A 57,334-nucleotide genomic window follows, 5' to 3' on the forward strand; every position below is an offset into this window, starting at 1 on the left:
GGGCACCCTCGCATGAATGGGGAGTGCCCATCATGGCCGAGGACGCCGCCCCATGGACGTTCAAGTGGGCTGTTTGGTCACTGCGAGAAGTACGGACTGGCTGGAGTCGATGGCGCAGGCGAGAGCGCCCTCGGGGGTATTTGAAAGAGGGCGGGCAATCGGCGAACCGCCGGTGCCCTTGAAGGTGCGGGCGTTGCCGATGCCGCCTATTGCAGCAGCGCCAGGCGTTGCAGCAGGTCCAGCAGGTTTTTCACCAGGGTGCCGGCCTTTTGGTCCAGGTTGCGCTGGCCCTTCAGCGAGCGGCCGTCGTTGTCGGGCACGATGCCCTGGCTGAGCGCGTCGCGCAGGATCGTCGCCAATTGCTTGCGGCTGTGGCGTCCGTCGATGTGCGGTAATAGCCAGGCCTCGGCGTCTTTCAACTGCAGGTTGACCGTCTCGTGCCACAGCGTGAAGATGCCGACGCCGAACGCGGGATCGCGTTGCGCCTCGAAGATCACCTGAAACCCTGGGATCAATCGGGGAGGCTCCGCCTCGTCGGCGGCTTTCGTCGCGTCATAAGGCGAGGGCGTGAGCAAATAGCACAGCATGTTCAGCCGGAACAGGGTCCGCAGGGCGGTTTGCAAGGCCTCGCGCGCCGCTTCGGGGCTCTCTGGCAGGTCGGCGCGCATATTGTCCAGTAACTCGTCGGTCGTCAGGCTGGATGGCCAGTGGCGGCTGAGAGTCTGGATCACACTCAATATCGTGGCGTCGTTGCTGTGGAGGGGGTGCTGGCGGTGGTTGCGGAAAAAACGCACGCCCGCCGGCGCCTGGGCTGGGGGTTCGGTTTCAATGAAAGAGCCCGCCCAACGCAGATCCCCCAGCCGCTCCATGAGGGGGGCGGCTGAGAGGTCGCCGGCGCGCGCTTGATGCACGAGCAGGCTCTTGCGGAAATTCCGTCCGACCGCGAAATCGAGATACTGCTGGCGCATCTCGCGCGGCTGGCCCAGGGCGACCAGATTGTGGTTCAGGCGGGTCTGCGCGCCGTAGGTTTCCCCCAGCTCGGACTGCGCCTCGGCATCGCCCACGTGGGTCAAGCCGAATTGGTCGGCCAGACTGACGAACTCGAGCAGGTAGCAGGGGTTGTTATAGGTTTCCAGGTGTTCGTGCGCGATGTAATAGTCTGATTGTTGGCGCAACTGCTGGACGGCCGCCCGCAGGGACGAGGCCAGGGGGTTGCTGGGGGCGATCCCTTCGGACAATAGGTTCAGCATGGCCTTGGCCGCGGGCAGTCTATCCTCGTCGCGCGCCACGCTGTGGCTATGCAGCAGCATCGCGTCGCGCACGATATCGCCGGCCTTCCAGCCCGGATAGGTGTTGTAGCTGATATAGCCGACCCCGTCCGGCGCGAGATTGTCACGCAGGATACGCATCATGGCCTCGCGGACCTCATGCGGTACCCAACTGAATACCCCGTGCGCGATGATGTAGTCGAACTGCCCGAAGTCCGGCGTGATATCGGTCAGGCTCATCGCGCGCAGTTGCAGGTTTTTCAGGCCCAGCGTGTCGATCAAGCCTTGTCCGTGGGCGATCTGCACTGGCGACAAGTCCACGCCCACGACCTGGGCCCCGGGATGGGTCAGCGCAAAGGGCAGCACGTTGCCGCCGCCCGCGCAGCCCAGCTCGAGCACCCGCGCGTGCTCCAGCGTCGGGGCCTCCAGGCCATACAGGTGGGCGGCGGCGCGCAGGTGGCCGGGCGCGGCATACCAGAAGGCGTTCGAGGTATAGACCTGGCGATCATAGTCCTCGGCCAGGCCTTGATTGGCGTCGGACAAGCCGGTCGATGCCGAGTCAGGATCGTCGAACGGGCGATCGGCGCGGGTGTCCTGTGTGGAATTCATGTGAGATCCTGGGATGGCCGTGGCGCCGGGTCTCGGGGTGCGGCGCCAGAGGGCGATCATCGAGGTTGGGGGAAACGGGCCAGTCCCTAGCATACGGGCTCGGCGTCCATCGGAAAGCGGGGAAAAAGCCTGGAAAAGGGGGCGATGGCGGGCATATGCCCGCCGAGTGCGGCTGCGGCGGCAGGTTCGCACACGTCGCCCCGAAAAACCCGTGGCCCCTCATCCCAGGGACATGTGGGCGGGTCGCCGTGGATGTCGCCGGTGCGTGCGCGCCCTAAAGTTCCCTCCCTCATATCCGTAAATGCGGCAGAACAGGAGGTCACTCGGTTTGTCATCCTGGGCAATCAGCGCGAATCCTGCGCCACACACATTTAGGAGTCTTTCATGGCTGTTATCAACACGAACTACTTGGCTCTGGTTTCCCAGAACAATCTGGTCAGGTCGCAGAATGCCCTGGGTTCTGCCATCGAGCGCTTGTCGTCCGGCCTGCGCATCAACAGCGCCAAGGATGATGCCGCCGGTCAAGCCATCGCCAATCGCTTTTCCGCCAATATCCGGGGCCTGACGCAGGCCAGCCGCAACGCCAACGACGGCATCTCGATCGCTCAAACGACCGAAGGCGCCCTGAACGAAATCAACAACAACCTGCAGCGCGTCCGCGAGCTGTCGGTGCAGGCCGCCAACGGCTCGAACTCGGCCTCCGACCTGAACTCCATTCAGGCGGAAATCGATCAGCGCCTGGAGGAGATCGATCGCGTATCGAGGGAAACCCAGTTCAACGGCCAGTATGTGCTCAGCGACACGGCGGGCAAGCTGAAAATCCAGGTGGGCGCAAATGACGGCCAGACGATTGAGGTCAACTTCCGCACCATCAACAGCGCAGAGCTGGGCCTGGACGGCTTCAACATCAACAACAAGGATGTTGCAAACACCGCCGCCGCCAAGCAAGACCTGATCGATGGGGGCTTCACCTCGACGGCCGGGGCGAATGGCACGACTGTTTGGAGCAAGGATACGACGGTTGGCAATGCTGTAGCGACGGCTGCCAACGTCATGGATAGCCTGGTGGATACGAGCTCGGTGACTTATACCGGCAGCACGGCGAACGGTCTGGGTGTCGCGGCCAAGGGCGACAGTTATATCTACAATGCGGCGACCGAGACCTTTACCTTCAGCGCGGACGGTGCCGCCGATACGGATGTGGCGACATACATCACGACAGCCGCGACCGCCGCTGGCGGTTCCATCAGCATCACAGCCAATATCGGCGGCAAGGATGCGGTGGCCATCGTCGAGGCAGGTGGCAACCTGACGGCCGAGAACGGCCAAGTGTTGTACCTGGATGCAACGGGCAACCTCACCACCAACAATGCGGATGGCGACCCTCAAGCGACAATTGGCGATCTGACCACCGCGATTCAGGCCTCGGGTACGAGTACCATCACCCTGGGTGGCACCAAGTTCGCCGGCAACACCGCTACGATCGATGTGACGGGCGCCACGATGAGCAAGGCGGCGATGGCGGCCGAAGACTTCTCGACGAGCAACGGCTACACGGTTACCGCCGGTACCGTGACGCAGACGTCCACCGGAGCAGCAATGCGCTATAACGCGGCCTCCGGTTTGCTGACGACAGAGGCGAGCACCGTCACGACGACAACCTATTACGAGCAGGGCAACGGCATGATCACCGATGGCCAAGGTGCTCAATTGTATAAGGATGCCAGTGATGTCCTGACCTTTGACGCGGCATCCGCGGGTACGGCGAATGCCAACCCCCTCCAGGCGCTGGATGACGCCTTGGCGGACGTCGATTCTCTGCGCAGCGAATTGGGTGCCGTGCAGAACCGCTTCGAGTCCACGATCGCCAATCTGACCAACACCATTACCAACCTGTCGGCCGCCCGGTCGCGCATCGAGGATGCCGACTATGCGGTGGAAGTCTCCAACATGACCCGCGCGCAGATCCTGCAGCAGGCCGGCACCTCGGTCCTGGCGCAAGCCAACCAGGTTCCGCAGACCGTGCTGTCGCTGCTGCGGTAATTCTTAGGGTGCGGGATGTTCCAGGCGGTTCGCTTATCGGGTAACGGGTATCTGATTCGCTTGGAACAGCCTCTGCGGTGAGCCCTACGGTAGTCAAGAATACGCTCTGATCAGTCTCAAACTGATCAGAGCGTTTTGATATGATTTCCCTTTGCCTCTAAAGGTGGATACGCTCGGGGCCACCGATTTTGGACGCCCGCGTCGGATGACCTTGTTGCCATCGCGAAGCTCGGCCTTCTGAACCCCTTATGGACTCGTAGCAATTCGCCCCCTCGCCATTCAGGTGTTCGTGTCCATCCCCGTGATAGAGTGGTCGCCATGCCTCACGCGCAAGGATGACTCCCATGGATTCGACCCATCGAAACAGGGGCGTGGCCCAAACCCTGGGCTGGATCGTTCTGCTTCTGATCGCGCTTTTTTCCCTCCTGGGCGGCGCCTGGCTGGCAGTGCTGGGCGGCTCCTGGTATTACGCGGCACTGGGTGTGGCGCTGTTGCTGAGCGTATGGTTTCTGAGGCGCGGCCAGGCGACGGGCTTATGGCTGTACGCGCTGATCCTGGCGGCCACGCTGGTCTGGGGGCTGTGGGAGGTCGGCGCCGATTTCTGGGCACTGGCGCCGCGCTATGATTTGCTGTTCCTGCTAGGGCTGTGGCTGCTGCTGCCGGCGGCCACGCGCGGGTTCGTGTCTCCGCGCCCCGCCAAGACCGCCATGGGCGTGGCGATGGTGGCCATGCTGGTGGTGCTGGGCTATGGCGTATACGACGATCCGCAGGAAATCGACGGCGTGTTCGCCCGCGCCCAGCCGGCCCAGGCACAGGCGGTGCGCGGCGTGGCGGACGAGGACTGGCCGTCCTATGGGCGCACTGAGGGCGGGGTGCGTTATTCGCCGCTCACCCAGATCAATGCCGGGAACGTCAAGGACCTGCAAGTGGCCTGGGTCTATCACACGGGCGACTTCCGGGGCGAGAATGATTCGGGTGAAACCACCAATGAGGTCACGCCGATCAAAGTCGGCGACACGCTGTACCTCTGCACGCCGCACCAGTTCCTGGACGCGCTGGATGCCGCCACCGGCCGGCGCTTGTGGCGCTTTGATCCGCAACTGAAGGCCGACAAGTCCTTCCAGCACTTGACCTGCCGCGGCGTCGCCTATCACGACGCGGGCAATACCGAGCGTTTTCCGGCCAGTCTGGACAAGGCCGGGGGGCCTGCCTCGACCGTCTGCCCGCGCAAGGTGCTCTTGCCCACCAATGACGGGCGCCTGATTGCGGTGAATGCCGATGACGGCCGCAAATGCAGTGATTTCGGCAAGGACGGCGAGATCGATCTGCAGAAAAGCATGCCCCATGCCTACCCGGGGGGGTATAACCCGACCTCGCCGCCGGTGGTCACCGCGACGACCATCGTCATTGGCGGATCGGTGACGGACAATTTCTCCAATCAAGAACCGTCCGGCGTGATTCGTGGCTACGATGTGCGCACCGGCGCGCTGAAATGGGTGTTCGACACCGGCGCGGAGAATCCCAACGCCATGCCGGGCGAGCACACCGAGTTCGTGCATAATTCGCCCAACGCCTGGGCGCCCTTGGCCTACGACGCGCAGACCGATAGGGTCTACGTCCCCACCGGCGTGGGCACGCCCGACATCTGGGGCGGCGACCGCGGCCCCCTGAAGGAACGCTACGCAAACGCCGTCCTGGCGCTCGATGCCGCCACCGGCCGCCTGATCTGGCATTTCCAGACCACGCACCACGATCTGTGGGACATGGATGTTCCGGCGCAACCCTCGCTGATGGACGTGCGGACGAATGATGGCCGGACAGTGCCGGCCATTTATGTGCTCACCAAGACCGGCAATGTGTTCGTGCTGGACCGCCGCAGTGGCGAGCCCGTCGTGCCGGTGGCGGAAAAAGCCGTGCCGCAACGCGTGGCGCGGGGTCCGCAGACCCGGGGCGAGCATTACGCGCCGACACAGCCGTTCTCGGCGCTGGATCTGGCCCCGCCTGGCACGCTCACCGACAAGGATATGTGGGGGGCCACGCTGCTGGATCAGTTGGTGTGCCGCGTGATGTTCAAGCGTCTCAACTACGACGGCATCTACACGCCGCCGTCCGAAAACGGCACGCTGGTGTTTCCCGGCAATCTGGGCGTGTTCGAGTGGGGCGGCATGTCGGTGAACCAAGACCGCCAGGTGGCGTTGATGAACCCGATCGGCCTGCCGTTCGTCTCCAGACTCGTGCCCGAGGATCCGAACCGTGCCAGGGGCGAGGGGACCGGCACGGAAAGCGGCGTGCAGCCGATGTACGGCACTCCGTACGGCGTGACGATCAATCCATTCCTGTCGCCGCTGGGCCTGCCTTGCAAGGCGCCCGCCTGGGGCTATGTGGCCGGCGTGGATTTGCTGAGCAATCAGGTGGTCTGGAAGAAACGCATCGGCACCATTCGCGACAGCCTGCCGCGGCTATTCCAGTTGCCGCCGCTGAAGATCGGTGTGCCGGGTTTGGGTGGACCCATCTCGACCGCAGGCAATGTGATGTTCGTGGCCGCCACCCAGGACAACTACTTGCGCGCCTTCGACGTGAGCAGCGGCAGCCTGTTGTGGGAGGCGCGCCTGCCCGCCGGTGGCCAGGCCACGCCGATGACTTATGCGGCGGGCGGCCGGCAGTATGTGGTGATCATGGCCGGCGGCCACGGGTCGTTTGGCACCAGGATGGGGGATGACCTGGTGGCTTTCGCCTTGCCGGATTGAGTATCCGGTGCGGCGCGTGACGGGTCATGACGGGGGCGGGAGGCGGTGCGCCGCCCACCCGGCGAGGCAGGCCGCGTATCCATCCGGCGCGTTCGGCCACGCGGGCGTCCAGCCGCTGGCCCGCAGCCGCGCATTGGACAAACGCTTGCCGCTTGCCGGCCGGGCTTGTCGGGTGGGCGGCGGGCCGCCGGCCAGGCGCGCGATGGCGTCGTACAGCTCCGCGGTCGGCAGGGGGCGATCGTCCGTGCCGATATACAGCGGCCCGGGGTCGGCCATGCTCAGCAGGTGTGCGCAGGCCCGTGCGGCATCGTCGATGTGTATCCGATTCGCCCAGTGGCCCGGGCCGCCGGGCGCGGCGATCGTGCCGGCGCGCAAGCCCTCGGCCAGGCGCAGCCGGCCTGGTCCGTACAGGCCCGACAGGCGCAGGACGACCCCGACGCCCGGCCGCAGGGCGGCGTGCAGCGCGGCCTCGGCACCCAGCAGCGCCCGCGCGCGGAAATCGGTATTGTCCGGCGGCGTATCCTCGTCCACCCAATGGTCGGAAGGCCCCCAGACCGCGGAAGACCCCACCAGCACACAGCGCCGCAGCCGCTCGAGGCCGCCGGGCGCCAGGCTGTCCAGCAGCCTGGGCAGTCCTGAGGGGTAGACCTCGGCATAGTCCGTCATGGTCCGGGTGTCGGGCGACGGGGCGTACAGGATGTGGGTGATCCCGGAAAATTCCGGCGCACCCAGAAAGGACAGGCTCTCGCGGTGGCGCAGGTCGGCCGCATGCCAGGCAATGCCCCCGTCGCCCGCTGGCGGTGCCCGGCGGCGCAGCCCGATGCACCGCCAGCGGGCCGGATCCAGCATTCCCGCCACGCGCGCGCAGAGGTCGCCGCCCACCAATAAAAGGGTATTCCTGTCGGTCATTGGCATTCTTGCGTGGATAAATGTGCATTATGGACGAGGCCGTGGCCTGGCGTGCATGGGCGGGTGAAACGGCTGTTTCGCGGGATCGGCGGGCACGGGATTGCGGGCGCGCGCCGACTTGCATTACCGTGCGGGTGTGCGCCGCTTTGCGTGGCGCCGTTCCTTTTGAACCCGACAGGTGATCTAAGCATGAGTATGGCTTTCCGTTCCTCCGAGCCTTTGCGTCTCGGCATTCTGGGCTGCGCCAATATCGCGCGTCAGTTCACGCGCGATGTGGCGCCCAGCGCGGCGGTGCGCGTCGTCGCCGTGGCGAGCCGCAACGCGGACACGGCCGCACGCTTTGCGGCGGACACCGGCATCGGCCGCCATGTCGGCAGTTATGAGGCGCTGCTGGCCGATCAAGAGATCGATGCGGTGTATATCCCCCTGCCCAACAGTCTGCATGCGGCCTGGACGATCCGGGCCGCCGAGAGCGGCAAGCACGTCCTGTGCGAAAAACCGCTGGCGCTCGGCCGAGCCGAGGCGCAGGCCATGTTCGAGGCGGCGCGCCGCCATGAGGTCATGTTGCTCGAGGCCTACCCCTATCAGTTCCAGCCTCAGACCGCCGACATGCTGGCCTTGCTGCGCGACGGGGCGATCGGGTCGGTGCGTTCGGTGCAGGCGGTTTTTGGTTTTCCCCTGCTGGGCGGGAATACGAATATCCGCATGCAAGCGGAATTGGGCGGCGGCTCGCTGCTCGACGCCGGCAGCTATCCGCTGAGCCTGATCCGGTGGGTGATGGGCTGCGCGCCCAGCCGCGTGCGCGCCGACGCGAGCTGGGCCGCGACGGGGGTGGACATCAGCATGAGCGGCACCTTGTTTTACGCGGACGGCCGCCGCGCCCAATTCGCCTGCGCCATGGACGTCGCCAATCAGCGCCGGGCGACGATTGCCGGCACCGAGGGGACGATCGATACGGAATTCCTCAATCACACCAGCGATGGGGCCGGCGACCATCCCCACGGCTATCAGCCCAGCCAGTTGCGCGTGCGCCGGGGCGGCGCCGGGACGATTCCGTTCGAGGAGGTCCGGTCGCCGTCGGGCAGCGGGTTCCGTTTCGCAGCCGAGGCGTTCGCCCAGGCCGTGGCCAGCGGGGATGTGGCCTTGATCCGCCGCCACGCCGAGGCCAGCCTGGATACCGCCGCCACCCTGGAGGCTCTGGCGGCCAGCGCCCGTGAGGGCCGGGACGTGGCGCTCTGAGTCCGCCCGGAGGGCGGGACTGCGCCAAGGCCCGGACCGGGTGGCCTTACACTATGGCGCGCGCAGGCGCATTTTCCTGCGGAAAAATTCCGGGCTGGTGGCTCCCCGCGGGCCGCGAGCAATAGGATCATCCGATATGGCCAGTTTCAATGTGACGGGTGTTGTGCATGCCCTCGACGGTATCCGCAGCGCATGGCGTGATTCACAGCGGCGCGCGCGCGAACCGGATGCGCGTGAGTTTCCTTCGCGCAATGCGGTGGCGGAGGCGGTCGAGGCCCTCAAGGGCGTGCTGTTCCCGATGCGCCTGGGGCCGGTCGACCTGCACCACACCAGCGAGAATTTCTATGTCGGGTATACGCTGGACGCCGCCCTGAACAGCTTGCTGACGCAGGCGCACCTCGAGCTGCGCTACGCCTCCCGCCTCGAGCCGGCGGACGATGCCTTGCTGCAGGCCAGGGCCTTCGGGGCCATCGATCGGTTTGCGCAAATGTTGCCCGAAATCCGGCGCCAGCTCGACCATGATGTGCTGGCGGCCTACGGCGGCGATCCCGCCGCGACCAGCGTGGACGAGGTTCTGCTGTGCTATCCCGGGGTGCTGGCCCTGATCCATCACCGGCTGGCCCATCCGCTCTACACGCTGGGCCTGCCTTTGCTCGCGCGCATCATCGCCGAGCTGGCGCACAGCCAGACGGGGATCGACATCCACCCTGGTGCGCGGATCGGCGATAGCTTCTTTATCGATCACGGGACCGGGGTGGTGATCGGTGAAACGGCGGTGATCGGCAACCGGGTGCGCATCTATCAGGCCGTGACCCTGGGCGCCAAGCGGTTCGCCACCGACGCGGAGGGTCACCTGGAAAAGGGCGGTCTGCGCCACCCGGTGGTCGAGGACGACGTGGTGATCTATGCCGGCGCCACCATTCTCGGGAGGGTGACGCTGGGCAAGGGCGCCGTGATCGGCGGCAACGTCTGGGTCACCAGCAGCGTGCCGCCCGGCGCGAGCATTACGCAGGCGAATCTGCGCCACGCCTTGTGCACCGATCCGTCGGGCGAGTAAGCCCTGCAACCGCGAGTCCGCCCATGACACCCCATCCGTCCGCTGCCGAGCTTTTTTCGCAATCCGTGGTGGCGTCCGCCTGGTACGTCAAGGGTCAGGCGCCCCGCGAGGTCGGCTTGGCCGAAATCGATGCGATCGCCGCGGCGGGCGAGGGCCTGTTGTGGATCGGGCTGAAGGATCCGGCCGACGACGTCTTGAAGGAGGTGGGCGCGCGGCTTGGCCTGCCTGGCCGGGCCATCGATGAGATCCTCTCGCCGCACCGCAGGCCCAAGAGTATCGAATACGAACGGCTGACGCTGATCGTGGCGATCACGGTCGAGGTGCTCCGTGACAAGCCCAGTTTTGGCGATACCCAGATCCTGATCGGTCCCGGCTATCTGCTGACGATCCGGCGTCATTTCAGCGCGTCGTATCGGGAATTGCGGGCCTTGCTGACCGAGTCCCCCGAGCTTTTCGAGCGTGGCAGCGATTATGTGGCCTCGGCGCTCCTGGATCTCATGGCCGATCATTATGTCGCGGCGCTTGCGCGGCTGGAGACGCGGGTCGAAGGGATCGAGCACCAGTTCCTGCTCGAAGGGTTTCGCCAGAAGGATATCCATAGCCTGTATCGTTGCCGCCGGGACCTGCTGCGCATGCATACGGTGATCGTGCCGATGGTGGAAATCTGCCGTCGGCTGGCGCGGGTGGATACCCGCAATATCAGCGCCGACAGTCGCGGCTATTTCGGTGAGGTGGCCGACCGTGTCCAGCGCGTGGTCGAGTCCGTCGACAGCCTGCGCGAGGCCCTGGCCTTCGCCTTCGAGGCCAGCATGATGCTCAGCCAGATGCAGCAGACCGATATCACCCGCAAGCTGGCCGCCTGGGCGGCCATACTGGCCGTGCCGACCGCGGTGGCGGGGATCTACGGCATGAATTTCCATGATATGCCCGAGCTGAGCTGGACCTACGGCTATCCGGCGGTGCTCGGGGCGACTTTTACGGTATGCGGCTTGCTGTATTGGAAATTTCGCAGAATCCGGTGGCTCTGAGCGCGGCCGTTCGCGCGCGGCGCGCCCGTTCACCGGGGCGCGGGTATGCGTTAGCATATTCCGGGTGTATGGGCACAGACTGAAACAACGAGGAGGGCGCTTTGAAAGCGATTGCTTATGTGGACTGCCTGCCGATCGAGGACGATCGGTCCTTGTTCGATATCGAATGCGCCGTCCCCGAGCCGGGCGAGCGCGATCTGCTCGTCCGGATCGAAGCCGTGGCCGTCAACCCGCGTGACGTCAAGAGCCGCAGGACGCTGCGGGGCACGCCGCAACAGCCGATGATCATTGGCTATGACGCGTCCGGGGTGGTCGAAAAAGTGGGGCGCGGCGTGACCTTGTTCGAGCCCGGCGACGAGGTATTCTACGCCGGGGTGACCGATCGCCCGGGATCGAACGCGCAGTTCCAACTGGTCGACGAGCGCATCGTCGGGCACAAGCCGGTGTCGCTGGATCACGCGACCGCGGCCTCGCTGCCGTTGACCTCGCTGACCGCGTATGAAATGCTCTTTGATCGCCTGGAGGTGCCGCGCATGGCCTCGCCGCGGCGTTCGGTATTGATTCTCGGCGGTGCGGGCGGCGTGCCGTCCATGGCCATCCAGTTGGCCCGCGGCGCGGGGCTGACCGTCATCGCGACCGCCTCGCGGCCCGAAAGCGCGGCCTGGGTGCGCGAGCTGGGCGCCGATCATGTCATCGATCATCGCCAGCCCTTGGATGCACAGATCCAGGCGCTTGGGCAGGGGACCGTTGATTACGTTTTTTCCAGCTACACCAGCGCCCGCGCCTGGGCGGAAATCGCCCGGGTGATCACGCCCCAGGGTCGGTTCGGCCTGATCGATGATCCCGAACCGCTGGATTTGCGCCTCTACAAACCCAAGAGCGTTTCCATCCACTGGGAGGCGATGTTCACGCGGCCCATGCAAAATACGCCCGATATGGCGCGCCAGCACGACATCCTGGACGAGGTCGCGCGCCAAGTGGACGCGGGCGAGCTCCGGGCCACGGCCACGCGGAATCTGGGCGCGATCAACGCGGCGAACTTGCGCGCGGCCCATGCCTTGATCGAAAGCGGGCGCACGATAGGGAAAATCGTGCTGGCTGGATTCTGAGCCCGCTGGCGGGGTGGGCAAGATCCGGATACAAATGAGCCGATTGCTTGCTGCTTTCGTGCTCTCAAAGCCGTTATCGTGACATGCATCGACATGTCTGGAACGGAGATCAGGATGCGGGCTTGGGGATGGCTGTGGTTGGTTTGCGGATGCTTGGCCTCGAGCGGCGCACTGGCGGCGGCGCAGGCGACGGTGCGGGCCGGCGACCGGACGCTGACGGTGGCCTTTGACGGCCCGGATGCGCGGGTCGATGTGTCCGGTGTCTCGCAGGGCTATCTCCTGCTGCGCGACGAGCGTCTCTATTCAGTGATGCGGATGAACGGCAGCCCCATGGTGATGGATGCGCAGGCGGCGGCCGGGCTGCTGGGCGGTTTGGCCTGGAAGCCATCGGCGGAGATGGTCGGCGCGCTGACCGCGCTCGAGCCCACGGGCGAACGCCAGACCGTCGCCGGGCGCGCGGGCGAGGTCTATAGGGTGTCGTACCGCGATCTCGAGGGGCGGGAGCGCAGAGGACAGGGCGTGCTGGGCCGGCAGCCCGAGGTGCGCGAGTTGACGCGAGTCCTCGGGCGGATCGCCGAGCGCCTGCAATCCGCCACCCAAGCCCCGGGACAGGGCCTGGAGGAGGTCACGCGCGCGCTGGGGGATCGCGGGCTGGGGGTCCTGTCCTATGGCTCCGAGTTTCGCATCGAGACACTGACCGTGGCGCCGCTCGCGTCCGGTTACCTGGACCTGCCGGCGGCGCCGGCGCGCTTGCCCGATGACGTGGGGCAGTGGTTGCGAGGTCTGGGCGCCCGTTGAGCCGCTGGTTTGCCCTTCGGGCCGCGCCAGCGGTATAACAGGCTCGAGCGACAAACACCGGATCCGGCGCGTTCACCGCGTGCGCGACAAACGCGCGCCTTTTCCAGGAGACACTATGAGCGAGGCCCCCGCCTTGGCCGAATGGATCATCGAACAGACATCCGACGCCCTGATCTATGCGGACCGCGCAGGCAATATACGGCGCTGGAACCGGGCGGCCGGCCGGCTGTTCGGCTTTGATGCGGACGAGGCCATGGGCGGCAGCCTGGACCTGATCATTCCCGAGCACCTGCGCGCCGCCCACTGGGCCGGCTACCGCGCCGCCATCGACAGCGGCAGCCTGAGACTCCAGGGGCTGCCGACATTGACGCGGGCGGTGGGCAAGGGTGGCCACAAGCTCTATGTCGAGATGACCTTTGCCCTCGTCAAGGATTCCGGCGGCGCGGTCGTCGGTTCGGTCGCCATGGCGCGTGACGTCACCGAGCGGATCGAAAAGGAGCGTACCGCCCGCAAGGCGGCGGGCGCCGCCTAGTGTCCGGTACGGTTAATCCGAACAGGGCTCTAGGTCAGAAGCCTGCCCTGTGCCGGAGACGGCCTTCCGTATCGATTTCTGATCTGGCGCAATAAGCTGTTCGCGGCAAACCGATACCATGGAGCCATCGTTCGCGGGTGGATGCATTCACGAGCCCGCCCCATGGAAGGAGAGCCCCAATGACCGCCACAATGAAAGCCGCCGTATTCGTCGAGCCCGGCCGCATCGAGCTGACCGAAAAGCCCATCCCCGGGGTCGGCCCCAACGACGCGCTGATCCGCATCACCACCACCACTATCTGCGGCACCGACGTTCACATCCTCAAGGGCGAGTATCCGGTCGCCCCGGGCCTCACGGTCGGCCACGAGCCAGTGGGGGTCATTGAAAAACTCGGCAGCGCGGTCAGCGGCTACCAAGAGGGCCAGCGCGTCATCGCCGGCGCCATCTGCCCGAATTTCGGCTCTTACGCCGCGCAGGACGGTGTCCCGTCGCAGGACGGCAGCTACCTGGTCGCCTCCGGGCGCTGCGGCTGCCATGGCTACAAGGCCACCGCCGGCTGGCGTTTCGGCAACCTGATTGATGGCACCCAGGCCGAATACGTGCTGGTGCCGGATGCGCAGGCCAACCTCGCGCCGATACCCGACGGTCTCACCGACGAGCAGGTGCTGATGTGCCCGGACATCATGTCCACTGGTTTCAAAGGGGCGGAAAACGCCAATATCCGTATTGGCGACACGGTAGTCATCTTTGCCCAGGGGCCGATCGGCCTGTGCGCGACCGCCGGTGCGCGCCTGCTGGGCGCGACCACCATTATCGCGGTGGATGGCAACGAACACCGCCTGGGCATCTCGCGGCGGCTGGGCGCCGACGTCACCCTCGACTTTCGCACCTGCGACGTGGTCTCCGAGGTGATGAAGCTTACCGGCGGCCGTGGCGCCGACTCGGCCATCGAGGCGCTCGGCACGCAAATCACCTTCGAGCAGGCCCTGCGCTGCCTCAAGCCCGGCGGCACGCTCTCGAGCCTGGGCGTGTATTCGCAAGATCTGACAATTCCGCTCGATGCCTTCGCCGCCGGCCTGGGCGACCATCGCATCAACACCGCCCTGTGCCCCGGCGGCAAAGAGCGCATGCGCCGGCTGATGAATGTCATTGCCGCCGAACGCCTCGATCTCGGAGCCTTGGTCACTCATCACTACGCCCTGGACGACATCGTTGCCGCCTATGACCTGTTCGCCAACCAGCGCGACGGCGTGCTAAAGATCGCCATCAAGCCGTCCTGACCGCCAGGCGCCGCCGCCGGCTGGTCGGGGTCATGCCCCTAGTATCCAGGGGCCGATCCTCGCCGGCCGGGCCGCGTCGGACACGGACCGGCGGCGGTGACCGAGTCCAGGTCCACCTGCAGTATTGAGCAAAAATCCGGGTAAACACTAGGGTTAATATTCATTGATGCGATAATTTATATTCCTTAGCATGGCCTTCATTCAATGGAATTGAAATTCTGCGATAGAAGACCATGTAGCAAACCAGTGCCTGAATGTCGGTGCCCTGCAAGTTGCATAAATGAGAGCCAAACTATCCGCGACGACAGCCTAATGGCGTTGCATGGGGTCCTGATTGGCCAAATTTAAACTTTTAACCCTATTGGAGGATTCGCAATGGCGACAGGTTCACTGGTTGTTTTCGATAATCTGCTTGGTGCCATCGAGCCGCTTACGCAATTTCCCGGCGGATGGAGCGTGATTGATGGCCGCCCCGAGGCTCAAAACAGGAAGGTATATACTCCCGGCGATCCGAACATGGTCTCTGGAAAGTGGTCGTGTTCCCCCGGGAAATTCAGCTTGAATACAGTGGTCTGGGAATTCTGCCACGTCATCAGCGGCAAATGCATCATTACCCCGGAGGGCGGCGAGCCTCAGACGCTTGAGGCGGGTGGTACATTTATAGTCGAGAAAGGGTTCCGCGGCACTTGGGAGGTTGTCCAGACCATGACCAAGTTCTACGTCGTGGCGCCATGATGCCATGACGGCTCGAGGGTGGCGGCGAATCGTTCACCCTCGCAGGCAGCGCCGCGCTTTCTCACTGGCAAACAAGCTTTTTTCAGCGGAATGACTTCATCATGGCGCTGGCCGAGAAAAAGTTGGGCTTGGATACCTCACCGCTGGACTCTCTTGGTTTTTACATTCGAAGCACGAGAGTCGAAATGGGGATGACGCTCAATGACCTTTCAAAGCGGGCGGGTGTCTCGGTTGCCATGCTGAGCCATATAGAGCGATCCCAGGTGTCACCCTCGCTCAAGACTCTCGACCGCATCCGTGTGGCGCTCGGTGTGCCGCTGTCCAGGTTTTTCAGGAGCGAGGACGCGCCTCGTGACACGGGCAAGACGATCGTCATGAAGGCGGATGAGCGGCCAAAACTGTCGTTTGACGGCATCGGCCTTGTCAAAGAGCTCCTTTCACCCAACCAGGGTGGCAGCCTTGAGGTTTTCATGCTGGTCATCCAACCCGGCGGCAGCTCTGGGAACGAGCCTTGGACTCGCACCGGGGAAAAAGCGGGCTTGGTTCTTTCGGGGCATTTTGATCTTGTCGTTGGGCCCGAGAGCTGGTCGCTGGACATGGGGGACAGCTTCCAATTCGACAGTAGCGTGCCCCATCGTTTTCAAAATAACGGCACCACAGAAGCACGTGTCCTGTGGGTCATCAAATCCGACGCGCCGGTGTAGTGACGATGGCCGTCCCGGAACGAGGCGCCACTGCACCAAAAAAACGCCTGACTGAAAGCAGTCAGGCGTGTATTCTGGTGGAGACGAGGAGGATCGAACTCCCGACCTTCGCATTGCGAACGCGACGCTCTCCCAGCTGAGCTACGTCCCCGAAAGACAGCAATTCTAGCAGATTCCAGATGTGGTGTGGGACAGGCTATGGGCCAGTGAACCGTGGATGCCTGATCGGGCGGTTCGCTGATCGGGGGCGTGTTCATGGGCGGGATTCTTGTGGGAATTCGCCAGAACAGCGTCGAATTAAAGTAGCATATGGTCACAGTCGCAGACGGGCGCCAGTGGTGTGGAGGCGAGTCGCGGCCGAGCGTGGGAACCGATGACCGACAGGCCGGCGCACGGCCTGGGGAGGGGGAATGGCTGAGGCTCTGGAGCGCGGGCATACACGGGTGCAGGGGTTTCGCGACCCTGAGATGGATCACCAGCTCATGCGGCAATTGGGTTCGGTGCGATACGGTGGCGCTTCGATCGGCGAGTGCCTGGCGGCGGCGTCGCGGATTCGCGATGCTGATCCGGCCTCGTGGATCGAGGTTTTTTCCGAGGCGGGCTGGCGCCAATCAGAGGATGCGGCGATGCGGGCGCGCAATGGACACGCGATCAGCGCCCGGGACCAATATCTGGTGGCCTGCAACAGCTATCGGGCGGCGGAATATTATTGTCCGGTGGACGATCCCCGCCATCGGGAATACGGCATGGCCAGCCGCCAGTCCTTCCTGTGGGCCATGCAATGGGACGAGGCCTCGTGCGTGGAGCTCTGGTTCTCGCACGGGGGGCTGCGCCTGCCTGCCTACCATATCCGCGGCGCGCGCGGTGCCGGCGACCGCTTGCTCATGATCGTCAGCGGATTCGATGGCACGCTCGAGGAAACGTATCTCGCGTATGGCCGGCCGGCGCTCGAGCGCGGCTACGATCTGCTGCTGTTCACCGGGCCGGGCCAGATGGACGCCTGGCGTTTCAACGAGGCCAGCCATTTTGCGCCGGACTTCGAGGGCGTGGGACACCAGGCGGTGGACTACGCCCTGGCCCAGCCGGGCATGGATCCGCGCCGCCTGGCCCTGATGGGCATCAGCTTCGGGGGATATTTCGCGTCCCGCATCGCGGCGCACGAGCCGCGGATCCGGGCGCTGATCCCCAACTCGCCGATCACCGATCTACATGCCTACATGACTTCCTTCATCGGACTCGATCCGGCGACGCTGCCCGAGTCGGACGATTTCAGGGTGGCCGACCTGGACCACATTCCCGATGCGGTGATGAATGCCCAGACGCGCGCCATGTCGCGCAACCTCATGCTGCGCTTTGGTCAGCCGACGTTCAGCCAGACTTACCGCCGCATGCTGGATTTCAGGCTGAGCGCGGACGAATTGGCCGCGATCCGCTGTCCTTCGCTGGCGCTGGTGGGCGACGGCGAGGGGGCCGAGCCCTTGCGGCAGTGGCAGGTGTTCCAGGACATGGTCGGCGGGCCCTGCACGCCCCGCCTGTTCACCGCGCTCGAGGGGGCCGATGCCCATTGCCAGGTGAGCAACCTGTCCTTGTCGGCGGCGGTTTCGATGGATTGGCTCGACGAGATTCTGGGATGATGCGGGGCCGGCGATATAATGCCCGATTGACTTGAACGCATGGACTTGCCGGATTTCACATGAGCACAACCATACTCGAAGACCTGCCGATCGGGCAGAAGGTCGGCATCGCCTTTTCCGGCGGGCTGGATACCAGCGCCGCGCTGCTGTGGATGCGCAACAAGGGCGCGTTGCCCTATGCGTACACAGCCAATCTGGGCCAGCCTGACGAGCCGGATTACGACGAGATTCCGCGCAAGGCCCTGAGCTATGGCGCGCAGGGCGCGCGCCTGATCGATTGTCGCGCGCAGCTCGTGGCCGAGGGGCTTGCGGCCTTGCAGTGCCATGCCTTTCATATTTCCACGGGGGGCGTGACGTATTTCAATACCACGCCGATCGGGCGCGCCGTGACCGGCACCATGCTGGTCGCCGCCATGAAAGAGGACGACGTCAACATCTGGGGCGACGGCAGCACCTTCAAGGGCAACGACATCGAGCGCTTTTACCGCTACGGCCTGCTAACCAATCCCGAGCTGCGCATCTACAAGCCCTGGCTGGACCAGCGTTTCATCGACGAGCTTGGCGGTCGCGCCGAGATGTCCGAGTACATGCGAGAGAACGGCTTCGACTACAAGATGTCGGCGGAAAAGGCCTATTCGACCGATTCCAATATGCTGGGCGCGACCCATGAGGCCAAGGATCTCGAGCATCTGGATTCCGGTATCCGCATCGTGCAGCCCATTATGGGCGCGGCGTTCTGGCGCCCCGAGGTCGAGGTGGCTGCCGAGGAGGTCGCGGTGCGCTTTGACGAGGGCCGCCCGGTCGCCCTGAATGGCGTCGAGTACGACGACTTGGTCGAGCTGATGCTCGAGGCCAACCGGATCGGCGGGCGCCATGGCCTGGGCATGAGCGACCAGATCGAGAATCGCATCATCGAGGCCAAGAGTCGCGGCATTTACGAGGCCCCGGGCATGGCGCTGCTGCATGCGGCCTACGAGCGCCTAGTCACCGGCATCCACAACGAGGACACCATCGAGCAATACCGCATCAATGGCTTGCGCCTGGGGCGCCTGCTGTACCAGGGCCGTTGGTTCGATCCTCAGGCGATCATGCTGCGTGAAACGGCCCAACGCTGGGTGGCCCGCGCGATCACGGGCGAGGTCGTGATCGAATTGCGCCGCGGCAACGATTACTCGATTCTGGACACGCGCTCGCCCAACCTGACCTATCAGCCCGAACGCCTGACGATGGAAAAGGGCGCGTCGACGTTCTCGCCGCGCGACCGCATCGGCCAGTTGACGATGCGCAACCTCGATATCGTCGATACCCGGGCCAAGCTCTTTACCTACGCCCAGGCCGGGCTGTTGTCGGCATCCGAGCAGTCCGCGATCCCGCAGATCCGGCAGGACGCGAATTCGAAGTAAATAGGGGCGGCGCGCGGCGGGCCTGTTATGGCTCGCCCTCGTCCGATTCTGCGGTGTCGGTGGTCTTGAGCTGGTTGCTGTGCGCGAAATCGCAGACGAACTTCCAGGCCAGGGGTTCGATCTGACGCAGGCGGTGGTCGACCACCACGCAACGCACGCCGTCGAGCAGGCGCGGCATGACGTAAGGCGAATAGCTGAGGGGGCTGGGCACCGAGCCCTCGGGCCGGAATTGCGACATGACGCCCGCCAGCCGTTCGGCCCAATCGCTGGGCCGGAACCGCTGGCCCTCCAGGGTGATGCCGTGGATGATGAGGTGCGGGACAGGGTGAGTCATGTGGTTTCCAGGGACAAAGCCCGCCCTTGCGTGTCGTTGGGCCATACCAAGGCTGACAGCCTCTTTTGGAGGCGGCAAGCCGGGGCTCGGCAGGAGGGCGTTTTCTTGGGCGTGCGAGGCGACCTTCGCCGCGCATTGTATCTGATTGGCGTTTTGCGCGTGTCGGTCGCCCACGGTAAGATGCTCGTTTTAACCAGGGTTTCGTATGTCGGCCATCACCACTCCCGGGCCCTTGCGCCACTTTCTGCAGTTGCGGGATTTCTCCGAATCCGAAATCCTCTATGTGCTTGATCGCGCCCGGATCATCAAGGACAAGTTCAAGCGCTATCTGCCGCACCACACCTTGCATGACCGCAACCTCGCGATGGTGTTCGAGAAGGCCAGCACGCGCACGCGCGTGTCCTTCGAGGCGGGTATGTACCAACTGGGCGGCTCGGTCATCTACCTGACCACCGAGGGCTCGCAACTGGGCCGCTCAGAGCCCATCGAGGATACGGCGCGGGTGATTTCGCGCATGGTCGACCTGGTGATGATCCGGACCTATGAGCAGACCAGGATCGAGCGTTTTGCGGCGCATTCGCGCGTGCCGGTCATCAACGGCCTGACCAATGAATTCCATCCCTGCCAGATTCTGGCCGACATCCTGACTTTCATCGAGCACCGCGGCCCGATCCGGGGCCGGACCATCGCCTGGATCGGGGACGCCAACAACATGGCCTACACCTGGCTGCAGGCGGCCGAACTGCTGGGCTTCACCCTGCACGTCTCGGCGCCCGAGGGCTATCGCCTGGATCGGCGGCGCGTGGGCGCACAGCACGCCTCGACCCTGCGCGAGTTCGACGATCCGCTCGAGGCCTGCCGGGGGGCGCACCTGGTGACCACCGACGTGTGGACCAGCATGGGCTACGAGTCCGAGAACGAGGCCCGGCGCCTGGCCTTTGCCGACTGGTGCGTGGACGAGCGCATGATGGCCGCGGCGCACCCCGAGGCGGTGTTCATGCATTGCCTGCCCGCGCATCGGGGCGAGGAGGTCGCGGGCGAGGTGATCGATGGTCCGCAGAGCGTGGTCTGGGACGAGGCGGAAAACCGCCTGCACGTCCAGAAAGCCTTGATGGAGTTCCTGCTGCTGGGGCGCCGCGAGGATTGAAGCCGTTGCCGGCGGGGCGGGCCGTTGCGCGGGTCTCGCAGGCACGACAAAAAGGGCGCCTGGGCGCCCTTTTCAATGCGGCTGCTAGCGATGAGCCCGGTAGTGCCTCAGGCCAGGGCCTTGATGGCGGCCGAGAGGCGGCTCTTGTGGCGGGCAGCCTTGTTCTTGTGGATGATCTGCTTGTCGGCCACACGGTCGATGACGCTGCTGGCCTTTTGGAAGACCTCGTTCGCGGCGGTCTGGTCGCCGGCCTCGATGGCCTGGCGCACGCGTTTGATCGCGGTGCGCAGCATCGAGCGCATGCTGGAATTGTGTTTGTTGCGGGCAACGGCCTGGCGGGCGCGCTTGCGGGCTTGTGCGGAATTGGCCATGGAAATCTGTCGTTTAAAGTTGTGAACCGGGTAAGGCTTGCTGATGCTAAACCAAGCAAAGACGACAAGTGTATATTAAGCGCGTTTTCGTGTAAAGTCCGCGAGCCGAAATCCGAATAAAAACAAGGCGCTGAAATAGAGGGCGACGGCCGCGCACAGCACGCCGGCAAGCCAGGCCGCGCGCAGGCCGGGCGTGGCCGCCAGCGCGATCCAGTCCAGGTGCCGGTCGGCTGCGAGCAGCACCGCCGCGAGGACCGCCAGGGCCGGCAGCAGGCGCAGGGTGAATCGCCCCCAGCCCGGCAGCGGCGTGTACAGGCCACGCCGGCGCATCAGCAGGGCGAGGCTCAGGGCGTTGAGGGTGGCGCCTAGGCCGATCGACAGGGCCAGGCCGGCGTGCGCCAGCCAGGGCACCAGGACGAGATTCAGGGCCTGTGTGGCCACGAGCACCAGGATCGCGACCCGCACCGGTGTACGGATGTCCTGTTTCGCGTAGAAGCCCGGTGCAAGAATCTTGATGGCCAGCAGGCCCAGCAGGCCCACGGCATACGCCATCACGGCCAGGCGGGTCTGCGCCACGTCGGCCGCGCTGAAGGCGCCATAGTTGAACAGGACCGCCACCAGTCCGTCGGACAAGAGTGCCAATCCCAGCGCCGCCGGCAGGCCCAGCAGGAACACCAGGCGCAAGCCCCAGTCCAGCAAGGCGTTGTAGCGGTGCTGGTCGCCGCCGGCGTGGGCCGCCGACAGGCTGGGCAGCAGCACCGTTCCCAGCGCCACGCCCAGCAGCGCGGTGGGGAATTCCATCAGGCGGTCGGCAAAGGATAGCCAGGTGACGCTGCCGGGCGCGAGCCAAGTGGCGATATTGGTGTTGATCAACAGTGAAATCTGGGCGACCGACACGCCCAGGATGGCGGGCAGCATCTGGCGCATGACGCGCCGTACGATGGCGTCGCGCCAAGCGGCCCGCAGTCCCGCCCCGTAGCGCGGCAGCAGGCCCAGGCGCCCCAGGGCGGCCCACTGCACCGCGAGCTGCAGGATCCCGCCGATCATCACGCCAATGGCCAGGGCATCGATGGGCCGGGCGGTGTGCGGCGCCAGCAGCAGGCTTGCGCCGATCATCGACAGGTTGAGCAGCACCGGGGTGATGGCCGGCACGGCAAAGCGGCTATAGGTGTTGAGCACTCCCGAGGCGAAGGCCACCAGCGACATGCAGATGATGTAGGGGAACATCAGCCGGGTCATCCAGGTGGCGGCCTCGAATTCGGTGGCGCGCGCCGCGGTGCGCATGCCGCTGGCCATGGCGGTCACCACCCAGGGCGCGCCGACGATGCCCACCAGGGTGACCAGGGTGAGGACGGCCAGCAGGACCAGCGCGACGTGGTCGAGGAGGCGTCGAACGCTGTCTTGGTCGCCATGCTTGCGGACCTCACCCAGGATGGGCACGAACGCCTGCGAGAATGCCCCCTCGGCGAACAGGCGCCGCAGCAGGTTGGGGATGCGAAAGGCGACCCAGAAGGCGTCGGTCAGCGGCCCCGCGCCGTAGACGCTGGCGATCAGGATGTCGCGCAGCAGCCCGGTGATGCGAGAGAAGAGGGTCAGGCCGCTAATCGTGGCGGCTGATCGCAGCAGGCCCATCCGGCCGTGTCCGTCCGGCCCTATTTCGGAGCCATGCGGATGGCGCCGTCCAGGCGGATGGTCTCGCCGTTGAGCATGTCGTTGGCGAGAATGGCGCGCACGAGCTTGGCGTAGTCCTCGGGGCGGCCCAGACGCGACGGGAAGGGGACGCTGGCGGCGAGTGAGTCCTGGACCTCTTGCGGCATGCCGAACAGCATGGGAGTGCCGAAGATCCCCGGAGCGATGGTCATGCAGCGGATGCCCAGGCGCGACAGGTCACGGGCGATGGCCAGCGTCATGCCGACGATGCCGGCCTTGGAGGCGGCGTACGCCGCCTGGCCGATCTGGCCATCATAGGCGGCCACAGAGGCGGTGTTGATGATCACGCCGCGCTCGCCGGTGGCCTCGGGGGCGTTGCCGGCCATGGCCTGCGCCGCCAGGCGCGCCATATTGAACGTGCCCACCAAGTTGATGTCGATCACCTTGCGGAACAGGTCCAGTGAATGGGGGCCGGTCTTGCCGATGGTGCGGGCGGCCGGCGCGATCCCGGCGCAGTTGACCAGGCCGGACAGGGGGCCGCGCGCGAGCGCCGCGTCGATGGCGGCCTGGGCGTCGGCCTCGGCGGTGACGTCGCAATGCACGTAGGTCTGGCCGAGTTCGCGCGCCAGGGCCTCGCCGGCGTCGTCCTGGACGTCCGCGAGCACCACGCGGGCGCCGTCGGCGGCCAGGCTGCGCGCGGTGCCCGCGCCCAGCCCCGAGGCGCCGCCGGTGATGATGAATACCTTGTCCTGGATGTCCATGGAGTCTCCGCTTCGCTGGGAGTGTGCCGCGGGCTCAGCCGCGCAGGATGGCGAGGATGCGCTGGCGGATCTCGTCGACCGGACCCAGGCCCGAGACTTGGGCATAGCGCGGCGCGGTCGGGTCCCCGGAGTGCGCCCAGTTGGAATAATAGTCGACCAGGGGGCGGGTCTGCTCGCGATAGACCGCCAGACGGTGCCTGACGGTTTCCTCGCGGTCGTCGTCGCGCTGGATCAGGGGCTCGCCGGTGTCGTCGTCCAGGCCGTCGCGCTTGGGCGGGTTGAACTTGATGTGGTAGGTGCGGCCGCTGGCGACGTGCACACGCCGCCCGCTCACGCGCTCGATGATGTTTTCCTCGGGCACGGCGATCTCGACGACATGGTCCAGGCGCACCGAGGCGTCCTTGAGGGCGTCGGCCTGCGGGAGGGTGCGCGGGAAGCCGTCGAACAGATAGCCGGTCGCACAGTCGCCCTGGCGCAGACGGTCGCGCACCAGGCCGATGATGATGTCGTCGGACACCAGCCCGCCGCTGTCCATGATCTTCTTGGCCTCCAGGCCCAAGGGTGTTTGCGCCTTGACGGCGGCGCGCAGCATGTCGCCCGTCGAGATCTGGGGGATGCCGAAGGCCTCGGTGATGAAGGCGGCCTGGGTCCCCTTACCGGCGCCTGGCGGTCCGAGCAGAATCAAACGCATGGTTTCCTCCCGAAGGTTTTTCTTCTGAAAAAATGTTCCTGATTATGCCGCAATGCACCAATTTTTGCAGTTCCGGGCGGCTTGGGCACGGTCACGTGTAGCCGGCGGCAAACAGGGCGCGCACGCGTTCGAGGTCGGCGGCAGTGTCCACGCCGGCTGCCGGGTCCTCGACGCCCAGGTGGACGGCGATGCGATAGCCGTGTTCGAGGGCACGCAATTGTTCGAGGGATTCAAAACGCTCGAGCGGGCCCGCCGGCAGGCCCGGAAAGGCCCGCAGAAACCCTGCCCGGTAGGCGTACAGCCCGATGTGGCGCCAGGCCGGCAGTCCCGGCGCGACGCGCTGTCCGCCGTCGGCCAGCGCGTCGCGCGCCCAGGGGATCGGCGCGCGCGAGAAGTACAGGGCGTGGCCCTGCGCGTCGCAGACGACCTTGACCGCGTTCGGATCGAACAGAGCCCGCGCGTCGCGGATGGGGCTCGCGCAGGTGGCGATGGCCGCCTCGGGGCGGCCGGCCAGCAGGGCGGCGACGGCGTCGATCGCGGCGGGATCGATCAGGGGCTCGTCGCCCTGAACGTTGACCACCACGGCGGCATCATCGAGCGCCAGCGCCTGGACGATCTCGGACAGACGGTCGGTGCCCGTGGGATGGTCGGCGCGGGTCATCATGGCCTCGAAGCCCTCGCGACGGACTGCGGCGGCGATATCCTCGTGGTCGGTGGCCACGAGGATGCGCGTCGCGCCCGACAGCGCGGCGCGCTGCGCGGTGCGCACCACCATGGGTTTGCCGCCGAGATCGAGCAGGGCCTTGCCGGGCAGGCGGGTGGAGGCCGCCCGCGCGGGGATGGCGGCAATGAAACTCATGCCGGGCGCTCTGGAGGCGGTCGTCGGGCCACTGGCGCGGGGCCTAGCGGGCGGCGTCGGGCTCGAGCAGGCGCGCCTCGCCCTCGAGCATCACGGGTACCCCGTCGCGGATGGGGAACGCCAGCTTGTCGGCCATGCAGATCAGCTCCTGGTGCTCGCGATCGTGCCGCAGGGGGCCCTTGCACACCGGGCAGACCAGGATTTGTAGCAGGCGATTCTCCATGGGGGGCTCCGGGGACGGGGGATGGGAAAACAGCTAGTTTAATGCGAGTGTTCGCGCGTTGCACCCCATGCCCGCGAGGCGTCGTTCACCGCTTGGCGTGGCCGGCGGCGTCCAGGGTGTTTTGCGCCTCGCGCAGCCGCGCATCCAGCGCGTCGATCCAGCCCGGATCCGAAAAGACGGCTTCGACGTGGATCGCCCACAAGCGGGGGTCGCCGAGCGCGGCGCACTTGACGGCGTCCTTGGCGGTGACCAGGACCGGCCCCGATGGCAGTGCCCGCAGGGGATCGTCGCGGTAGTCATGGTGATCGGGCAGGGGCAGGGTGCGGATCAGGCGCAGCCCGGCCTGTTCCAGCATGTCGAAGAATCGCCGGGGCTGGCCGATGGCCGCCGCCGCGCTGCAGTCCAGGCCCGCGTGTTCGCGCCGCCAGTCCGACCAGGCGAGGCTGCGCCCGCTCGCCAGGTGCTCGGCGCGCACCGGGCGCAGCACCATGCCGATCGCGCCGGGGCGTGGCGGCGCGGCCGCGTCGTTGTCGATGATCCAATCCGCGCGCGCGAGGCGGGCGACGGGTTCGCGCAGAGGGCCTGCGGGCAGCAGCCGTCCGTTGCCCGTGCCGCGCCGGTCCTGGACGATGATCTCGACGTCGCGCGCCATCGCCAGGTGCTGCAGGCCGTCGTCCGAGAGGATCACGTCCACCTCGGGGTGGGCGTCCAGCAGGGCGGCGACGGCCAGCGGCCGCCGGGGGTGGACGGCGACCGGGGCCCCGGTCGCGCGCGCGATCAGCGCGGGCTCGTCACCCAGCCGCTCGGCCTGGGCGCCGTCGCGCGCGAGCCGTGGCCGGGGGCCGCTGCGCACGCCGTAGCCGCGGCTGACCACGCCGGGATGCCAGCCGCGCGCGGCCAGGGCCTGGCAGAGGGCGATGACGACGGGGGTCTTGCCGGTGCCGCCCACCAGGATGTTGCCGATCACCACGAGCGGCACAGGCGGGCGCGCCGGATGCGCGCGTCGCGCCCGCCAGGCGCGCCATGCGCCGGCGCCGGCGACCAGCCAGGACAGGGGCAGCAGCAGGTCGCTCGCCAGTGTGCGCTCGCTCCAGATCGTGTGCAGCCAGTTTTCGACGCGGCGTCTCAAGGCCGGGCCAAGGTGGTGAAATGTACCCGCGAAATGCCCGCCAGGCGCGCGGCCTCGAGCGCCCGCACGACGGCGGCGTGGGTTGCCTGCGCGTCGGCGTTGATGCGCAGGGCGATCGACTCGCGCCCGTGTGCCGCCTTGCGCAGGGCCTGCGCCAGGGTATCGTCCCTTTCGCCGCCCACGTACTCGCCGTCCAGGGCGTACAGGCCCTCTTGGCTGATTGCGAGCGAGATCGGCGTATCGTCCTCCAGGGCCTGGGCGCTGGCTTCCGGCAGTGCGATCTGGAGCTGGCGCATCTGGGTGAACGAGGTCGAGGCCGCCAGGAAAATCAGGATCACCAGCAGCACGTCGATGAGCGGGATGAGGTTCATCTCGGGGTCGTCGCGGGCGGGCGCCGGGCGGAAATTCATGAGACCGTCCTGTGGCTGATCAGGCGGTTGAGCACGCCGGCCTCGCGCTCCATCGAGTGCAGGAAGTAATCCACGCGCGAGCGGAAATAGCGGTGAAAAATCAGCGCCGGAATGGCGATCAGGATGCCGAAGCCGGTGTTGTACAGGGCGACCGAAATGCCGTGCGCGAGCAGAGCCGGGTCGCTGCCGGAAGGGTTGTAGGCGCCAAAAATTTCGATCATGCCGACCACGGTGCCGAACAGGCCGAGCAGCGGCGCCACCACGGCGATGGTGGCCAGGGCGGGCAGGTAGCGGTTCAGCCGCCAGGCGACGTCCTTGCCGACGTCCTCGATAGCGTCGAGCCGCCAGTCGTCGGGCTCATCGCGGTGCGCGGCGACCTCGGCGAGGATCCTGCCCATGGGGCATTGGCGCGCCAGGCGCAGGATGGCGTCGGCCTGGTCCTGCTGGCGGCGCATGAGCTCGAGCACCTGCTCGGGCAGGCCGGGGGGCATGATCCGCCCTGCGCGCAGGGCGACGAATCGTTCTATGATGATCGCCAGGGTGACGACCGAGGTCGCGATCAGCAGCCAGATCGGCCAGCCGGCCGCCTCGATGATGTCCAGCAAGATAGGCCTCTTCGGGTGCGGTGCAAAGCGCCTATTTTAAGGCCAGCTTTGCGCGTGGGCCGGGTTTTACGAGCGGTGGGTCCCGCGCGGCCCGGGATGTGGCTCCGAGGCGTGTGGCAAAGCGCGTGAAATGGGTGTTTGGTAGGCGAGAACGGCATGCCCGTTGGCTTTGCGGGCAGTATCCACAGATTCTGTGGATAATTCTGTGTACAAGCCCTCCGATCCGCATGTTTCATGCTTCTCGTCAGTTCATTGGTTGATTTTCGCGCACAGGCTTAAATTCTATTTTATATAATTAAATCAATGGTTTATTTCATTACATTAAAGTCATATTTAATGTGACGCCTCAAAAAGCTTGAAAATAGGCGCAGTTGACAAAAGGCATCTTGCTGTGGATAGGTTTTCATGAGTATTTCGGGCGAGGACGGCGCGCGTGGCGGTTTTCCGGGTGCGGACGACGTGTTGACGGTGGCCCAGCTCAATCATCGGGTGGCGCGGTTGCTTGAGGCTGGCATTCCCCGGGTATGGGTGTGTGGCGAGATCTCCAATTTCACGCGTGCGGCCTCCGGGCACTGGTATTTTTCGATCAAGGACGAATCTGCCGCCGTGCGCGCGGTGATGTTCCGCGGACGGGCGCAGGCCGTCGGCTTTGTCCCCCGGGTGGGCGAGCGCCTCGAACTGCGCGTGCAGGTGTCCCTGTACGAGCCCCGGGGCGATTATCAGCTCCAGGTCGAGGCCATGCGCCGGGCCGGGCGCGGCGATCTGCACGAGGCTTTCCTGCGCCTGCGCGACCGCCTGAGCACCGAGGGCTTGATCGACCCCGCCCGCCGGCGGCCCATCGCCGCCATGCCGCGTGCGGTCGGGGTGGTGACCTCGCTGGCCGCCGCCGCCTTGCGCGACGTGCTCTCGGTGATGGCGCGCCGGGCGCCGCACGTCCGGGTGGTGGTCTATCCGGCGCCGGTGCAGGGACGCGAGGCGGCGGCGCAGCTGTGCGAGGCGTTGGCGCTGGCGGTCGCGCGCGCCGAGGTCGATACCCTGTTGCTGGTGCGTGGCGGCGGCAGCCTTGAGGATCTCTGGAGCTTCAACGACGAGGCGCTGGCGCGCGCCATCGCGGCCAGCCCGATTCCGATCGTGAGCGGCGTGGGTCACGAGACCGATTTCACGATCGCCGATTTTGTGGCTGACTTGCGGGCCCCCACGCCCACGGCCGCGGCCGAGCTGTGCTGCGACAGCCAGGCCGCCTGCGAAGAACGCCTGCGCAATGCGCTGGGCGCTTTGGCCGTCGCCCAGCGGCGGCGCCTGGATCGCGCTGCCATGCGCCTGGACAAAGCGGCTGCGCAGCTCGTTTCACCCGCGCAGCGTTTGCGCCTGCGGGGCCAGCGCCTGACGGCGGCGGCCCAGCGCCTGCAAGCCGCCGTGTCGCATCGCACGCAAGTACAGGCGGCCCGGCTCGCGGCGGTGCGCGGCAGGCTCGAGGCGCTGGATCCGCGCGGTGTGCTCGGCCGAGGCTATGCCATCGTGCGCGGCCCCTCCGGGAACATCGTCAAAAATGCGTTAGACTTAAACATAGGAGAGCGCATCGACGTTGAATTCGGCTCGGGCCGCGCCCAGGCTGATATCGTGCATACCGAATCTCCGTTTTGAAAGGCTCCCGCCGATGCCGCGCCGCACGTACGGTTTGCGCGGCGGCGGGTCCCGGCCCGGTTTTGTGTCCGTTCACTGTCTGTTTGAAGGAAATATTATGGCTTTTACCCTTCCGCCCCTGCCGTATGCCATGGATGCGCTGGCGCCGCACATTTCCAAGGAAACCCTCGAGTTCCATTATGGCAAGCATCACCAGGCATACGTCACGAACCTGAACAAGGCGATCGAGGGCACCGACCTCGCATCCGCCAGCCTGGAGGACATCATCCGCAAGTCCTCGGGCGGTGTGTTCAACAACGCGGCTCAGGTCTGGAACCACACCTTTTACTGGAACAGCCTCTCGCCCAAGGGCGGCGGCGAGCCCTCCGGCGCGCTGCGCGCGGCGATCGAGGCCAAGTGGGGCGGTGTGGACGCTTTCAAAGCGGCCTTCACGCAATCGGCCGCCGGTAATTTTGGCTCGGGCTGGACCTGGCTGGTGAAAAAGGCCGATGGCACGCTGGACATCGTCAACACCAGCAATGCCGGCACCCCGCTCACCTCCGGCGACAAGGCGCTGCTGACCTGTGACGTCTGGGAGCACGCCTACTACATCGACTACCGCAACGCCCGTCCCAAGTACCTCGAGAATTTCTGGGCGCTGGTCAACTGGGAATTCGCGGCCGCCAATCTGGCCTGAACCCACGCCGGGAACACCCCGGCATCCCGGCCGCCTCGTGTTTTCGGGACGGCTGGCCGGGGCGCCGGCTTATGGCGGCGGCAGAGGCGAGACCGTGTCCCGCACCGATACGCCCGCTCGCTTGAACCACCCCTCGCTCATTTCAAGGGCGTAGCGCACCGGCCCTGGCGGGCAGTGCGTGTCCAGAGCATAGGGCTGCATGTCCTGGATCGACGTGATCCGGCCCTTGGCGTCGATAAAGGCGATCGACAGCGGCAAGGGCGTGTTCTTCATCCAAAAGCAATGCTGGTCGTCCTCGTCGAACACGAACAGCATCCCATGGTCGGCGGCGAGACTGCGCCTGTGCATCAAGCCCTGGCTGCGCGCCTCGGGCGTGCGGGCAACCTCGGCCTGGACCTCGCGGGCGCCCACCGTCAGGCCGGCGATCGGCAGCAGGGCCTGTCCCCAGGCGGCCGGTGCCGTGGCGGCCAGCAGAAAAAAAACAGGGCTCATGGCGAGCCCTGCACAGCGGTAGAATAAATATGTTCTTGGTTTTATCCAGGCTTTCGGCATGTACGGTCAAGCAGCGGTGATGTTCAGGGCCTGTTTGCCTTTGGGTCCTTGTGCGATGTCGAACAGGACTTTCTGGCCTTCTTTGAGGGTTTTGAAGCCGTTCATCTGGATGGACGAGAAATGCGCAAACAGGTCTTCGCCCCCATTATCGGGGGTAATAAAGCCAAAGCCTTTGGCATCATTGAACCACTTTACCGTTCCAGTCAGTTTTTGTGACTCCCCGGTGTTTTCGATTGAATCGGACATGCGAACAGCCTCTCGTCTATGAGTGTGGGGTTGAAACCTTGGTGTCATCGAATGCCACCAAACCCGTTCCCCGGAGTATTGCGCGGGATCGCGGGCCCTCCAGCAGAACATCGTTGATAATGCTTAATTCGCTATTCATTAGTCAACTATGGAAACCACTAGTATTCAGTATGATTCGCTAGTTTGAATCGTATTTTCTCGAAATGCCGACCGATATCCAGAATCAGCGTGAACTGCTGCCGGCCGCCGCCCCCACGCGGGTGGCGCCGCCGCCCATGTACCAGGTGGTCCTGCTCAACGACGACTATACGCCGATGGATTTCGTCGTCCTGGTGTTGCGCGAGGTTTTCCATAAGCCCGATCCCGAGGCCGAGCGCATCATGCTCAAGGTTCATCACGAGGGGCGCGGGGTGTGTGGCATCTATACGCGCGACATCGCCTCCACGCGCGTCGACACCGTGCGGCGGATGGCACACGCCGATCAGCACCCCCTGCAATGCGTGATGGAGCCCGTCGCGCCTTGAAAGGGTTTGGCGTTGCGCCACGGCCAATGCCCTGCGATAGCCACGCATCGGTGTTGTTCGCACTACGCGGCGGCGTTTTAGTCATAGAATAGAGACATGGATTTATTCATCCGCTCCGATTAGGCATGGAGGAAGCGTGATCTCCGAAGAACTTGAAGTCAGCCTGCACATGGCCTTTGTCGAGGCTCGGGCCGCTCGGCACGAATTCATCACGGTCGAGCATCTGCTGCTGTCGCTGTTGGACAATGCCGCAGCGGTCGAGGTGCTGCGCGCGTGCGCGGCGGATCTGGAAACCTTGCGCCAGGATTTGCGCAAGTTCATCGCCGAGAACACGCCGGTGTTCCCGGGCGATGGTGAGGTGGACACGCAGCCGACCCTGGGATTCCAGCGCGTCATCCAGCGCGCCATCATGCACGTCTCCTCGAGCAGTTCAAACAAGGCGGCGGTGACGGGCGCCAATGTCCTGGTCGCGATGTATGGCGAAAAGGATTCCCATGCGGTGTATTTCCTGGTCCAGCAGGGCATCTCGCGCCTGGACGTGGTGAACTACCTGTCGCACGGCATCGCCAAGGCGCCCGACGCGGGCCAGGCGCAGGGCGAGGGCCCGCGGGCCGAGCCGCCCGCGGCCGACCCCAAGTCCGACCAGCAAAAGTCCCCCCTCGAGACCTATGCCACGGACTTGAACGCCGAGGCGCTCAAAGGCCGGATCGATCCCCTGATCGGGCGCGAGGCCGAGGTCGAGCGCGTGATCCAGGTGCTGTGCCGTCGCCGCAAGAACAACCCCCTGCTGGTGGGCGAAGCCGGCGTGGGCAAGACCGCGATTGCCGAGGGGCTGGCGTGGCGCATCACCCAGGGCGACGTGCCCGAGGTGCTGCATGAGGCCCAGGTCTACGCCCTGGACATGGGCTCGCTGCTGGCGGGCACCAAGTATCGCGGCGACTTCGAGCAGCGCCTCAAGCTCGTCTTGAAATCGCTGCGCGAAAACCGCAACGCGATCCTGTTCATCGACGAGATCCACACTCTGATCGGGGCGGGATCGGCCTCCGGCGGCACGCTGGACGCCTCCAACCTGCTCAAGCCCGCGCTGTCCTCGGGGCACCTGAAGTGCATCGGCGCGACGACTTACACCGAGTACCGCGGAATCTTCGAAAAGGATCACGCGCTGGCGCGGCGCTTCCAAAAGATCGATATTCCCGAGCCCTCGGTCGAGCAGACCATCCAGATCCTGCGGGGCTTGAAAGGACGCTTCGAGGCGCATCACCAGGTGCGTTATTCCGCGGCGGCGATCACCGCCGCGGCCGAGCTGGCCGCGCGCCACATCAGCGACCGCTTCCTGCCGGACAAGGCCATCGACGTGATCGACGAAGCAGGGGCCGCTCAGCGCCTGCTGCCGAAATCGCGCCAGAAAAAGCTCATCGGCAAGGCCGAGATCCAGGCCACGGTCGCCAAGATCGCGCGCATCCCGCCGCAAAGCGTCTCCACCGACGACCGCAACAAGCTCGCGACGCTCGAGCGCGATCTCAAGTCCGTGGTATTCGGCCAGGATCAGGCGATTGCCGCGCTGGCGGCCGCGATCAAGATGGCGCGCTCCGGCCTGGGTCGACCCGACAAACCCATCGGCTCTTTCCTGTTTTCCGGGCCGACCGGCGTGGGCAAGACCGAGGTCGCGCGCCAGCTCGCCTTCGTGCTGGGGATCGAGCTGCTGCGCTTCGATATGTCCGAGTACATGGAGCGGCACACGGTCTCGCGCCTGATCGGCGCGCCTCCGGGCTATGTGGGTTTCGACCAGGGCGGCTTGCTGACCGAGGCCATCACCAAGCAGCCGCATTGCGTGCTGTTGCTCGACGAGATTGAAAAAGCGCATCCCGACGTCTACAACATCCTGCTGCAGGTCATGGACCACGGCACGCTGACCGACAACAACGGCCGCAAGGCGGATTTCCGCAACGTCATCATCGTGATGACGACCAATGCCGGCGCCGAGACCCTGAACCGCAATGCCATCGGGTTTGCGACGCCGGCGCGCGGCGGCGACGAGATGGCCGATATCAAGCGCCTGTTCACGCCGGAATTCCGTAACCGGCTTGACGCGATCATTGGATTTTCCGTGCTGCCGCGCGAGATCATCCTGCGGGTGGTCGACAAGTTCCTCATGCAGCTCGAGGACCAGCTTCACGAAAAACATGTCGAGGTGGTGTTCACTCCGGCGCTGCGCGAGCATCTGGCCCGCGAGGGCTTCGACCCGACGATGGGCGCGCGGCCCATGCAGCGCCTCATCCAGGATACGATCCGGCGGGCGCTCGCCGACGAGTTGCTGTTCGGGCGGCTGGTCAATGGCGGGCAGGTCGAGGTGGATCTGGACGAGCAGGACAAGGTGATCCTGAACTTCCCCGGCAACCCGGCCAGCCGCGGCGCCGTGCCCAAGCCCTCGCATCCCGAGCCCGAGCTCGTGGATTGACGCGCGCGCAAGAACGCGTGTCCATGGGAGCCGATCCACAGGGCCCGAGCCTGGTCGCCTGCCCGCACTGCGATACGCTGCACGAGCGCGTCGAGTTGACGCCGCGTGGGCGGGCCCTCTGCGCCTGCTGTGGCGCCAATTTGTACCGCCGCGGGGTGCTGGACCTGAACGGCTGGACGGCGATGTCGCTGGCGGCCCTGGCGGTCTTCGTCATCGCCCAGGGTTTTCCCATCGTCAGCCTGTCGCTGCAAGGCCGCGGCGTCAGCGTGACGTACTGGGAGGCGCTGCTGTACATCTGGGACCAGGGCGATTGGCTGCTGTCGATCATGACCGGCCTATTCGGCTTCTGGTTTCCGCTGCTCAAGATCGTCCTTACCCTATGGGCGGTGCGCTGCATATCCACGGGCCGGATTCCGGGGGACTTCACGCTTGGCATGCGCCTGCTGCGCGCCTTGACGCCCTGGTCCATGGCGCCGGTCCTGGTGCTGGCGATCTTCGTCGCCATCGTGAAGTTCGCCGGGATGGCCGCCTTGACCGTCGAGCCCGGGATGCTGGGGTTCTTTCTGCTGTCGTTTTTCCTGACCGGCCTGGGACGCTTGAACGCCTTCGAGCTCTGGGACCATGCCGAGCGGGCCGGGCTGGTGGAGACCTCGGGCGCGCACGGCAGCGATCTGGCCTGCCATGCCTGCGGGTGCGTCCAGGGGGCGTGCGCCAGCGGGCGCTGCCGGCGCTGCGGGGCGCGCCTGCATCGGCGTCGTCAGAACATCACGGCGCGGGTCTGGGCGCTCGCCCTCGCGGCGGCGGTGGTCTACGTACCCGCCAATATCCTGCCGATCATGCGCATCGAATCGATACTCGGCGCCAGCGACCACACGATCCTGGGTGGCGTGGTCGAGCTGTGGCGATTGGGGTCCTGGGACTTGGCGCTGATCGTGTTCGTGGCGAGCGTCGTCGTGCCGATCACCAAACTGCTTGCCCTGGCGGTGCTGATGCTGTTGCGACAGCCGCGCGGCGCGCGAGTGCAGCGCCAGCGCACCCGCATGTACGAGATGGTCGAGTTCATTGGACAGTGGTCGATGCTGGACGTGTTCGTGGTGGTCCTGATGGGGGCAATGGCCAACTTTCCGGGTCTCACCCGGATCCTCCCCGGTCCCGGCGCGCTCAGCTTCGGCGTTGTCGTGATCCTGACCATGTGGGCGACGATGAGCTATGATCCGCGTTTGGGATGGGACAAACTCAGGAGCGGCGATCGATGACGGAACCGGGGCGGGATGGCGAAGAACCCATACGGGTCGAACGGCCCGTGGTCCGTGTCGGCAAGGGTGCCCGCTGGTCCTGGATTTGGTTGGTGCCCCTGCTTGCGGTGCTGATGGGGATATCACTGCTGGTGACCCATTGGCTGCGCACCGGCCCGGTCATCACCATCAGCTTCGAGTCGGCCGATGGCCTGAGCGCCGGGCAGACCAAGCTGCGCTACAAGGATGTGATCGTCGGCCAGGTGAGCGCCCTGCGGGTCGCCGACGACCGCCAGCATGTGCAAGTCGATATCCAGCTCGAGCAGGAGGGGTCTGGGTACATCACCCAAAAGGCGTCGCGTTTCTGGGTCGTGCGGCCGCAGCTCAGCCTGACCGGGGTATCCGGCCTGGGCACACTCATGTCGGGGGTTTACATTAGCGTGGACGCGCCCACCAAGATCGAGGAAGGCGCGCGAACCTATCAATTCACCGGGCTGGAAAAACCCCCCGAGGTCACCAGCGGACGCCGGGGCACGCGCTACGTCCTGCGCGCACATGATCTTGGATCCCTCGACATCGGGACCGGCGTCTACTATCGGCGCATTCTGGTGGGCCGCGTCGTCGGCTATGAAATGTCCCGCGACGGCAGCTCGGTGCTCATCCAGTTCTTCGTGGACGCGCCCTATGATCGCTTCGTGACTGCGGACTCGCGATTCTGGAACATCAGTGGCATCGATGTGACGCTCTCGCCCGAGGGCATCAATATGCGCGTCGCGGGCTTGAGCTCGGTGCTGGCGGGCGGGGTCGCCTTCGCCCAGGCCGACGAGGTGAGCTCCTATGACGGGGTCGCCGACAAGACGCCGGTGGCCGCCAATTACGAGTTCACGCTGTTCCCCACGCGGGATGACGCGCTGGCGGATCCCGATGGCCCGCCCTTGCAGGTCATCATGCGCTTCGACCAGTCGGTGCGCGGCCTGCGGGTGGGTGCCCCGGTCGATTTCCGGGGGATGGAGCTGGGCCGCGTCGTGGACATCGATCTGGAGTTCGATCCGGGAAAGCGGCATTTCTACACCCGCGTCCGCGCGGATCTGTACCCGCTGCGTTTTGCCGAGGCCTATGAGGCCTTGCTCAAGGCGAATAAAGGCAAGGGCGGCCGCGAACTGCTCCAGACCCTGGTGCGTCACGGCATGAGGGCGCAGTTGCGCTCGGCCGCGCTGGTGACGGGGCAGCAGTACGTGGCCCTGGATTTCTTCCCCAAGGCCAAGCCGCCGACCGAGGCGGCCCCGGACTATGGCGAGGCGATCGGGGTGCCGACGATGCCCGGCGAGCTGAACCAACTGCAGCAGCAGGTCGGCAGCATCGTGTCCAAGCTCGATGCCGTGCCGATCAAGGAGATCGGCGAGGGCCTGGACGCCAGCCTGAAGTCCTTGAACATATTGCTGCGGCAATTCGACGCCAGCCTGACGCCGCAGGCGACTGCGGCCCTGAAGTCGGTCCAGCGTTCCTTCGATCGTATCGGCCAGACCCTGGGGCCCGAGGCGCCCCTGCTGGGAGGCCTGCACTCGACCCTTGGAGAGCTCGAGCGGGCAGCGCGCGCCTTGCGCACGCTGGCGGATTTTTTACAGGCGCATCCAGAGGCGCTGGTTCGCGGCCATCCGACGGATGCATTGCGCTAGGGCCTGCCGGCAGGCCGAGTGCGCCGGTGCCCGCCGGCGCGTCACAAAGGAGACTTGGATGCGAGGAATCGCAAGCCTGGGGATCGCGGCGCTGCTGAGCGCGTGCGCCGCTGCACCCAGCGCGTATTACAGCTTGTCCGCGCCGACACCGACGCTGGCGCCGTCCGCCGTGCCGGCGGCTTCCGGCCGCGCGGCGGCGGACTTCGGCCTGCGCGTCGAGGCGGTGGGCATCCCCGCCGAGGTCGATCGCCCGCAGCTCGTGGTGCGTCGCGAGGCCGCTGATGCCGGGGTCGCCTTGCTGAATGGATCGCTGTGGGCGGCGCCGCTTTCGGATCAGCTCCGCGCCGTGCTGGCCGCGAGGATATCCCGGGCGCTTGGGGTGCCCGACGTGAGCGTGATGGCCGCGCCCCAGGGCCTGCAACTGCGCGAGGTGGCCGTCCAGGTGACACGCTTCGACCTGGTGTACGGCCAGTATGCGGGCCTCGAGGCCAATTGGACCGAGAGCCGACCGCGGCAGGCCATGCGACTGTGCCATGCGGCCTTGCGGGTCCCGGTCGCCGCGGGGGTTCCCGCTCTGGTTGAGGGGCAGCGCGAGGCGGTTGGCCTCTTGGCCCAGATGATCGCCGCCCACATGGATTCCTCGGTGGCGGTGCCCCACGATCCGGCGATTCTGTCGAATCGCTGCACTTGAGCGTCCTGAGGCTTTCTCGGGTTTCACCTTTATCGTTTCGGGTTATCCCCAGTGGTAAACCATTGGTTGCCCATATAGCATGCCGGCAGTAAACCCGGTTGTCGGGGCGCTGCGCCCCGCCGGCCTCACCGCTTGACCCGCTGGATGATCCTATGGCTACCGTTACCCTGGGCGTGAAGGTTGATGAGGCGCTGCGCGAGCGTCTGCGACGGATCGCCGATGGCTTGGGCTGCACGCCCCATTGGCTTCACAAACAGGCGCTGTTGTCCTATATCGAGGCGATCGAGCGGGGCCAGGTGCCGGCCGAGGTCAGCCACCTGGTGAGTGACGAACCCGCTGGCGAGGTGGCCGAGCCCGAGCGTCCGCAGGCGTTCTACGAATTTGCCCAAGAGGTACAACCCCAGTCCGTGCTGCGCTCGGCCATTACAGCGGCCTACCGCCGGCCCGAGCCCGAGTGCATGCCGATGCTGCTCGACCTCGCGAACCAGGACGATGGCCAGGCCGTGCAGGCCCTGGCGCACCGCCTTGTCACCGCGCTGCGCGGCAAGCGCAAGGCGGGGGGGGTCGAGGCCCTGATCCAGGAATTCTCGCTCTCGAGCCAAGAAGGCGTGGCTTTGATGTGCCTGGCCGAGGCCTTGCTCCGGATCCCGGACCGCGCGACGCGGGATGCGCTGATCCGCGACAAGATCAGCCGTGGCGACTGGCGTTCGCACGTGGGCGAGTCGCCCTCCCTGTTTGTCAATGCAGCCACCTGGGGGCTGCTGGTCACGGGCAAGCTCGTGGGTGTCAACAGCGAACAGACACTGTCCAGGGCGCTGACCCGGCTGATCGGCAAGGGCGGTGAGCCCCTGATTCGCCGTGGCGTCAACATGGCGATGCGCCTGATGGGTGAGCAGTTCGTCACAGGGCAGACGATCTCGGCGGCGCTGGCCAACAGCCGCAAGTTCGAGGAAATCGGCTTTCGCTATTCCTACGACATGCTGGGCGAGGCGGCGACCACCGCGCAGGACGCCGATCGCTATTATGAATCCTACGAGCAGGCGATCCACGCCATTGGCAAGGCGTCGCAGGGTCGCGGCATCTACGAAGGCCCGGGGATTTCGATCAAGCTCTCGGCGCTGCACCCGCGCTATTCGCGTGCCCAGCGCGACCGGGTCATGGCCGAGCTGCTGCCACGCATGATCGCGCTGGCGGCGCTTGCGCGGCGCTATGACATCGGCCTGAATATCGATGCGGAGGAGGCCGACCGCCTCGAACTCTCGTTGGATCTGCTCGAGGCGATGTGCTTCGATCCCCTCCTGGCGGGCTGGAACGGCATTGGCTTCGTGATCCAGGCCTACCAGAAGCGCGCGCCCGTCGTCATCGACTACGTGATCGACTTGGCCAGGCGCAGCAAGCATCGCCTGATGGTCCGGCTGGTCAAGGGCGCATACTGGGACAGCGAGATCAAGCGGGCGCAGGTGGATGGCTTGGAAGGCTATCCAGTGTATACACGAAAAATCTATACGGACGTATCGTATCTGGCCTGCGCGCGCAAGCTGCTGGGAGCGCCCGAGGCTGTCTATCCACAGTTCGCCACGCACAACGCCCAGACGCTGTCCTCGATCTATCACATGGCGGGGGCAAACTACTACCCGGGCCAATACGAGTTCCAGTGCCTGCACGGCATGGGCGAGCCGCTCTACGAGGAGGTCGTTGGGCCGGTCGCCAAGGGCAAACTCAACCGGCCCTGCCGTGTCTATGCGCCGGTGGGCACGCACGAGACCCTGCTGGCGTACTTGGTGCGCCGCCTGCTCGAGAACGGCGCCAATACGTCCTTCGTCAACCAGATCGGCGACGAACAGGTGCCCATCGAGACACTGATCATCGATCCGGTCCAGGCGGCGCGCCGCATTCAGCCGCTGGGTGCGCCGCATCCGCGCATTCCCCTGCCGCGTGATCTGTACCGCGAGCAGGGGCGGCGGCTAAATTCAGCCGGCCTGGATCTGAGCAACGAACACCGCCTGGGGTCCTTGTCGGCGGCACTGTTGGGCAGCGCCGCCACGGATTGGCGCGCGGCGCCGGACGGCGTTTGGGACGAGGAACGCGCCCGCGAGGTCCTCAATCCGGCCGACCACCGCGATGTGGTGGGCCGGGTGGTCGAGGCGGGTGATGCGGATATCGAACGCGCCACGGCCCGCGCGGAATACGCGGCGCCGATCTGGCAGTCCACGCCGGTCGGCGAACGCGCCCAGTGTCTGCGGCTGGCCGCCCAGATTCTCGAGGACGAGATGCAGGCGGCCATCGGCCTGATCGTGCGCGAGGCGGGCAAATCCTATCCCAATGCGATCGCCGAGGTGCGTGAGGCGGTCGATTTTCTGCGCTACTACAGCGACGAGATCGAGCGCGATTTCTCGAACGACACCCATCGGCCGCTGGGCCCGGTATTGTGCATCAGTCCGTGGAATTTTCCTCTGGCCATCTTCATCGGCCAGGTCAGCGCGGCGCTGGCGGCGGGCAATGTGGTGCTGGCCAAGCCGGCCGAGCAGACCAGCCTGATCGCGGCCCTCGGCGTCTCGGCCTTGCGGCGCGCCGGCGTCCCGACGGATGCGGTGCAGTTGCTGCCCGGGCGCGGCGAAACCGTGGGCGCACAATTGGTTGCCCATCCCGCCGTGCGCGGGGTCATGTTCACCGGGTCCACCGAGGTCGCCCGACACATCGCGGCGACGCTGGCGCAGCGCCTGGATTCGCGCGGCCAGGTGATTCCGCTGATCGCCGAGACGGGGGGCCAGAACGCGCTGGTCGTGGACTCGTCCGCCTTGACCGAGCAGGTGGTCTACGATGTGCTCGGCTCGGCCTTCGACTCCGCAGGCCAGCGCTGCTCGGCGCTGCGCGTGCTGTGCGTGCAGGAAGATTGCGCCGACCGCACATTGGAGATGCTGCGCGGCGCCATGCGCGAGCTGCGTGTGGGGCGCCCCGAGCTCTTGTCCACGGACATCGGGCCCGTCATTGACGCCGAGGCGCGCGGCAACATCGAGAAGCATGTGCATGCCATGCGCGAGTCCGGCCACGTGGTCGATCAGCTCGAGCTCGGCGACCAAACGCGCAACGGCACATTCGTGCCGCCCACGCTGATCGAGATCGGACAGATTTCCGAACTCGAGCGCGAGGTGTTCGGACCGGTGCTTCATGTGCTGCGTTATCGCCGCGAGGCGCTGGACAGTTTGCTCGAGGACATCAACGGCAGTCATTACGGGTTGACCTTCGGGGTGCACACCCGCCTGGACGAGACCATCCAGCACATCATCGGGCGCATCAATGCGGGCAACATCTACGTCAACCGCAATATCGTCGGTGCGACCGTGGGCGTGCAGCCCTTTGGCGGCGAGGGCCTGTCGGGCACCGGGCCCAAGGCGGGCGGCCCACTGTACCTGCATCGGCTGCTGTCGCGCGGGCCTGTTGGCCTGCCCATCGATGGGGTGCCCGGGGGCGACACCGCCGAACGGGTCCTGCCGGGACCGACCGGCGAGAGCAATGTCTATCGCCTCAAGCCCCGCGGCACCGTGCTGTGCCGCGCCTTGACGCCGGCGGGCGCGCAGGCGCAGTACGAGGCCTGTCGGCGCGCTGGCAATCGCGTGCTGTTTGTCGACACCCCTGCGGGCCACGCTTTTCAGGAGCAGGTGCGCGACGCGGCGGTGGGCCTGGCGGGCGAGAACGTGGTGAGCGAGGGGGATTTCCAGGCCGTGCTGTTCGAAGGTGACGGGGATGACCTGTTGGCCTTGAGCCAGGCCGTTGCAGCCCGGCCAGGACCGATCGTCCCGGTGCAGGGGCTGCGCAGCGAGGAATTGTCGGCAGGTGGCGCCTATTCGCTCGAGATGCTCGTGCGCGAGGTGTCGATCTGTGTCAATACAGCCGCCGCGGGCGGCAATGCCAGCCTGATGATGGTCGGGTAGGGCATGCGCCGTGTGGCGGCCGGAAATGGTAACAAGCCATGAAGGCCGTGCGTATTTTTGCGTAAACTGGGATGCCCGGGATGGCCACAAGCCCAAGGGAACCCGACATCAAGGAGATTGACGACATGCTATCCACCTCACGCTTCAAGCTGCTGGCGACCTCGGCGGCCCTACTGGCCGGTTTCGTATTTGGTCCGGCGCATGCCGACACCGAAGTGGTCAAGCTCGGCTTTGCGGCGCCGCTGACCGGCCCGCAGGCCCACTACGGCGAGGACATGAAAAACGGCCTTACGCTCGCACTCGAGGAGGCCAATAAACAGAACATCCAGCTCGACGGCAAGACCGCCCAATTCGAGCTCGTCTCGCGCGACGATCAGGCCGACCCGCGCACCGCCGTGCAGGTGGCGCAGCAGATCGTCGACGAGGGCGTCAAGGGCGTGCTGGGGCACTTCAACTCGGGCACGACGATTCCGGCATCGCGCGTCTACAACGATGCGGGCCTGCCGCAGATCGCCATGGCGACGTCGCCCGAATACACCCAGCAGGGCTATGACACCACTTTTCGCATGATGACCAGCGACACCCAGCAGGGCGCCGCGGACGGAGAGTTCATCGTCAAGGACCTGGGCGCCAAGAAAGTCGCCTTGATCGACGACCGCACGGCCTATGGCCAGGGGCTGGCCGACGAGGTGGCCAAGGCGGTCAAGGCCGCAGGGGGCGAGATCATCGCGCGCGAGTACACGACCGATAAGTCGACGGACTTTACGGCGATCCTCACTAACATCAAATCCAAGGCGCCCGATGCGATTTTCTTTGGTGGCCTGGACGCCCAATCGGGCCCGATGCGCGGGCAGATGGCGCGGCTGGGGATCGCGGCGCCCCTGGTGTCGGGCGAGATGACCCGCAGCGAGACCTTCCTGAAGCTCGCGCGCGATGCGGCCAACGGTACCTACGCCTCTCTGGCCGGCGTGCCCCTGACCACGATGGCGTCCGGCGAGCAGTTCCTCAAGGACTACAAGGCCCGCTTCAAGGCCGAGCCGGGCGTCTACTCGCCCTACGCCTATGATGGCGCGTGGAACATGATCACCGCCATGAAGGAAGCCGGCTCCTCGGATCCCGCCAAGTATCTGCCCAAGCTCGCCGCCCTCAAGCGCAGCGGCGCCACCAGCAAGCACATCGCCTATGATGCCAAGGGTGATCTCAAAGAAGTCGCCGTGACCATCTATCTGGTCAAGGATGGCAAATGGACCATGTTCAAGAGCATGGTGAGCCAGGCCGCCAATTAAGCGCGATTCCGGGCGGCGCGCGATCCCCCACGAGGGGCCGCCGCCCGCTGCTCCCGACGAATCGTTGGACCGGGCCCTCCGTCCCCCTCCCAATGCGGCGGATTGCGAGGGCGCTGCCGGCCCGTTTCAGTTTCGGACATACGTATGGATATTCTCCTGCAGCAGTTGATCAACGGGGTGACCGTGGGCAGCGTTTATGCCTTGGTGGCGCTCGGCTACACCATGGTGTACGGAATCATCGGTCTCATCAATTTTGCGCATGGCGACGTCGTGATGGTGGGCGCCATGCTGGCGACCACCCTGGTGATCAGTCTGGCCGGCGGCGCCTGGGCGGGTGCCTCGCCGGTGGTCCTGCTGGCCGCCGCCGTGGCCGTCGCGGTCCCGTTCTGCATGGGCCTGGGCTGGCTGGCCGAGCGCTATGCCTACCGGCCCCTGCGCCGCGCACCGCGCCTGACGGCCCTGATTACCGCGATCGGCGTCTCGATCATCATCCAGAACATCGCGATGATGGTTTGGGGCCGCAACTACCTCAGTTTTCCGCGGCTCGTCGAACCCGTCGTCCATGAGTTCATGGGCGCGCGCGTGACGACGCTGCAACTGATCATCGTACTGGGATCCCTGTTGATCATGGCCGGCCTGATGGCCGTGGTGCACCGCACGCGCCTGGGCACCGCCATGCGCGCCACCGCGCAGAACCAGGAGGTCGCCGGGCTGATGGGGGTCAACATCAACACGGTGATCTCGGCCGCCTTTCTGATCGGCTCGGCGCTTGCCGCCGTCGCCGGCATCATGGTGGTGGCCTACTACGGGGTGGCCCAATACACGATGGGCTTCATGCTGGGTCTCAAAGCCTTCACCGCCGCGGTCCTTGGCGGCATCGGCAATCTGGGAGGGGCCATGCTGGGCGGACTGCTGCTGGGCATCATCGAGTCCCTGGGCGCGGGCTATATCGGCGACCTGACCCATGGGGTGTTCGGCAGCAACTACCAGGACGTCTTTTCCTTCATCGTGCTGATCCTGGTGCTGGTGTTCCGGCCCTCGGGCCTGATGGGCGAGCGCGTGGGAGACCGAGCATGACGGCACAAAGCAAATCCATGCCGCCCAAAGTCTGGCTGGGCATCGCCTTGTGCGGGGTCGTGCTGGCCGTGCTGCCGTTCCTGCTCGGCATGCATGGCCAGAGCTGGGTGCGCACCGTGAACTTCGCCCTGCTGTACGTCATGCTGTCGCTGGGGCTGAACATCGTGGTGGGCTTTGCCGGCCTGCTCGACCTGGGCTACATCGCCTTTTATGCCGTGGGCGCCTATGTGTGGGCGATGCTCGCCTCGCCGCATTTCGGCCTGCACCTGCCGTTCTGGGCGATCCTGCCGGCCGGCTTGGTGCTGGCCGCGTTTTTCGGCGCGGTCCTGGGCGCCCCGACGCTGAAGCTGCGCGGCGACTATCTGGCCATCGTCACGCTGGGCTTTGGCGAGATTGTGCGCATCTTCATGAATAATCTGGATGCCCCCATCAACATCACCAATGGCCCGCAGGGGATCAACCGCGTCGATCCCTTCAGCGTGGCTGGATTCTCGTTCGGACGCAGTGAGCAGATCCTGGGTTTTCGCATCACCGGTCCGGAAAAATACTACTACCTGCTCTTGCTGATGACGATCCTGATCGTGATCGTCTGCGCGCGGCTGCAGAATTCCCGCATCGGTCGCGCCTGGGAGGCCGTGCGCGAGGACGAGATCGCCGCCAAGGCCATGGGCATCAATACCCGGAACATCAAGCTGCTGGCCTTCTCGATGGGCGCGACCTTCGGCGGGCTGGCGGGTGCCATGTTCGCCTCGATGCAGGGGTTCGTCAGCCCCGAGAGTTTCAGCCTGACCGAATCCATCCTCGTGTTGTGCATGGTGGTGCTGGGCGGCATGGGCAATATTCCCGGCGTGATCCTGGGTGCCTTGCTGCTGTCGATCTTTCCCGAGGTGTTGCGCGCCGTGGTCGTGCCTCTGCAGCAGGCGGCTTTTGGCGAGGTGGTGCTGGATCCCGACGGCATCCGCATGCTGATATTCGGATTTGCGCTGGTGCTGGTGATGATCTTCCGGCCGGCGGGTTTGTGGCCTTCGGCGGTGCGGCGCCGCGAGCTCGGACGCGATGCGGGGGGTGGGGCATGAAGCCCGCGGAACGCGAGAATCCCGGCCATGGCAGCGACCTGCTGCTGGTCGCCAACAAGTTGAGCAAGCGCTTCGGCGGCTTGCAGGCCCTGTCCGAGGTGAGTTTTTCGATCCGCAAGGGCGACATCTACGGCCTGATCGGCCCCAATGGCGCGGGCAAGACCACCTTGTTCAACGTGATGACCGGCCTCTATATCCCCGAATCGGGAACCTGCAATTTCATGGGCCGCGAGTTTACGCGCCTCAAACCCCACCAGATCGCCCAGGCCGGCATGGCGCGCACCTTTCAAAACATCCGCCTGTTCGGGGCGCTCAGCGCGCTCGAGAACGTCATGATCGGACGCCATGTGCGCACGCATGCCGGGGTGTTCGGCGCGGTCTTGCGCAACCGGCGCACCCGGGACGAGGAGGCCGCGATCGAGGCGTGGGCCCGCGAACTGCTGGACTACGTGGGCATCGGCGAACGGGCAAACCACATGGCGCGCTCGCTGCCGTACGGCGACCAGCGCCGCCTCGAGATTGCCCGTGCGTTGGCCACCGAGCCCATGCTCCTGGCCCTGGACGAACCGGCGGCGGGCATGAATGCCTCCGAGACCATGGTGCTGCGCCGCCTGATCGAGAAAATTCGCACCGACGGCGTGACCGTGCTGCTGATCGAACACGATATGAAACTGGTCATGGGTTTGTGCGACCGGGTCCTGGTGCTGGAATACGGCAAGGTGCTGGCCGAGGGCCGGCCCGCCGACGTGCAGCACGATCCGAAAGTCATCGAAGCCTATCTGGGGGCGGGTGCGGCCGCCCAAGGAGATTCCGCATGACTGCTTCGAATCTGCTGGAAATCCACCAGCTCGACGTGTCCTATGGCGGCATTCGCGCCGTGCGTGGCCTGGACTTGGCCGTCGGACAGGGCGAGCTCGTGAGCCTGATCGGCGCCAATGGCGCGGGCAAGAGCACGACCCTGCGCGCCATCTGCGGTCTGGTGCCGGCCGCGGGCGGCGAGATCCTCTACGACGGCCAGCCCATCCTCGGACGGCCGGTCCACGAGAGGGTCCTCGAGGGTCTGGTGATGGTGCCCGAGGGGCGCGGGATTTTCGGCCAGCTCACGATCGAAGAAAACCTGAGCATCGGCGGTTACACCCGCAAGGACCAGGCCGAGGTGCGTGCCACGATCGAACGCGTCTTTGAGTTGTTCCCCCGCTTGGCCGAACGCCGCCGCCAGTCGGCGGGCACGCTCTCGGGCGGCGAGCAGCAGATGCTGGCGATGGGCCGCGCCATGGTGTCCAAGCCGCGGCTGCTCTTGCTCGACGAGCCTTCGATGGGGCTCGCGCCCCTGATGGTGGAAAAGGTCTTCGAGGTGGTGCGCACCATCGCCGCCGAGGGCGTGACCATTCTGCTGATCGAGCAGAACGCGCGCCTGGCGCTGGAGATCAGCTCACGCGGCTACGTCATGGAGTCGGGCCAGATCACTTTGTCGGGTCCTTCGCGGCGTTTGATCGATGATCCCAAGGTGCGCGCGGCCTACCTGGGCGAGGAAGAGGTCTCGTAGGGCCTGCTCAGCCCCGGCCGGTGCTGCCGAAGCCGCCATCGCCCCGGGCGCTGTCGGGGAACTCGTCGACGATGTCGAAGCGCACCTGCTGGACCGGCACGATCACCAGTTGGGCGAGGCGTTCCAGGGGTTGCAAGGTGTAGGCTTGCGCGCCACGATTCCAGACCGAGACCTTGAGGGGGCCCTGATAGTCCGAGTCGATCAGGCCCACCAGGTTGCCCAGCACGATGCCGTGCTTGTGGCCCAGGCCCGAGCGCGGCAGGATCATGCCCGCGTAGGCCGGGTCGGCGATGTGGATGGACAGGCCGGTCGGCACGAGGCCGGCGTCGCCGGGGGCGAGCGTGAGCGGCGCGTCGAGGCAGGCGCGCAGGTCGAGCCCCGCCGAGCCTTGCGTGGCGTAGGCCGGCAGACAGTCCTTCATTCGGGGGTCGAGAATCTTCAGGGCGATGGATCGCATGGGGTTCCGGGCGGTTGACGGGAAAAGGAGGGTCAGGCGGGCAGGCGCCGCGCAATTTCACGGATCAGCACGCGCGCGGCGTGCAGCTTGTATTGCTTGTCCAGCGGATGCGCGCCGGCCTCGTCGTACAGCACCAGGCGGGCGGATTCGGCATCCATGGTGTCCTGGGCGAGATTGCCGACCATCAGCGGCACCCCCTTGCGCTGGCGCTTGGCCTGCGCGTGCTCGTCCAGTCGATCGGTCTCGGCGGCGAAGCCCACGCACCATGGGCCATCGGCCAGGGCGGCCACCTCGGCGAGAATGTCGGGGTTTTGGACGAAGGACAGGGCGGGCGGCTTGCCGTCCTGTTTCTTGAGCTTGGTGGCCGAGGGCTCGGCCACCGCCCAGTCGGCCACCGCCGCGACGGCGATGAACAGGTCCGCCTCGGGGGCGCGGGCCATCACGGCGGCGCGCATCTGCGCGGCGGTGCTCACGTCGATGCGGCTCACGCCGCCCGGCGTGGGCAGGGCGGTCGGTCCCGAAATCAGTTCGACCGTGGCGCCGGCCTCGGCGGCCGCGCGCGCCACCGCGTAGCCCATGCGTCCCGAGGAACGGTTGGTAATGACCCGCACGGGATCGATGGGCTCGCTGGTCGGGCCGGCCGTCAGCAGCACGCGCCGGCCGGTCAGCACCTTGGGCTGGAAGTGGGCGACCAGCGCATCGAGAATCTGGCCGGGCTCGAGCATGCGGCCCTCGCCGGTTTCTCCACAGGCCTGATCCCCCTCGCCGGGGCCGAGCAGCACCGTGCCGTCGGCGCGCAGTTGCTCGGCATTGCGCTGGGTGGCCGGGTGGGTCCACATTTCGCGGTTCATCGCGGGGGCGATCAGCAGCGGAACGTCGCCGCGCGCCACGCACAGCGTCGACAGCAGGTCGTCGGCGTGGCCATGCGCGAGCTTTGCCATGAAATCGGCGCTGGCCGGCACGATCAGGACCGCGTGCGCCCCGCGGGTGAGATTGATGTGCGCCATGCTGTTCGGAATCCGCGCATCCAGCGGATCGCGGTACACCGGGCGCCCGGAGAGCGCCTGCATGGTCGTCGGGGTGATGAAGTGCGTGGCGGCCTCGGTCATGACCACGTCGACCTGAGCCCCTTGATCCAGCATGCGGCGCAGCAGCTCGGCCGATTTGTAGCAGGCGATGCCGCCCGTCAGGCCCAGTACGATGCGAGTGCCGGCGAGTTCGAGCATGAATGCCTCCGGTGGTTCAGTGGGCCGCCTTGCGCCGCCGGGACTGCATGACCTCGTCGAGAATCAGCAGGCCTGCGCCGCAGGTGATGGCAATATCCGCGATGTTGAAGGCTGGAAAGTACCAGTCCCGCCAGTAGAACAGCAGGAAGTCCACCACGTGCCCATGGATGACGCGATCGAGCGCATTGCCGAGCGCGCCGCCCAGGATGCAGGCGAGGGATGCGCAGAACAGGCGCTGTCCCGCATGGGTATAGAGTAGCCGGAGGATGACGATGGCGGCAATCAGCGCGATGCCGGTGAACAACCAGCGCTGGCCACCACCGCCGTCGGCGAGAAAGCTGAACGCTGCGCCGGTGTTGTAGAGCAGGGTCAGATCGAATACCGGCAGGACCGGAATCCGCTCGCCGAAGGCCAGCCAGCCCGTGATCACCGATTTGCTGGCCTGGTCCAGGGCAATCAGGACGGCGGCGACCGCCAGCCACCCGGCCATCCGGGCCGCGCGCGTGGATCGGCCGGGCTCAGGCATGGCTGCGCGGCTCGCCGTCGCCGAACAGATTGTCGGTGCAGCGGCCGCAGAGCTCGGGATGCCCGGCGTCGTGCCCGAGGTCGGGACGATGGTGCCAGCAGCGTGCGCACTTGGCGTGTTCGGTCGCGCGGACCTCGATCGCCAGAGGGCCCGGAGCCGAATGGACCTGGGCGCGCGACACCAGGAAGACGAAGCGCAGGTCGTCGCCCAGGCTCTCGAGCAGCGCGAGGTCCTCGCCCGAGGCGCGGAAATCGAGCTCGGCCGCCAACGACGAACCGATTTCGCCGCGGGTGCGCACGGCCTCGATCTCGCGCATGGCCTCGGCGCGGATCTCGCGCAGGCGCGTCCAGCGCGCGGCCAGTTCCGGGGCGTCCGCCAGGGCGGGCACCTCGTGGAACAGGCCGGTAAAGATGCTGGTCGTCGCGGCCTGGCCGTGCAGATCGCCCCAGGCCTCCTCGGCGGTGAAGGACAGGATCGGCGCGAGCAGCTTGAGCAACGCGTGGGTGATGTGGTGCAGCGCGGTCTGCGCCGAGCGCCGGGCGGCGCTGTCCCGGCCGGTGGTATAGAGCCGGTCCTTGAGGATGTCCAGGTAGAACGCGCCCAGGTCCTCGGAGCAGAAAATCTGCAGGCGGGAGACGGCAGTGTGGAATTCGTAGCGCTCGAAGCTCGCCAGCACCTCGGCCTGCATGGCCGCCGTCATTTGCAGGGCATAGCGGTCGATCTCGAGTAGCTCGCCGATCGGCTGCGCATCCACGGCCGGGTCGAAGTCGGCCAGGTTGCCCAGCAGGAACTTCAGGGTATTGCGGATGCGGCGATAGCTCTCGACAACGCGGTCGAGAATCTGCTTGCTGATCGACAGCTCGCCGGAGTAGTCTGTGGCGGCGGTCCACAGCCGCAGGATCTCGGCGCCCAGGGTGTCCGAGACCTCTTGGGGAAAGACCACGTTGCCCACGGACTTGCTCATTTTCTTGCCCTGGCCATCGACCACGAAGCCGTGGGTGAGCAGGGCCTTGTAGGGCGGTCGGCCATACAGCATGCAACCCGTCAGCAGGGACGAATGGAACCAGCCGCGGTGCTGGTCCGAGCCCTCGAGGTAGAGGTCGGCGGGCCAGGCGAGCGCGTCGGCGTGCGAACCCTTGAGCTGATGGTCGCGACCGCCCAGCACCGTGGCGTGCGTGGTGCCGGAATCGAACCAGACGTCCAGCGTGTCGCGGTTCTTTTCGTATTGGTCGGCCTCGTCGCCCAGCAGTTCGCGAGGGTCAAGGGTCTGCCAGGCCTCGATGCCCGCGCGCTCGACGCGCTGGGCGATCTGCTCGAGCAGATCGACGGTGCGCGGGTGCAGTTCGCCGGTTTCCTTGTGGACGAAGAACGCCATGGGGACGCCCCACTGGCGCTGGCGCGACAGGGTCCAGTCGGGCCGATTGGCGATCATGGCGTGCAGGCGCGCGCGTCCCCAGGCAGGATAGAAGGTCGTGTTGTCCACGCCGGTCAAGGCCAGCTCGCGCAGGCTCGGGCCGCCATCGGGGCGCAGGTCCATGCCGGCGAACCATTGGCTGGTCGCGCGGTAGATGATGGGTGTCTTGTGGCGCCAGCAGTGCATGTAACTATGGGTGTGCGACTCGGTATGCAGCAGCGCGCCCGCCGTCCGCAAGGCCTCGACGATGCGCGGGTTGGCCGCCCAGATCAGCTCGCCGCCGAACAGCGGCAGGCTGTCGGCGTAGTGGCCGTTGCCCATCACCGGGTTGATGATGTCGTGGTCCTCCATGCCGTGGGCTTTGCAGGATTGGAAGTCCTCGACCCCGTACGCGGGCGCGGAATGCACGACCCCGGTACCCGAGTCCAGCGTCACGTAGTCCCCCAGATAGATGGGCGAGAGGCGGCGGTAGCCCGGATCGGCATCGTGCAGCGGATGGCGGAACGCCAGGCCGGCCAGGCGCTCGCCCGGCGCCGTGGCGACGATCTCGCCGTCGAGCCCCCAGCGTTTCAGGCAGGCCTCGGCGAGCTCGGCGGCGACGATCAGCAGTGGACCCGTCTCGCGGGGCTGCGCCAGCCGCAGCAGCGCATACTCGTGGTCGGGGTGTAGGTTCAGGGCCTGGTTGGCGGGCAGGGTCCAGGGGGTGGTGGTCCAGATGACGATGGCGCCGGCGTCGACCTCGCCCTCGAGGCCAAAGGCGCGCGCGATCGCCGTGCGGTCGTCAAAGCCGAAGGCCACGTCGACGGAAGGGTCCTTGCGGTCGGCGTACTCGACCTCGGCCTCGGCCAGCGCCGAGCCGCAGTCGAAGCACCAGTTCACGGGCTTGAGGCCTCGGAACACATAGCCCTTGCGCAGGATCGCGGCCAGCGCCCGCAGCTCGTCGGCCTCGTTGCCGGGGTTCATGGTGAGGTAGGGATGGTCCCAATCAGCCAGTACGCCCAGGCGCTTGAAATCCTTGCGCTGGCGCTCGATTTGCTCGGTGGCGTAGGCGCGCGCCTTGGACTGGACCTCGGCCACCGGCAGGTGCTTGCCGTATTTCTTTTCGATCTGGATTTCGATGGGCATGCCATGGCAGTCCCAGCCCGGCACGTAGTGCGCGTCGAAGCCGGCCATGTCGCGGCTCTTGACGATGATGTCCTTGAGGATCTTGTTGACGGCATGGCCGATGTGGATGTCGCCGTTGGCGTAGGGCGGCCCGTCGTGCAGGATGAATTTCGGGCGTCCCCGAGCGGCTTCGCGGATGGCGGCGTAGACTTTCTTTTCCTCCCAGGCCGCGATCCATCCCGGTTCGCGCTTGGCCAGGTTGCCCCGCATGGGGAAGGGTGATTCGGGGAGGTTGAGAGTGTCTCTATAGTCCATGGGAGGCGAAGTGGTCGCGAGCGCCTTGCGCATCTTTTTCAATGGCGGCGATCAGAGTGGGTAGGTCGGGAAAGGCTTCCTCGTCGCGCAGAAACTTGAGGAATTCGACGCGCACCAGTTTACCGTAGGCGTCCACGCGGCGATCGAGGATGTGTGTCTCGAGCAGCAGACGGCCGTCCGAGGCGATGGTGGGGCGCACGCCCAGGCTGGCCACCCCCGGCAGCGGGTCGGGACCCAGGCCGCGCACGCGCACGACATAGATCCCGGAGCGCGCCGCGCAGGGCTCGGGAACGCGCAGGTTCAGGGTCGGGAATCCCAGGTCGCGTCCGAGCTTGCGACCGTGGATCACGTGTCCGCTGATCCGGTAGTCGGCGCCGAGCAGCTCGGCGCTGCGCTCGAGGTTGCCCACCGCCAGCGCGGTGCGCAGCTCGGTGCTGGAAATCCGCCGGCCCTGGCCATCGACGACGTCGGCCAGGGTGCGGACCTCGAAACCGTGGAGGTCGCCCAGCCGGCGCAGCAGCGCGATGTCGCCGCTGCGCTGGCGACCATAGCGGAAGTCCTCGCCCACCAGCACCCAGCGCGTGTTCAATCCGTCGACCAGCAGGCGGCGGATGAAATCCTCGGCTGCCATGTCGGCCAGGCGCTGCCGGAAGGGCAGGATGACGATCTGGCGCATGCCGTGCTCGCTCAGGGCCTCGACCTTGTCGCGCAGGGCGCTGATCTGGGTGGGGATGAGCTCGGGCCGATGGCCCCGCCGGGCGAAAAAAGCCCGTGGGTGCGGCGTGAACGTCATGACGCTGGGCACGAGATCGCGTTGGGCAGCCTGGTCGCGAACGTGGGCCAGGATGGCCTGATGGCCCCGGTGCACGCCGTCGAAGTTGCCGATGGTCAGCGCGCTGGGCGCCGTCGCGTCGCGTCGAGGCAAGCCGCGATAGAGTCTGGGAGCGGATTTCACAGGCAAGAGTTTACAATTTTGCCTTGATTGTATGTTGGAGGCCGAGACCTTGGCGCAGCAACCCGGATCCCCCGTGCGTTTCCTCATCCTGATTTCGGGCCGCGGCTCGAACATGCAGGCCATCGTTCAGGCCATCGCCGCGCGCGGACTGCCCGCCGAGGTCTGCGCGGTGCTGTCCAACCGCCCGGATGCCGCCGGCCTGGAATGGGCCCGCTCTCGAGGCATTCCAGCCGAGACGCTGTCGCACCGGGCGTTCGATAGCCGCGAGGCCTTTGACCAGGCGCTGGCTCAGCGCATCGATGAGCTCGCCCCCGACTATGTGCTGCTGGCGGGATTCATGCGCGTGCTGGGAGCGGATCTGGTCCGCCGCTTCGAGGGCCGCATCGTCAATATCCATCCCTCTTTGCTGCCGGCTTTTCCGGGCCTGCACACCCACGCCCAGGCGCTGGCGCAGGGGGTCCAGTGGCATGGATGTACGGTACACTTCGTGACGCCTGTGCTGGATCACGGGCCGATCATCGCCCAGGGCGCGATCCCCGTGCTGCCGGGCGATACGGCCGACGCGCTGGCGGGGCGCCTGCTGGCGCTCGAGCATCACGTCTACACCGAGGTCGCGGCCTGGCTGGCCCGCCGGCAGGTCTCGATCGGCGGCGACGGCCTGGTGCGAGTGGCCGGCGCCGAGCGGCGCGCGTTCACGGCCCATGACCTCACACCCTAAGGGCCGTCCAGAGTAGGGGCCGTCCAGCGGGCCTCGTTGCCGATGTATCGGTCCCGATAGGAATTCCATGACCAAATCTGATCAGTCGCGCCGTCCGCGGCGTCGTCCCGCCTCCGAAGGCGCCCGTGCGGGCGCGCCGGCCCGTCCCTATGTCGTGGCGGCGGCGCGCATCGAGCAGGTGCGCCAGGTCCTCGGCGAGGTGCTGCAATGGGCGTATCCAGCCGATGCCGTGCTGTCTCGTTGGTTCCGGGCCCATCCCAACGCGGGCGGCCGGGACCGCGGCGAAATCGCCGAGGCGGTTTTCGATGTCTTGAGGCACCTGCGCCGCTATCGCCAGTTCGCCGAAAGTGGGCAGGGGCCGGCGACCCGCCGCCTCGCCATCCTTGGCCTGGCCTCGGTCTGGCCGCGTGAGACGCTGGATACCGGCCTGGACGAGCACGAACGTGCGTGGCTGGATCACGTGCGCGCCTTCGAGACGGGCGCGTTGCCAGGCGCCGTGCGCCTGAGCCTGCCCGACTGGCTGGTCGAACGCACCGCCGCCCTCGAGGACGCCGAGGCGCTGTTCGAGGCGCTCAACCGGCCGGCGCCGCTGGACTTGCGGGTCAATCCGCTCAAGATCGAGCGCGCCGCGCTGCTCGCGGCCTGGAGCCAGGGCCCGGAGGCCCGCTGGGCGCCCCAGCCCACGCCGTATTCCCCGTGGGGCATCCGTATCGAGGGCCGCCCGCCGATCAACCGCTGGAAGGCCTTTGAGCGCGGCGAAATCGAGGTCCAGGACGAAGGCAGCCAGTTGCTGGCGGCGTTGGTGGCGCCCAGGCGCGGCGAGATGGTCATCGACTACTGTGCGGGCGCGGGCGGCAAGACCTTGCTGTTGGGCGCGCTCATGCGCTCGACCGGCCGGCTGTACGCCTTCGACGTCTCGGCGGCGCGCCTGGCGCGCGCGAAACCGCGTTTCGCACGCAGCGGCCTGTCGAACATCACGCCGGTGGTCATTGCCGAGCACAAGGACCAGCGCGTGCGCCGCCTGCACGGCAAAGCGCATCGGGTGCTGGTCGACGCGCCTTGCAGTGGCCTGGGCACATTGCGGCGCAACCCCGACCTGAAATGGCGCCAGCACCCCGAGGCTCTCGAGCAGTTGCGCCAGACCCAGGCGCGCATCCTGCGCGAAGCCGCCGCCTGCGTGATGCCGGGTGGTCGGCTGGTCTATGCGAGCTGTAGCATCCTGCCCGAGGAGAACGAGGAACAGGTGCGCGCCTTCCTCGACGAGCATCCCGAATTTTCCCTGTTGGCGGTCGACGACATCCTCGGAGAGCGCTATGCGGTGCCGGGGATGGCGGGGCCGTTCCTGCGCCTGCGGCCCGACCGCCACGGCACCGACGGGTTCTTTGCCGCGGTGATGCAGCGCGCCAAGCCCGATCCGGCCCCCGCCGCCGAGACCGACGCGCAATCCGATCCTCGTTAATCCCCCTGACGCGCCAGGCGGGGGTGGGCTACACTTTTCATCATGACTTCGATCCATCAGGGGCAACGCCCATCGCCATGAACGAGATTCTCCACTTCCTGCAGGGCGGCCTGCTGCACCTGAACGCCTGGGAGTTGATAGCGGTCACTTTGGTGTTGACGCACATCACCATTGCGGCCGTTACGATTTTTCTGCACCGCAGCCAGGCGCACCGCGGCGTGGATCTGCATCCGGCGGTCATGCATTTCTTCCGATTCTGGCTGTGGCTGACCACCGGCATGGTGACCAAGGAATGGGTGGCCATCCACCGCAAGCACCATGCCAAGTGCGAACGCCAGGGGGATCCGCACTCGCCCGCGGTGTTCGGCCTGTCGCAGGTGTTCTTTCGCGGCGCCGAGCTGTATCGCGCCGAGGCCTCCAATCCCGAGACCTTGGCGCGTTTTGGCCACGGCACGCCTGACGACTGGCTCGAGCGCCGGTTGTACACGCGCTACAGCCTGCTGGGCATCCTGATCATGCTGACTGTCGATCTGGCCTTGTTCGGCGTGATCGGCCTGACGGTGTGGGCGGTCCAGATGGCCTGGATTCCGTTCTGGGCGGCCGGCATCGTCAACGGCCTGGGTCATGCCTGGGGCTACCGCAACTATGCCTGCCCGGACGACAGCACCAACGTGTCGCCCTGGGGGCTGCTGATCGGCGGCGAGGAACTGCACAACAACCATCACGCCTACGGGACCTCGGCCAAGTTCTCGACCAAATGGTATGAGTTCGACCTGGGCTGGACATATATCCGCATGCTGCAGGCCGTGGGCCTGGCGCGGGTGCGCAGGGTCGCGCCGCGCCTGCGCCTGCAACCGGCCGGCGCCGTGCCGATCGAGTCGCTGGACGCGGCGCATCTGCAGGGGATCATCGCCCATCGCTACGAGGTTCTGGCGCGCTACAGCCGGGTCCTGAAAAAGGCCGTGGCCCGCGAGCTGGCCAGTGTCCGGCGTCGCCAGGGCGAGTGGCGGCTGCTGCGCCGCTGCCGCAAGTGGCTGCTGCACGAGGACCCTGACCTGGCGCCGGCGCAGCGCGCCGAGGTCGATCGCGCCCTGGCCATGGCGCCGGCGCTCTCGACTCTGGTGCAGATGCGCGGCGAGCTCACGGCCCTGTGGGAGTCCTCCAGCGCCAGCAGCGAGCAGTTGCTCGCCGACTTGCGCGCCTGGTGCCTGCGCGCCCAGCAAAGCGGCATCGAGGGCCTCGAACAATTCTCGTTCCGTCTGCGCCGCTACGCCGTATGATCGATGGTCTGAACGAGCGGCAGCGCGAGGCCGTCACGCAGCCGGCCGCGCATGCGCTGGTCTTGGCCGGGGCCGGCAGTGGCAAGACCCGGGTGCTGACCACCCGCATGGCGTGGCTGATCCAGACCGGGCAGGCCAGCCCCTATGGGCTGCTGGCCGTGACTTTTACCAACAAGGCCGCGCGCGAGATGCTCGCGCGCCTGTCGGCGCTGCTGCCCCTGAATACGCGCGGGATGTGGGTCGGCACTTTTCATGGCCTGTGCAATCGGCTGCTGCGCGCGCATCATCGTGACGCCGGCCTGCCGCAGACCTTCCAGATCCTCGACAGCGCCGACCAGCTCTCGGCCATTAAGCGCATGATCAAGGCGGCGGGCATCGACGATGAGCGTTTCCCGCCGCGCGATGTCCAGCGCATGATCAATGGCGCCAAGGAGGACGGCCTGCGCCCCAAGGATCTGGATGTACGCGATCCACAGGGCCGTCGTCTGGCGGACCTGTATCAACGCTACCAGGATCAATGTGAGCGCGAGGGCGTGGTCGATTTCGGCGAATTGCTGCTGCGCGCCTACGAGCTGCTGCAGCGTGAGGCGCCGATCCGCGAACACTACCAGCGCCGCTTCCAGCACATCCTCGTGGACGAATTCCAGGACACCAACGTACTGCAATACCGTTGGCTGATGCTGCTGGCCGGGGCGCACACCCCGGTGTTCGCGGTCGGCGACGACGATCAGTCGATCTATGCGTTTCGCGGCGCCAACGTGGGTAATATGGCCGATTTCGAGCAGCGCTACGCGCTCGGCAATGTGATCCGCCTCGAACAAAACTACCGGTCCCACGGCCACATCCTGGACGCCGCCAACGCTTTGATCGCGCACAATACCCACCGCCTGGGCAAAAACCTCTGGACCGAACAGTCCGAGGGCGAGCCGCTGCGCGTGGTCGAGCAGGCCTCGGATGCCCTCGAGGCGCAATGGCTGGTCGACGAGATCCGCGCCCAGATCCGCGAGGGGCGTGCGCCGCACCAGATTGCCGTGCTCTATCGCAGCAACGCCCAGTCCCGGCCCATCGAGCACGCCCTGTTTTCAGCGCGCGTGCCGTATCGCGTCTATGGCGGCCAGCGTTTTTTCGAACGCCAGGAGGTCAAGCACGTCCTGGCGTATCTGCGCCTGATCGACAATCCGCACGACGACACGTCGTGGATGCGGGTGGTCAACTTGCCGGCGCGCGGCATCGGCGCGCGCACGCTCGAGCAGCAAGCCGATCTGGCCGCACAGTATGGCGTCAGCCTGGCCGGCGCGGTGCCGTATGTGGCGGGTAAGAGCGGCGCCAATCTGGCGCGTTTCGCGGCCCTGATCCAGGGCATGGCGCACGAGGCACAGTCCCTGGACCTGCCCGAGCTCATCGGCCACGTGGTGCATCACAGTGGGCTCGAGGCGCATTACCGCGCGGATCGCGAGGGCCAGGACCGGCTGGACAACCTGCAGGAATTGGTCAATGCGGCCGCGGCCTTCGTTGCCGAGGAAGGTGTTCAGGGCCTGGCGGCCGGCCGCATTCCCGATACCGGGGGCGGCGCGCGCCTCTCACCGGATGCGGCTGCTCTTGCCGCGGATCCGGCCTTCGGGCCCGGGGCGGAACCACCGCCCGCCGTCATGTCGCCCTTGGCGGCATTCCTCAGTCACGCCTCGCTCGAGGCCGGCGACAACCAGGCCCAGGCCGGCGAGGACGCGGTGCAGTTGATGACGGTCCATGCGGCCAAGGGGCTGGAATTCGACGTGGTATTCATCACGGGCCTCGAAGAAGGCCTGTTTCCCCACGAGAACAGCCTGCTCGATGCGGGGGGCCTCGAGGAGGAGCGCCGCCTGATGTACGTGGCCATCACCCGCGCGCGCGAGCGCTTGACGCTGACCCTGGCCCAGAGCCGCATGCTGCACGGCCAGACGCGCTATGCCATGCGCTCGCGTTTTCTCGAGGAAATTCCCGAGGGGC

50 protein-coding genes and 1 tRNA gene (1 of these 51 cut by a window edge) are annotated in these 57,334 nt (G+C 66.2%); 31 read left to right on the forward strand and 20 right to left on the reverse strand.

The features are described 5' to 3' along the window. Positions 1-206 precede the first annotated feature (206 nt). Positions 207-1,877, reverse strand: a complete 1,671-nt coding sequence (locus ABS761_RS13465) for a class I SAM-dependent methyltransferase (RefSeq protein ID WP_350408853.1) — start codon at positions 1,875-1,877, stop codon at positions 207-209. Positions 1,878-2,261: 384 nt separating this feature from the next. Here ABS761_RS13465 and ABS761_RS13470 point away from each other — a divergent pair, with 384 nt between their 5' ends. Both ABS761_RS13470 and ABS761_RS13475 read left to right on the forward strand, forming a co-directional pair. Then, the gene (locus ABS761_RS13470; RefSeq protein ID WP_350408854.1) at positions 2,262-3,920 is read left to right on the forward strand and encodes a flagellin N-terminal helical domain-containing protein; all 1,659 of its coding nucleotides are present in this window, start codon (positions 2,262-2,264) and stop codon (positions 3,918-3,920) included. A gap of 344 nt (positions 3,921-4,264) precedes the next feature. Further along, the gene (locus ABS761_RS13475; RefSeq protein ID WP_350408855.1) at positions 4,265-6,667 is read left to right on the forward strand and encodes a glucose/quinate/shikimate family membrane-bound PQQ-dependent dehydrogenase; all 2,403 of its coding nucleotides are present in this window, start codon (positions 4,265-4,267) and stop codon (positions 6,665-6,667) included. Positions 6,668-6,691: 24 nt separating this feature from the next. Here ABS761_RS13475 and ABS761_RS13480 read toward each other — a convergent pair whose 3' ends face one another. Beyond that, on the reverse strand, positions 6,692-7,576 hold the full coding sequence (locus ABS761_RS13480) for an NAD-dependent epimerase/dehydratase family protein (RefSeq protein WP_350408856.1): 885 nt from the start codon (positions 7,574-7,576) through the stop codon (positions 6,692-6,694). Between the two features lie 189 nt (positions 7,577-7,765). On the opposite strand from ABS761_RS13480, the gene ABS761_RS13485 reads away from it, so the two are divergent. The 9 genes from ABS761_RS13485 (at position 7,766) to ABS761_RS13525 (ending at position 16,058) form a co-directional block, all read left to right on the forward strand. Further along, complete coding sequence (locus ABS761_RS13485) at positions 7,766-8,815, forward strand: Gfo/Idh/MocA family protein (protein ID WP_350408857.1); 1,050 nt, start codon at positions 7,766-7,768, stop codon at positions 8,813-8,815. A 136-nt stretch (positions 8,816-8,951) separates the two neighbouring features. Next, positions 8,952-9,872: a serine O-acetyltransferase EpsC gene (epsC, locus tag ABS761_RS13490; RefSeq protein WP_350408858.1), complete on the forward strand. Its 921-nt coding sequence runs from the start codon at positions 8,952-8,954 to the stop codon at positions 9,870-9,872. A gap of 23 nt (positions 9,873-9,895) precedes the next feature. Beyond that, positions 9,896-10,900 (forward strand): magnesium and cobalt transport protein CorA, encoded by a 1,005-nt coding sequence (locus tag ABS761_RS13495; RefSeq protein ID WP_350408859.1) that lies wholly within the window; start codon positions 9,896-9,898, stop codon positions 10,898-10,900. A gap of 101 nt (positions 10,901-11,001) precedes the next feature. Continuing rightward, the gene (locus ABS761_RS13500; protein ID WP_350408860.1) at positions 11,002-12,009 is read left to right on the forward strand and encodes a zinc-binding alcohol dehydrogenase family protein; all 1,008 of its coding nucleotides are present in this window, start codon (positions 11,002-11,004) and stop codon (positions 12,007-12,009) included. A gap of 114 nt (positions 12,010-12,123) precedes the next feature. Further along, positions 12,124-12,807: a hypothetical protein gene (locus ABS761_RS13505; protein ID WP_350408861.1), complete on the forward strand. Its 684-nt coding sequence runs from the start codon at positions 12,124-12,126 to the stop codon at positions 12,805-12,807. A gap of 115 nt (positions 12,808-12,922) precedes the next feature. Further along, a complete protein-coding gene (locus ABS761_RS13510; protein WP_350408862.1) occupies positions 12,923-13,339 on the forward strand; it encodes a PAS domain-containing protein in 417 nt (138 codons plus the stop codon). Between the two features lie 179 nt (positions 13,340-13,518). Next, positions 13,519-14,619 carry an NAD(P)-dependent alcohol dehydrogenase gene (locus ABS761_RS13515; protein ID WP_350408863.1) on the forward strand — a complete coding sequence of 367 codons (1,101 nt, stop codon included), beginning with the start codon at positions 13,519-13,521 and terminating at the stop codon, positions 14,617-14,619. Between the two features lie 375 nt (positions 14,620-14,994). Further along, positions 14,995-15,354 carry a cupin domain-containing protein gene (locus ABS761_RS13520; protein ID WP_350408864.1) on the forward strand — a complete coding sequence of 120 codons (360 nt, stop codon included), beginning with the start codon at positions 14,995-14,997 and terminating at the stop codon, positions 15,352-15,354. A 101-nt stretch (positions 15,355-15,455) separates the two neighbouring features. Next, positions 15,456-16,058, forward strand: coding sequence for a helix-turn-helix domain-containing protein (locus tag ABS761_RS13525; RefSeq protein WP_350408865.1), 603 nt, complete (start codon positions 15,456-15,458; stop codon positions 16,056-16,058). Positions 16,059-16,133: 75 nt separating this feature from the next. Here ABS761_RS13525 and ABS761_RS13530 read toward each other — a convergent pair. Then, positions 16,134-16,209, reverse strand: a tRNA-Ala gene (locus tag ABS761_RS13530). 259 nt (positions 16,210-16,468) lie between these two features. Between ABS761_RS13530 and ABS761_RS13535 the strand changes: the two genes are divergently transcribed. Both ABS761_RS13535 and argG read left to right on the forward strand, forming a co-directional pair. Beyond that, positions 16,469-17,692 carry an alpha/beta hydrolase family protein gene (locus tag ABS761_RS13535; protein ID WP_350408866.1) on the forward strand — a complete coding sequence of 408 codons (1,224 nt, stop codon included), beginning with the start codon at positions 16,469-16,471 and terminating at the stop codon, positions 17,690-17,692. 59 nt (positions 17,693-17,751) lie between these two features. Continuing rightward, complete coding sequence (gene argG, locus ABS761_RS13540) at positions 17,752-19,095, forward strand: argininosuccinate synthase (RefSeq protein WP_350408867.1); 1,344 nt, start codon at positions 17,752-17,754, stop codon at positions 19,093-19,095. A 25-nt stretch (positions 19,096-19,120) separates the two neighbouring features. On the opposite strand, the gene ABS761_RS13545 is transcribed toward argG, so the two are convergent. Beyond that, positions 19,121-19,429 carry a DUF3579 domain-containing protein gene (locus tag ABS761_RS13545; protein ID WP_350408868.1) on the reverse strand — a complete coding sequence of 103 codons (309 nt, stop codon included), beginning with the start codon at positions 19,427-19,429 and terminating at the stop codon, positions 19,121-19,123. A 205-nt stretch (positions 19,430-19,634) separates the two neighbouring features. Between ABS761_RS13545 and argF the strand changes: the two genes are divergently transcribed. Then, positions 19,635-20,576 (forward strand): ornithine carbamoyltransferase, encoded by a 942-nt coding sequence (argF, locus tag ABS761_RS13550; protein WP_350408869.1) that lies wholly within the window; start codon positions 19,635-19,637, stop codon positions 20,574-20,576. 107 nt (positions 20,577-20,683) lie between these two features. On the opposite strand, the gene rpsT is transcribed toward argF, so the two are convergent. The 9 genes from rpsT to ABS761_RS13595 form a co-directional block, all read right to left on the reverse strand. Next, a complete protein-coding gene (gene rpsT / locus ABS761_RS13555; RefSeq protein WP_350408870.1) occupies positions 20,684-20,947 on the reverse strand; it encodes a 30S ribosomal protein S20 in 264 nt (87 codons plus the stop codon). Between the two features lie 75 nt (positions 20,948-21,022). Continuing rightward, positions 21,023-22,579: a murein biosynthesis integral membrane protein MurJ gene (murJ, locus tag ABS761_RS13560; RefSeq protein ID WP_350408871.1), complete on the reverse strand. Its 1,557-nt coding sequence runs from the start codon at positions 22,577-22,579 to the stop codon at positions 21,023-21,025. Positions 22,580-22,599: 20 nt separating this feature from the next. After that, on the reverse strand, positions 22,600-23,358 hold the full coding sequence (locus tag ABS761_RS13565; protein WP_350408872.1) for a 3-hydroxyacyl-CoA dehydrogenase: 759 nt from the start codon (positions 23,356-23,358) through the stop codon (positions 22,600-22,602). 34 nt (positions 23,359-23,392) lie between these two features. Continuing rightward, positions 23,393-24,049, reverse strand: coding sequence for an adenylate kinase (gene adk / locus ABS761_RS13570; RefSeq protein ID WP_350408873.1), 657 nt, complete (start codon positions 24,047-24,049; stop codon positions 23,393-23,395). A gap of 91 nt (positions 24,050-24,140) precedes the next feature. Beyond that, positions 24,141-24,908: a 3-deoxy-manno-octulosonate cytidylyltransferase gene (gene kdsB, locus ABS761_RS13575; protein ID WP_350408874.1), complete on the reverse strand. Its 768-nt coding sequence runs from the start codon at positions 24,906-24,908 to the stop codon at positions 24,141-24,143. Between the two features lie 43 nt (positions 24,909-24,951). Continuing rightward, positions 24,952-25,131, reverse strand: coding sequence for a Trm112 family protein (locus ABS761_RS13580; protein WP_350408875.1), 180 nt, complete (start codon positions 25,129-25,131; stop codon positions 24,952-24,954). Between the two features lie 85 nt (positions 25,132-25,216). Next, positions 25,217-26,260 (reverse strand): tetraacyldisaccharide 4'-kinase, encoded by a 1,044-nt coding sequence (gene lpxK, locus ABS761_RS13585; RefSeq protein ID WP_350408876.1) that lies wholly within the window; start codon positions 26,258-26,260, stop codon positions 25,217-25,219. After that, positions 26,257-26,670, reverse strand: coding sequence for an ExbD/TolR family protein (locus ABS761_RS13590; protein ID WP_350408877.1), 414 nt, complete (start codon positions 26,668-26,670; stop codon positions 26,257-26,259). Before ABS761_RS13590 ends, lpxK begins: the two co-directional genes overlap by 4 nt. Next, on the reverse strand, positions 26,667-27,275 hold the full coding sequence (locus ABS761_RS13595) for a MotA/TolQ/ExbB proton channel family protein (protein ID WP_350408878.1): 609 nt from the start codon (positions 27,273-27,275) through the stop codon (positions 26,667-26,669). The genes ABS761_RS13590 and ABS761_RS13595 overlap by 4 nt, the downstream gene beginning before the upstream one ends. A 405-nt stretch (positions 27,276-27,680) precedes the next feature. On the opposite strand from ABS761_RS13595, the gene xseA reads away from it, so the two are divergent. Next, entirely contained in the window at positions 27,681-28,919 is a 1,239-nt protein-coding gene (gene xseA, locus ABS761_RS13600; protein WP_350408879.1) for an exodeoxyribonuclease VII large subunit, read from the forward strand. A gap of 97 nt (positions 28,920-29,016) precedes the next feature. Beyond that, complete coding sequence (sodB, locus tag ABS761_RS13605; RefSeq protein ID WP_350408880.1) at positions 29,017-29,595, forward strand: superoxide dismutase [Fe]; 579 nt, start codon at positions 29,017-29,019, stop codon at positions 29,593-29,595. Between the two features lie 69 nt (positions 29,596-29,664). On the opposite strand, the gene ABS761_RS13610 is transcribed toward sodB, so the two are convergent. Together ABS761_RS13610 and ABS761_RS13615 are read right to left on the reverse strand one after the other, a co-directional pair. Next, positions 29,665-30,087, reverse strand: a complete 423-nt coding sequence (locus ABS761_RS13610; RefSeq protein ID WP_350408881.1) for a DUF192 domain-containing protein — start codon at positions 30,085-30,087, stop codon at positions 29,665-29,667. A gap of 66 nt (positions 30,088-30,153) precedes the next feature. Further along, positions 30,154-30,393, reverse strand: a complete 240-nt coding sequence (locus ABS761_RS13615; RefSeq protein WP_350408882.1) for a cold-shock protein — start codon at positions 30,391-30,393, stop codon at positions 30,154-30,156. 203 nt (positions 30,394-30,596) lie between these two features. Here ABS761_RS13615 and clpS point away from each other — a divergent pair, with 203 nt between their 5' ends. The 11 genes from clpS to ABS761_RS13670 all read left to right on the forward strand — a co-directional run bounded on the left by clpS (position 30,597) and on the right by ABS761_RS13670 (position 45,894). Continuing rightward, a complete protein-coding gene (clpS, locus tag ABS761_RS13620; RefSeq protein WP_350408883.1) occupies positions 30,597-30,917 on the forward strand; it encodes an ATP-dependent Clp protease adapter ClpS in 321 nt (106 codons plus the stop codon). A gap of 136 nt (positions 30,918-31,053) precedes the next feature. Then, complete coding sequence (gene clpA / locus ABS761_RS13625; protein ID WP_350408884.1) at positions 31,054-33,375, forward strand: ATP-dependent Clp protease ATP-binding subunit ClpA; 2,322 nt, start codon at positions 31,054-31,056, stop codon at positions 33,373-33,375. 23 nt (positions 33,376-33,398) lie between these two features. Continuing rightward, positions 33,399-34,631: a paraquat-inducible protein A gene (locus ABS761_RS13630; protein WP_350408885.1), complete on the forward strand. Its 1,233-nt coding sequence runs from the start codon at positions 33,399-33,401 to the stop codon at positions 34,629-34,631. Next, positions 34,628-36,286 carry a PqiB family protein gene (locus ABS761_RS13635; protein WP_350408886.1) on the forward strand — a complete coding sequence of 553 codons (1,659 nt, stop codon included), beginning with the start codon at positions 34,628-34,630 and terminating at the stop codon, positions 36,284-36,286. Before ABS761_RS13630 ends, ABS761_RS13635 begins: the two co-directional genes overlap by 4 nt. Before the next feature lie 58 nt (positions 36,287-36,344). After that, complete coding sequence (locus ABS761_RS13640) at positions 36,345-36,977, forward strand: PqiC family protein (RefSeq protein ID WP_350408887.1); 633 nt, start codon at positions 36,345-36,347, stop codon at positions 36,975-36,977. Between the two features lie 152 nt (positions 36,978-37,129). After that, positions 37,130-40,909 (forward strand): trifunctional transcriptional regulator/proline dehydrogenase/L-glutamate gamma-semialdehyde dehydrogenase, encoded by a 3,780-nt coding sequence (gene putA / locus ABS761_RS13645; RefSeq protein ID WP_350408888.1) that lies wholly within the window; start codon positions 37,130-37,132, stop codon positions 40,907-40,909. A 125-nt stretch (positions 40,910-41,034) separates the two neighbouring features. Then, entirely contained in the window at positions 41,035-42,195 is a 1,161-nt protein-coding gene (locus ABS761_RS13650) for a branched-chain amino acid ABC transporter substrate-binding protein (protein WP_350408889.1), read from the forward strand. Positions 42,196-42,417: 222 nt separating this feature from the next. Then, positions 42,418-43,272, forward strand: coding sequence for a branched-chain amino acid ABC transporter permease (locus tag ABS761_RS13655; RefSeq protein ID WP_502881443.1), 855 nt, complete (start codon positions 42,418-42,420; stop codon positions 43,270-43,272). Further along, a complete protein-coding gene (locus ABS761_RS13660) occupies positions 43,269-44,348 on the forward strand; it encodes an ABC transporter permease subunit (protein WP_350408891.1) in 1,080 nt (359 codons plus the stop codon). The genes ABS761_RS13655 and ABS761_RS13660 overlap by 4 nt, the downstream gene beginning before the upstream one ends. Next, positions 44,345-45,166 (forward strand): ABC transporter ATP-binding protein, encoded by an 822-nt coding sequence (locus ABS761_RS13665; protein WP_350408892.1) that lies wholly within the window; start codon positions 44,345-44,347, stop codon positions 45,164-45,166. The genes ABS761_RS13660 and ABS761_RS13665 overlap by 4 nt, the downstream gene beginning before the upstream one ends. Beyond that, entirely contained in the window at positions 45,163-45,894 is a 732-nt protein-coding gene (locus ABS761_RS13670; RefSeq protein WP_350408893.1) for an ABC transporter ATP-binding protein, read from the forward strand. Before ABS761_RS13665 ends, ABS761_RS13670 begins: the two co-directional genes overlap by 4 nt. 7 nt (positions 45,895-45,901) lie before the next feature. Here ABS761_RS13670 and dut read toward each other — a convergent pair whose 3' ends face one another. Genes dut through ABS761_RS13695 form a run of 5 tightly spaced genes read right to left on the reverse strand, consistent with a single transcriptional unit; the run spans position 45,902 to position 51,891 of the window. Further along, on the reverse strand, positions 45,902-46,351 hold the full coding sequence (dut, locus tag ABS761_RS13675; protein WP_350408894.1) for a dUTP diphosphatase: 450 nt from the start codon (positions 46,349-46,351) through the stop codon (positions 45,902-45,904). A gap of 32 nt (positions 46,352-46,383) precedes the next feature. Then, on the reverse strand, positions 46,384-47,577 hold the full coding sequence (gene coaBC / locus ABS761_RS13680; RefSeq protein ID WP_350408895.1) for a bifunctional phosphopantothenoylcysteine decarboxylase/phosphopantothenate--cysteine ligase CoaBC: 1,194 nt from the start codon (positions 47,575-47,577) through the stop codon (positions 46,384-46,386). Positions 47,578-47,593: 16 nt separating this feature from the next. Then, entirely contained in the window at positions 47,594-48,103 is a 510-nt protein-coding gene (gene lspA, locus ABS761_RS13685; RefSeq protein ID WP_350408896.1) for a signal peptidase II, read from the reverse strand. After that, complete coding sequence (ileS, locus tag ABS761_RS13690) at positions 48,096-50,969, reverse strand: isoleucine--tRNA ligase (RefSeq protein ID WP_502881440.1); 2,874 nt, start codon at positions 50,967-50,969, stop codon at positions 48,096-48,098. The genes lspA and ileS overlap by 8 nt, the downstream gene beginning before the upstream one ends. Next, positions 50,926-51,891 carry a bifunctional riboflavin kinase/FAD synthetase gene (locus ABS761_RS13695; RefSeq protein ID WP_350408897.1) on the reverse strand — a complete coding sequence of 322 codons (966 nt, stop codon included), beginning with the start codon at positions 51,889-51,891 and terminating at the stop codon, positions 50,926-50,928. Before ABS761_RS13695 ends, ileS begins: the two co-directional genes overlap by 44 nt. A 31-nt stretch (positions 51,892-51,922) precedes the next feature. Between ABS761_RS13695 and purN the strand changes: the two genes are divergently transcribed. The 4 genes from purN to ABS761_RS13715 all read left to right on the forward strand — a co-directional run. Continuing rightward, positions 51,923-52,609 (forward strand): phosphoribosylglycinamide formyltransferase, encoded by a 687-nt coding sequence (purN, locus tag ABS761_RS13700; protein ID WP_350408898.1) that lies wholly within the window; start codon positions 51,923-51,925, stop codon positions 52,607-52,609. 67 nt (positions 52,610-52,676) lie between these two features. After that, a complete protein-coding gene (locus ABS761_RS13705; protein WP_350408899.1) occupies positions 52,677-54,068 on the forward strand; it encodes an RsmB/NOP family class I SAM-dependent RNA methyltransferase in 1,392 nt (463 codons plus the stop codon). A gap of 77 nt (positions 54,069-54,145) precedes the next feature. Continuing rightward, entirely contained in the window at positions 54,146-55,348 is a 1,203-nt protein-coding gene (locus ABS761_RS13710; RefSeq protein ID WP_350408900.1) for a DesA family fatty acid desaturase, read from the forward strand. Beyond that, positions 55,345-57,334: the 5' portion of a UvrD-helicase domain-containing protein gene (locus ABS761_RS13715; protein ID WP_350408901.1), read on the forward strand. It continues 320 nt past the right edge of the window; only the first 1,990 of its 2,310 coding nucleotides appear in the window; the start codon lies at positions 55,345-55,347; the stop codon falls past the right edge of the window. Before ABS761_RS13710 ends, ABS761_RS13715 begins: the two co-directional genes overlap by 4 nt.

Source organism: Castellaniella sp. GW247-6E4, assembly GCF_040276065.1.
Classification (GTDB): Bacteria; Pseudomonadota; Gammaproteobacteria; order Burkholderiales; family Burkholderiaceae_B; genus Castellaniella.

Coding starts and splice junctions, on each gene's coding strand:
- dut (WP_350408894.1), bottom strand. CDS start 46,351: ATGCGATCCATCGCCCTGAAGATTCTCGACCCCCGAATGAAGGACTGT.
- kdsB (WP_350408874.1), bottom strand. CDS start 24,908: ATGAGTTTCATTGCCGCCATCCCCGCGCGGGCGGCCTCCACCCGCCTG.
- epsC (WP_350408858.1), top strand. CDS start 8,952: ATGGCCAGTTTCAATGTGACGGGTGTTGTGCATGCCCTCGACGGTATC.
- ileS (WP_502881440.1), bottom strand. CDS start 50,969: ATGCGCAAGGCGCTCGCGACCACTTCGCCTCCCATGGACTATAGAGAC.
- ABS761_RS13545 (WP_350408868.1), bottom strand. CDS start 19,429: ATGACTCACCCTGTCCCGCACCTCATCATCCACGGCATCACCCTGGAG.
- ABS761_RS13510 (WP_350408862.1), top strand. CDS start 12,923: ATGAGCGAGGCCCCCGCCTTGGCCGAATGGATCATCGAACAGACATCC.
- ABS761_RS13580 (WP_350408875.1), bottom strand. CDS start 25,131: ATGGAGAATCGCCTGCTACAAATCCTGGTCTGCCCGGTGTGCAAGGGC.
- ABS761_RS13520 (WP_350408864.1), top strand. CDS start 14,995: ATGGCGACAGGTTCACTGGTTGTTTTCGATAATCTGCTTGGTGCCATC.
- clpS (WP_350408883.1), top strand. CDS start 30,597: ATGCCGACCGATATCCAGAATCAGCGTGAACTGCTGCCGGCCGCCGCC.
- xseA (WP_350408879.1), top strand. CDS start 27,681: ATGAGTATTTCGGGCGAGGACGGCGCGCGTGGCGGTTTTCCGGGTGCG.
- coaBC (WP_350408895.1), bottom strand. CDS start 47,577: ATGCTCGAACTCGCCGGCACTCGCATCGTACTGGGCCTGACGGGCGGC.
- ABS761_RS13475 (WP_350408855.1), top strand. CDS start 4,265: ATGGATTCGACCCATCGAAACAGGGGCGTGGCCCAAACCCTGGGCTGG.
- ABS761_RS13630 (WP_350408885.1), top strand. CDS start 33,399: ATGGGAGCCGATCCACAGGGCCCGAGCCTGGTCGCCTGCCCGCACTGC.
- ABS761_RS13590 (WP_350408877.1), bottom strand. CDS start 26,670: ATGAATTTCCGCCCGGCGCCCGCCCGCGACGACCCCGAGATGAACCTC.
- ABS761_RS13615 (WP_350408882.1), bottom strand. CDS start 30,393: ATGTCCGATTCAATCGAAAACACCGGGGAGTCACAAAAACTGACTGGA.
- lspA (WP_350408896.1), bottom strand. CDS start 48,103: ATGCCTGAGCCCGGCCGATCCACGCGCGCGGCCCGGATGGCCGGGTGG.
- ABS761_RS13670 (WP_350408893.1), top strand. CDS start 45,163: ATGACTGCTTCGAATCTGCTGGAAATCCACCAGCTCGACGTGTCCTAT.
- ABS761_RS13505 (WP_350408861.1), top strand. CDS start 12,124: ATGCGGGCTTGGGGATGGCTGTGGTTGGTTTGCGGATGCTTGGCCTCG.
- ABS761_RS13495 (WP_350408859.1), top strand. CDS start 9,896: ATGACACCCCATCCGTCCGCTGCCGAGCTTTTTTCGCAATCCGTGGTG.
- argF (WP_350408869.1), top strand. CDS start 19,635: ATGTCGGCCATCACCACTCCCGGGCCCTTGCGCCACTTTCTGCAGTTG.
- ABS761_RS13665 (WP_350408892.1), top strand. CDS start 44,345: ATGAAGCCCGCGGAACGCGAGAATCCCGGCCATGGCAGCGACCTGCTG.
- putA (WP_350408888.1), top strand. CDS start 37,130: ATGGCTACCGTTACCCTGGGCGTGAAGGTTGATGAGGCGCTGCGCGAG.
- ABS761_RS13610 (WP_350408881.1), bottom strand. CDS start 30,087: ATGAGCCCTGTTTTTTTTCTGCTGGCCGCCACGGCACCGGCCGCCTGG.
- ABS761_RS13485 (WP_350408857.1), top strand. CDS start 7,766: ATGAGTATGGCTTTCCGTTCCTCCGAGCCTTTGCGTCTCGGCATTCTG.
- ABS761_RS13535 (WP_350408866.1), top strand. CDS start 16,469: ATGGCTGAGGCTCTGGAGCGCGGGCATACACGGGTGCAGGGGTTTCGC.
- rpsT (WP_350408870.1), bottom strand. CDS start 20,947: ATGGCCAATTCCGCACAAGCCCGCAAGCGCGCCCGCCAGGCCGTTGCC.
- ABS761_RS13480 (WP_350408856.1), bottom strand. CDS start 7,576: ATGACCGACAGGAATACCCTTTTATTGGTGGGCGGCGACCTCTGCGCG.
- sodB (WP_350408880.1), top strand. CDS start 29,017: ATGGCTTTTACCCTTCCGCCCCTGCCGTATGCCATGGATGCGCTGGCG.
- ABS761_RS13525 (WP_350408865.1), top strand. CDS start 15,456: ATGGCGCTGGCCGAGAAAAAGTTGGGCTTGGATACCTCACCGCTGGAC.
- ABS761_RS13565 (WP_350408872.1), bottom strand. CDS start 23,358: ATGGACATCCAGGACAAGGTATTCATCATCACCGGCGGCGCCTCGGGG.
- ABS761_RS13655 (WP_502881443.1), top strand. CDS start 42,418: ATGGTGTACGGAATCATCGGTCTCATCAATTTTGCGCATGGCGACGTC.
- ABS761_RS13650 (WP_350408889.1), top strand. CDS start 41,035: ATGCTATCCACCTCACGCTTCAAGCTGCTGGCGACCTCGGCGGCCCTA.
- ABS761_RS13635 (WP_350408886.1), top strand. CDS start 34,628: ATGACGGAACCGGGGCGGGATGGCGAAGAACCCATACGGGTCGAACGG.
- argG (WP_350408867.1), top strand. CDS start 17,752: ATGAGCACAACCATACTCGAAGACCTGCCGATCGGGCAGAAGGTCGGC.
- ABS761_RS13465 (WP_350408853.1), bottom strand. CDS start 1,877: ATGAATTCCACACAGGACACCCGCGCCGATCGCCCGTTCGACGATCCT.
- ABS761_RS13705 (WP_350408899.1), top strand. CDS start 52,677: ATGACCAAATCTGATCAGTCGCGCCGTCCGCGGCGTCGTCCCGCCTCC.
- murJ (WP_350408871.1), bottom strand. CDS start 22,579: ATGGGCCTGCTGCGATCAGCCGCCACGATTAGCGGCCTGACCCTCTTC.
- purN (WP_350408898.1), top strand. CDS start 51,923: ATGTTGGAGGCCGAGACCTTGGCGCAGCAACCCGGATCCCCCGTGCGT.
- ABS761_RS13710 (WP_350408900.1), top strand. CDS start 54,146: ATGAACGAGATTCTCCACTTCCTGCAGGGCGGCCTGCTGCACCTGAAC.
- ABS761_RS13515 (WP_350408863.1), top strand. CDS start 13,519: ATGACCGCCACAATGAAAGCCGCCGTATTCGTCGAGCCCGGCCGCATC.
- ABS761_RS13660 (WP_350408891.1), top strand. CDS start 43,269: ATGACGGCACAAAGCAAATCCATGCCGCCCAAAGTCTGGCTGGGCATC.
- ABS761_RS13470 (WP_350408854.1), top strand. CDS start 2,262: ATGGCTGTTATCAACACGAACTACTTGGCTCTGGTTTCCCAGAACAAT.
- adk (WP_350408873.1), bottom strand. CDS start 24,049: ATGCGTTTGATTCTGCTCGGACCGCCAGGCGCCGGTAAGGGGACCCAG.
- ABS761_RS13640 (WP_350408887.1), top strand. CDS start 36,345: ATGCGAGGAATCGCAAGCCTGGGGATCGCGGCGCTGCTGAGCGCGTGC.